Source organism: Aquimarina algicola, from assembly GCF_006443095.1.
GTDB lineage: Bacteria > Bacteroidota > Bacteroidia > Flavobacteriales > Flavobacteriaceae > Aquimarina > Aquimarina algicola.
Genome location: NZ_VFWZ01000009.1, coordinates 403700 through 461370 on the forward strand (window position 1 = coordinate 403700; position 57671 = coordinate 461370).

Genomic DNA, 57671 nt, shown 5'->3' on the forward strand with positions numbered 1-57671 from the left:
CATTACTGTAAATAGCTTTGTAATTAATATTGCCATTTGCATAGTATTTTAATACTGTTCCCTGTTTTAGGGAATCTTTATCGATATGATATACATATTTTTCTCCATTATCATAGATCTTTTCAATTTTAGTTAGCTCTTGATTACAAGACGAGAATAATATAATTGCTCCAAAAAATAAAATAAGTTTAATACCCATATTTTTGTTTTATCTCTACGGTAATGGTCATATGGTTGGTGCTGCGTTGTACATGATAGGTAGAATCTTTTTTGGCATTGTTCAACCCTTTTACAGTACTAATGGCAGAATTGATCCATAGGTTGTCTCTATGAGGATCGGTTTTTTTGATCTCTAGATCATAGCTTACAGTATCATTCTTATTTTTGCTTTTTTGTATTTCTTTGGTTTCTATATCCTCTTTGTCAATACTATTATCATTTTTATACCCCAATGCTTCTTTAATGCTCACGTATTGCTCTATTACAGACTTTACGTTTAGGGTAAATTTGAAGATAGCTTCTAGGGCATTTCCCGATACTTTGGTAAAAGTGCCGAGATATTGTCGCGGGTCTATAGATCCCAAAATATCCCCGCCATTGGCGTGTCTACCACTGCGAAAGTCATTTCCGTTTGGGTTTTGCCCCCATATTGGACCAAACACTGCATTATGCGCCATTTTGTAGGATATACTATTGGGGTCTATGCTATCGCCCCTACTAATCGTATCATATAGTTTGACCCATTTTTTGCTAAAACTGCTCCATTTGTAGATTTCGCCATTAAGCTCGGGATATTTGCAAAGTTGCCCGTCTTCTTTACCGGGATATCCGGGGCCACCATATTTTGCTTTGTCGGGTTTTGGGGCATGTTTTACGATGACCTTGCCCGTTATCATACCATCATCACAATTTGATAGGGTGTAGGATATCTTTTTGATCTCTGTCTTATCAGATACATAAGATCTAAAGGTAAAACTATCCTTGATCGTATTCAATTTTTGCTGTACGGTCTGTACAATGGTTTTTTTGATATCATAGGGGTTCTTCATACAGAGTACCTCGTCTATTGCCCGTTTAAGGAGTTCTTCAATTTTTTTTGAGATTTTTTCAGATTCAAAACGATCCATATATCAGGTTTTAAGAGTGTTATATTATAACCTACGAATTTAATTATGAAAATGACACATCAGACATTATGATTATGTTTTATGAAAAAATTAACTACTGTTGGATAGTGGTTTTGATCAGTTTTTTGAAGTGTGGATAATAAATCCTACCCCATATCGGATTTTTATCAAAAGCGAATACTTCGTTGGTACTCGTATTGATACACACGGGGATCGTAAACCCTGCCCATTTTTTACCTGATTTTAACTTGATACAATACTCTTTTGCCTGCGCATCGATTTGAGTAGACAACAAAATAGAAATCACTCCTAATCCCGATTGTATCCCTCTGGGCCAACCTTTATAATTTTTTTCTGCATACTTAAAAGCATGAGTGAGATGAAAATCAATTTCGTTTACAGTAATAGGATCATCTTCAAAGTCTGTGGCTACAATAAATGTATTAAGTTGTGTAGCCATCCAGCTCCACTTGAATTTTTTCTCATATCCAATTACAGTAGGCTGTTTTAGAATTTCGTCATTGGTAAAAAAAATACCATTTTGGGTTAAATTACTTTTGATGATTTCCAGATTCATGTGTGTTGTTTTTATGATTTCTAAACTAATATAGACATCTGTTAGAATAATGATTCAATATAAAAAACTAAAAATAAAACATTATAGGGGAATCATAAAACACATTTATTAAAATATTGTTAAAACAAGATTTTTTGTAAATAACTGATATTGAATACAATAAATTTTCCTGTCAATGACGGGAAGATATTCTGAGTTCAGGAAACCTTCATGTCAGTGACGAGAAGGTTTTTTTGTTAAAAAATAGCTTCATGTCACTGACAGTAACCAATTTTGAGCATAAAAAATGCTCATGTCAACGGCATGAAACCGTTTATCGATCAAAGTGATCTCTAGTCGATGACATGAACGTTTTCTATACTTAACTAAGTTTCTCGTCACTGACAGGAACATATAAAATGCCTAGTAAAAACTCATGTCATAGGAGTGATTTAATTATGAGGTAGTTATGATTTTTATGAAGGTGATAATATGATATTTTTGCATTTTTTTAACTTTTATATCGAAACTTTTTATACTTTCGTCGAAAATTTTTTAAAAATCAACTTATGAATTATATTAATACAGCTACCACAAGTTTTTATCGGAATGGAGAGATCATTCAGTTTTTTGATGATGTATTGACACTCACCGAAAAAAGAGGAGGGATTCCTAAAAAATTAACCAAACAGTATCAGGAATTAAAAACCAAAAATGATGCACTGGCAGAAATATTTAATTCTAGCCGCAAACTGGTACATACAAAAGATATCAAAGAGATAGATGAAAAAAGAGATGAGCTTACGATTGGGCTTCGATTTTTATTAGTAGGGCTTACCAAACACCCTAATCCCGAATGTCAAAAAGCGGCAGAACGATTATTGGAGGTGTATGATAGTGCAGGAAAAAGAATCTATAGGCTGAACTATCAATTACAAACACGAGTAACCAAAAACTTGATTGATACGATCCTGAACAACGCTACATTGGTTGCCGATGTTGATCTACTAAAAGTGGTACGAGATTATATTGATGCACTACAAACAACAAACGATGCTTTTGCAGAAGCTTATGTAATCCGTACACAAGAAAAAGGCCAGCAAGAAGAAGGAGAAATGCTAGAATTAGTACAAGAAACTATATTATCATATCGAAAATATATTGTTCGTCTGTAAGCCATTGTAGAGCTTGATGATAGTACCTCTTTTGATAATTTGGTAAAAGATATCAATGCTGCCATAGACCAATATAATCAAGTAGCAAAAGACCGTATAGGTGCAAACACCCCAGAAAACGAAGAAGAAATAGAAACTACCTTATAATCATCATTGTATTATATTTTTTTAAATTGGGACTAGCCCTTGAGTGTAAATACTTGAGGGTTTTTTAGTAGATAAGTTTTTTAGTTATGAGTTATGAGTTATGAGTTATGAGTTTAGAGTTATGTGAGTATTTGAGAATGTAAGGGATGCACATGAGAAAACTTCTTACTCAGTACTTTGTACCCATTACTCTGTACTTCTAACCTTGTACTTCAACAATGTAAAATGTAAAAGTTCAAATGTAGAATGTAAAGGGAGTTTGTGAGGTCGCTTTGCTTTGAGTTTTTGAGTTATGAGTTATGAGTTTAGAGTTATGTGAGTTTTTGAGAATGTAAGGGATGCACATGAGAAAACTTCTTACTCAGTACTTTGTACCCATTACTCTGTACTTCTAACCTTGTACTTCAACAATGTAAACTCTAAACTCAACCATCTATAATCTAACTTTGTATATGAGATTCTGAATCAAGTTCAGAATGACGAAGCGATTTTACTTACTACAAATAATGACTAGGGAAGTTCAAACTGCACTTTGGGCAATAAAACCATACTCTTGGGAAGTTGATCCCATACCAATCCATCTAAAATCAACAATTTTGAGGGCTGCAAATACAAACAGCACTTTATAATAATAGTCTAACGATAAAAAATTACCCTTATGAAAAAGTCCCAATGGATTTCTACAATCTTAGTATGGCTCTGTATCCCGGCAGTAGTATTATCCTTAGCTACAAGTTGTAGTAGTGATGATGATACCACTCCACCTAATGGAGAAAACCCTAACCCCGAAGAACCTACGCCACCCGAAGAAGAACTGAGTGATGCCAAGCAGATCACAGCTTTTGTATTTAGAGCTGCTGATAATGCAGCACTAGAAGAAGATGTAATCGCTACTATCGATCAGGAAGCTTTTACGGTAACCTTAGCCGTACCTTTTGGAACGAGCCTCAGGGAGTTAACCCCTGCTATTGAGCTTTCAGAAAAAGCTGCGTTGACTCCGGCTATAGAAGGGCCACAAAGTTATGCCGTACCTGTAACCTATACCATTACCGCAGAAGACGAGAGTACACAAGACTACAGGATCACTGTATCTTTACAAGATTTAGAATTAACTGATCGCCAGATTTTAGAAAAATTCTATAACGACAATCCTGATAATACTCTAGGGTGGGATTTGAATGCCCCGAATATGGATAATTGGGAAGGAGTTGTTCATGAAAATGGAACGGTTACAGAGTTAAGAGCATCTTCTGTAAGGATTAGTGTCGTGTCTAAAGAAATAGGAGCATTGAATGATTTAAAAATTTTGAACTTAAGAAATTTTGCTCTAGGTGCATTTATAACAAATAGATTTACAAGTATTCCTGCTGAAATTGGTAATTTAAGAAAATTAGAACGATTAGCTTTAGGTAATAATGATCTTAATGAAATTCCCACAGAAATAGGGAATTTAATCAATTTGTTGTTTTTGGACTTAGGTTCAAATGATCTTACCAATATTCCTAATGAAATAGGAAATTTAATTAGTTTAGAAAGATTAGACTTAGTTAATAATAACATTACCAGTGTTCCTATTGAAATAGGGAATTTAAGTAATTTATTGTCTTTGGATCTAAGTTCAAATGATCTTACTGAAATTCCCACAGAAATAGGAAATTTAAGTAAATTGGATTTCTTCAATTTAAGAAACAATACTCTTATTAATATACCTGTAGAAATTGGTAATTTGAATGATTTAAGATTTTTAAATTTAATTGATAACGACCTTACTAGTATTCCTACAGAAATTGGTAATTTAAGTAATTTAGAAAGTTTAGTTATATCTAATAATAACCTTAGCAGTATTCCTTCAGAGATCGGAAATTTAAGTAGTTTAAAAAATTTGTTTTTAAGTAATAACAATCTTATCAGTCTCCCTCAAGAAATATGTGATTTGGTTACCAATAATAATGTGAATCTAACCCCAGCTACTTTATGTAATTAATAAGAATTGTTTATCATAAATACCATTTTGTTTTTCTTTCAAGCCTTGTAGTCGTTTTATGCTTGCTACAAGGTTTGGTTTTTTATTAGGTTTTTTTAGGTCTGAGTGTTGAGGTTTGAGTGTTGAGGTTTTTTAGTTATGAGTGATGAGTTTAGAGTTATGTGAGTATTTGAGAATGTGAGGGATGCACATGAGAAAACTTCTTACTCAGTACTTTGTACCCATTACTCTGTACTTCTAACCTCGTACTTCAAAACTCAAGACTTAACCATCTACAATCTAACTTTGTATGTGAGGTTCTGAATCAAGTCCAGAATGATGAAGTGATTTTACTTACTACTTAGTACTCTATACTCATTACTTTGTACTTTAGAAATGTAAAATGTAAAAGTTCAAATGTAGAATGTAAAGGGAGTTTGTGAGGTCGCTTTGCTTTGAGTTTTTGAGTTATGAGTTATGAGTGATGAGTTTAGAGTTATGTGAGTATTTGAGAATGTAAGGGATGCACATGAGAAAACTTCTTACTCAGTACTTTGTACCCATTACTCTGTACTTCTAACCTTGTACTTCAACAATGTAAACTCTAAACTCAACCATCTATAATCTAACTTTGTATATGAGATTCTGAATCAAGAATCAGAATGACGGAGCGATTTTACTTAGTACTCTATACTCACTACAAATAACGATTCGGAAGTTCAAACTGCACTTTGGGAAATAAAACCCTATGCTTGGGAAGTTGATCCCGTAAAAAATCATCCAAAAACCAGAATTTTGAAGATTGCGAATACAAACAACGCTTCATAATAAAAGTATAACAATTAAAAAATTACCCTTATGAAAAAGTCTAAATGGATTTCTACAGCCTTACTATGGCTCTGTATCCCGGCAGTAGTATTATCATTAGCTACAGGTTGTAGTAGTGATGATGATACGACTCCACCTAATGGAGAGAACCCACCACCGACACAACCGGTAGTAGAATTAAGTGATGCTAAACAGATCACAGCTTTTGTATTTAGAGCTGCTGATAATGCAGTATTAGAAGAAGATGTAATCGCTACTATCGATCAAGAAGCTTTTACGGTAACTTTAGCTGTACCTTTTGGAACGAGCCTTAGAGAATTGACTCCTACTATTGAGCTTTCAGAAAAAGCTGTATTAACTCCGACTGTAGAAGGTCCACAAAGTTATGCCATACCGGTTACTTATACTATTACTGCAGAAGATGAGAGTACACAAGAGTATACAATTGCCGTGTCTTTACAAGACTTGGAATTGACTGATCGCCAGATCTTAGAGAAATTCTATAATGATAATCTAGGCAATAATTTAGGCTGGGATTTGAGCGCCCCGAATATGGATAATTGGAGTGGAGTGACCCATGAAAATGGAACGGTTACAAGGTTGACGTTAGATTTTCGAAACATTACTATACTACCCAAAGAAATAGGAGCCTTAAATAGTTTACAAATTCTGAATTTAGGGAATCCGGTTGCTGATCCATTTGCAGGGAACAAAATAGGTAATATTCCTGCAGAGATCGGAAATTTAAGTAATTTAGAAAGCTTAAACGTAAGATCAAATAACCTTGGTGGGATTCCTAGAGAAATTGGTAATTTGAAGAATTTAAAAATTTTAGAATTAGGGAACAATTCTATTGCTACTATTCCTGTAGAAATCGGTAACCTAGATAATTTAGAACGTTTAGGCATGGAGAATAACAATAATCTTAATATAGTTCCTGCAGAAATAGGGGATTTAGGTAATCTAAAAGTCTTGTCATTAAGTAATAACTTTATCTTCAATATTCCTGCAGAACTGGGAGATTTAAGTAATTTGGAAACATTAAGTTTATCAAATAATAAACTCACAAGTCTTCCGGTTGAGATTGCTAATCTAAGTAACTTAAAAGAGTTATTCTTAGGTGGCAATAACCTTACCAGTTTACCTCAAGAAGTATGTGATTTGGTAACAAATAATAATGTGAACTTTGCCCCATCTTCTTTATGTAATTAATATCAACAGTGTATTTGTAACAACAGGTTGTTGTTTTTTCAAGTCTTGTAGTGATTTCATGCCTAGCTACAAGGCTTGACTTTTCTATTAGGTTTTGGGTATGAGGTTTGAGAGGTGAGTAACTTAAAATGTAAAAGTTTAAATGTAAAGGGGGAGTGTGTGAGTATTTGCATGATTCTTTTGCTTTACAGGTGTAAATGACTCAAAAGGTATTATCATCTAAGTGCAAACAGATTTTAAATTAAAACATAAAAAAATGAAATAATTTATAGAAAAACTATATTGTAAAACATATTACTCCTTAAATTTTTATTAAATAATGTAAACTAAAACATGCTTATTATGAAAAAAAATACACTGCTATACTTATTTTTTACATTCTATGTATTCGTTCAGAGTCAAGAAGTCAAGCATTTTTCTTCTGTTTACAAGTCTGAAACGCACGAATCAAGATACTATATGGTGTTATCAGATAATACGTTTTGGTGGTACGATCCCAAAGCACAAATATTCAAACAGAGTGAAGGGAAGGGATTGCCAAAAAATTATAATGTCAAACATTTTTCTTCTATTTATAAGTCTGAAACACACGAATCAAGGTACTATATGGTGTTATCAGATAATACATTTTGGTGGTACGATCCCAAGGCACAAATATTTAAACAAAGTATAGGGACGGGATTGCCAAAACATTATAATGTTAAACATTTTTCTTCTATTTATAAGTCTGGAACGCACGAATCAAGGTACTACATGGTGTTATCAGATAATACATTTTGGTGGTATGACCCTAAAGCACAAATATTCAAACGAAGTGAAGGGACGGGATTGCCAAAAAATTATAATGTCAAACATTTTTCTTCTATTTATAAATCTGGAACACACGAATCAAGGTACTACATGGTGTTATCAGATAATACATTTTGGTGGTATGATCCCAAGGCACAAATATTTAAACAAAGTATAGGGAAGGGGTTACCAAAAAATTATAATGTCAAACATTTTTCTTCTGTTTATAAATCTGAAACGCACGAATCAAGATACTATATGGTGTTATCAGATAATACATTTTGGTGGTACGATCCCAAGACACAAATATTTAAACAAAGTTTAGGAACAGGATTACCAAAAAACTATGATGTCAAGCACTTTTCTTCTGTTTATAAATCTGAAACGCATGAATCAAGATACTATATTGTATTATCAGATAATACATTTTGGTGGTATGACCCTAAAGCACAAATATTCAAACAAAGTAAGGGGACGGGATTGCCAAAAAGCTAGATCAACCTGTTGTGTATTAAAAAAATAAAATATAAAGGTTTTAAAAGTGTTTTTTGGGTTGATGAGGTCGCTTTGTTTTGGGTATGTGAGGAATGAGGTTTGAGAGAGGGCGGCATACTTCTTACTTCAAAACTCGTATTTCTGACCTTGCTTATATATGAGATTCTGAATTAAGTCCAGAATGACGAAGCAATTTTACTCAGTACTCCTATATTTTGTACTTCTAAACTCTACAATCTAATTCGGTATTTTTAACTTTGTACTCACTACTCACTACTCACTACTCACTACTCACTACTCACTACTCACTACTCACATACTCCAAAACTCGAGACTCACTACTTTAAGAAATATAATTCCAGATATTTTTATGCTTTGCTAATTGCCCGTAGGTGTATAGTAATACTTTGTTTTTATCAAGTGACAGAGAAGGGTCTTCTTGTAATATTTTTACAGCATAGTGGCGAGCAGTTTTTAAGATATCATTATCTCTTACAATATCTGCTATTTTTAGATTAAGGACACCACTTTGTTGTGTACCCATAATATCTCCCGGTCCCCTTAACTTTAAGTCAACTTCTGCAATGTCAAAACCATCATTGGTACGTACCATGGTTTCTAAACGGGTTTTACTATCTGACGAAAGTTTGTGACCGGTCATCAAAATACAATAACTTTGTTCGGCGCCGCGCCCCACACGACCCCGCAATTGATGTAGTTGTGATAATCCAAAACGCTCGGCACTTTCTATAATCATTACGCTGGCATTAGGTACATTTACACCCACTTCTATTACGGTAGTGGCAACCATAATCTGAGTTTCGCCTTTTACAAAACGATCCATTTCATAATCTTTGTCTGCCGGTTTCATCTGCCCATGTACAATTGATATTTGATATTTTGGAGCAGGAAAAGACCTGGCAATACTCTCATAACCGTCCATCAAATCTTTATAATCCATAGCTTCAGATTCTTGTATCAATGGATATACAATGTAGATTTGCCTGCCTTTTTCGATTTCGTCAGCAATAAATTTGAATACTTTGAGGCGATTGCTATCATATCGATGTACTGTTTTAATCGCTTTACGCCCCGGAGGTAATTCGTCTATAATAGAAATATCAAGGTCGCCATATAAACTCATAGCAAGTGTTCTGGGGATTGGGGTAGCGGTCATGACCAAGATATGAGGGGGATACGTGTTTTTGCGCCATAATTTTGCCCGTTGGGCTACGCCAAATCGATGCTGTTCATCAATAATAGCAAGGCCAAGATTTTTGAATTGTACCTTATCTTCAAGAACAGCATGTGTTCCGATTAAAATATGTATTGTGCCATCTTCTAATCCTTGATGGATTTCTCTTCGTTGTTTTGTGGTCGAACTCCCCATTAATAATCGTACTTCTATATCAAGGTCTTTAGTAAGCTCTGTAATCCCTTGATAGTGTTGATTGGCCAAGATAGCAGTAGGAGCCATAAGACATGCCTGAAAATTATTATCAATAGCCAATAGCATGGTCATTAATCCCACAATCGTTTTTCCCGAACCTACATCACCTTGCAATAGACGATTCATCTGGGCACTACTACCAATATCATTACGGATTTCTTTGATGACCCTTTTTTGTGCATTAGTAAGATCAAAAGGAAGATGATCCTTGTAAAATGTATTAAAATATGTGCCTACTTCTGTAAAGGGAAACCCTTTGATTTTCTGTTTACGGATCAGCTTTTTAGTAATAAGCTGCAGCTGAATGTAAAATAACTCTTCAAACTTTAATCTAAATTGTGATTTGGATAACAATTCTTGATTTTTAGGGAAATGGATATTAAAAATAGCCTCACTTTTTGAAATTAACTTCAATTCGTCCAAAATATCCTTTGATAACGTATCATAAAAACGAGCATTGGTTTCTATAAATAACTGTTGCATCATTTTACTGATGACTCTATTGGTGATCCCTTTATTAGATAATTTTTCAGTAGAAGGATATATAGGCTGCATTGCTATGCGAAGGTTTTTTTTATGTTCTTCTAGCAATTCCATTTCTGGATGTGGCATACTAAACCCATTGTAATAATTTGTTTTTCCAAAAATTACATAAGGTGTGTTTATTTTTATATTATCACGAATCCATTTGTGTCCACGAAACCAAACCAATTCCATTTCTCCTGTATCATCAATAAACTTGGCAACTAATCGTTTTCCTCGTTTTTGCTCTACTGTTTTAAGATGTATAATCTTACCTATAATTTGTACTTCGGCAGAGTTACGTTGTAATTGATTAATCTTATAATATTGAGTTTTATCCAGATAACGATTCGGAAAAAGGTTGACTAAATCCTGATAGGTATGAATCCCTAATTCAGACCGCAATATAGCTGCTCTAGATGGGCCTACACCTTTTAGATAATCTATTGGAGTTTGTAAAATATTAGGATTCATTACAGCGAATATAATACTTATCATCACATATATCAATGCATATCATGTCACATAAACAGACTATTTTCGTTATTTTGGCAGAACATTTGATCAAAGTGAACTATGAGAGTACTTATAATCATCTTTTTAAGCATATTTTGTTTTGTAGGTCATGCCCAAGAGGTAGATAATACCATAGAGCGTAAAGACTTAAAAAGCCAACCATATGTAGATTTTTTAACCGGAAAAGTAAAGGTAACGATGCATCCTAAAACCGGTACCGTATCGGGGGAAGTTACTTATACTTTCAAAATTCTGGAAGCTACTCCAAGAATTCGTATTGATGCGTGGGATATGCAATTAGGAAACATCACTATGGATAACAAAAAAGTACGTGTTGATTATGATAGAGAAGCGATTGTCATTAGTGCCGATTTTAAACCCAATGCCTTACATAGTGTTACAATTAACTATAAAACCACGCCTAAAAAAGCATTGTATTTTGTAAAAGATAATAAAGAGAAAGATCAAATCTGGACACAGGGACAAGGTAAATATACTTCAAATTGGTTACCGAGTTTTGATGATATGAATGAAAAGGTAGAGTTTGATCTAAATATCCAATATACAAAAGGGTATGAAGTGATTGCTAATGGTAAATTGGTATCTTCAAAACCCGTAAATGATTCGATACAAAGTTGGCAGTACGATATGACAAAACCGATGAGTAGCTATTTGGTTGCATTGGTTATTGGTAAATATGAAAAGGTTGTAGAAACTTCAGAAAGCGGGATTCCTTTGGAATTGTATTTTTATCCGGAAGATAAAGATAAGTTTGAAGCTACATACAAACACAGTAAAAAGATCTTTGATTTTTTAGAAAAAGAAATTGGATTTCCTTATCCGTGGCAAAATTATAAGCAAATTCCTGTAAAAGATTTTTTATATGCAGGTATGGAAAATACGGGTACTACTATATTTTCTGATGCCTTTGTGGTAGATGAAACTGCTTTTGTAGACCGTAATTACATTAATGTAAATGCGCACGAGTTGGCACATCAATGGTTTGGAGATCTCGTCACCGAGACCGGGGGGACACATCATTGGTTACAAGAAGGTTTTGCTACTTACTACGCACTATTGGCTGAAAAAGAAATTTTTGGAGAAGAGTATTTCTTATTTAAACTCTATGAAAATGCAGAACAACTTACAGCATTGTCCAAAACTGAAAAAGCCACATCATTATTAGATCCGAACGCAAGTTCATTAACTTTTTATCAGCGTGGGGCTTGGGCTATACACGCACTTCGTAATCTGATAGGAGATGCCAGTTTTAAAATCGTGATCCATAATTATTTAGAAAAACACCAATTCAGTAATGCAACAACCGATGATTTTATAGCAATAGCAGAAGAGGTGAGTGGTACAGATTTATCAGGATATAGAGAACAATGGTTAGAGAGCATAAAATTTCCTTCGCAAGAAGCATTGAATATATTGACCAAATCAGATTTTATCAAAAACTACCTGAGTCTTGCACAAGAACGTACACAACCCATGGCCGGTAAGTGGGGAGCATTAAAAGAAGCACTTCGTTTTCCTGTGAATGATTATTTAGGTCAAGAAGTAGTGTATCAACTAGAAGGAAAAACTGATGATGAGGTTATCGCTTTATATGCAAAAGCCTTTGAGACCAATAATCTCTTAGTGCGTCAAACAATAGCCAATACATTAAGTACAATACCCAAAGAACTACAAGAACAATACGAATCTTTGTTAAAGGAAGATTCGTATGCTACTATAGAACCGGCATTATATCATCTTTGGGCTAATTTTCCTGAAAAGAGAAAAGAATATTTGGATCAAACTAAAGATATTGTTGGGTTTACAAACAAGAATGTAAGGATTTTATGGCTGGTTTTAGCATTAAGTACAAAAGAGTACCAAACGATAAACCACCAACAGTTTTATAATGAACTTTCTGGGTATACTTCTCCAAAATTTAGGTTTAGTACCAGAGAAAATGCTTTTACATATTTAGAAAGTTTGCAGGCTTTTTCTGATACAACATTAGAGCATTTGGCAGAAGGTGCAACACATCACAATTGGAGGTTTAGAAAATTTTGTAGAAATATTCTAGATAAGCTGTTAAAGGATGAAAAATATCGAAAGAAATATGTAGATTTAGCGACCAAATTACCAAAGAAACAACAAGAATTTATACAAAAACGATTAACCCCATAATAAAATATGCGCGCATTAGTAATTTCTGGCGGAGGTAGTAAAGGAGCTTATGCCGGTGGTGTAGCACAATATTTAATGCATGAAGCAGGGCGAAAATATGATCTGTTTCTAGGAACGTCTACCGGAAGCTTATTAGTGCCTCAATTAGCTTTGGGTAACATTGGTAAGACCTATGAGGTATATACAAATGTTAAGCAGAGTACGATTTTTAATGTCAATCCTTTTATAGTACGAAAAAAAGGAAATAGAGAGTTTGTATCGATCAACTTTTTTTCTTCTCTATGGCAGTTTATCAAAAGAAAACGAACATTTGGTGAAAGTAAAAACCTTAGAAATACGATTCGTAAAAATTTTTCTGAAGCAGAATTCAGATTGGTAAGACGAAAAGCTCATGATGTTGTTGTTACAGTTTCTAACCTCACAAAAAATAGAACAGAATATAAGTCTATCAATGACTTTTCTTATGAGGATTTTTGTGACTGGATATGGATATCTTGTAATTATGTTCCCTTTATGAGTCTTATCAAAAAAAATGGTTGTGAGTATGCAGATGGAGGGTTTGGTTGTATGATCCCAATTAGAGAGGCAATTAGAAGAGGAGCAACAGAGGTAGATGCTATCATTCTAGAGTCAGAAAATATGGAACACAATAAGGTACTGGGTAAAAATCCATTCTCTTTGATGGTCAATCTCTTTGGCTATATGTTAGATCAGGTAGAACGCCACGATACTATTGTTGCTAAACTTGCCGCTGCACATAAAGATGTAGCATTGAATCTATATTATACCCCTTCTAAACTCACAGAAAACTCATTAATTTTTAATAAAAAACTGATGAGTAAATGGTGGCGACAAGGGTTTATGTACGCCGCCAAAAAATTTAAGCAAGCTGAAGAGAACGAATTAAAAGATATCGATCTTGCAGGATAATTCTAATTAAAATATTTAGAATAAGTCGCTAATTTCATTCTTGATAAATGCCAGTGCTGCGTCGCTGGGAGCTCCTTTTTCAATGATTTCTGTAAGAATATCTTCTCTCATTTTATTGGCTGAGTCGACCTCACTTTTTAAAGAAGATTTTCTGATCAAAGCAATAGTAGCATTTTTGGCAGCTTTTATGGTATTCCAACATTCATCAGAAATATAAATCTGTTGTGTTAGGTTATGTTCAAACTCTTGATCAATTGTCTGTGTTAATAAAGAGGTATACCCTTGCTTATCGTCATTTACAGGAGCCATGCGGGTTAAAAGGTTTCCCGGAGCTATACGTTCAAGAAAAAGAGCCATACGCTCATAAGCTTGTAATCGTAATGGTAAAGATTGTTTTTGATTTTCTCTATGCAATAAAAATCTTCTACGTCTTTCTTCATTTGTAGTATGAAGTTTAAAAAAGTAAAATGCAAGAAGCGTTATAAGCATTGCAGGGACTAAAGAAATAAGCAAAGATGTAATGTCAAGATTCATTATTCGGTAAATATAATTTATAGTTTATTTTCGTTATCGTACCCTCCTAAATATGTGCACTCTTTTAAATCTTGTGCACAAGTGTATTTAACGGGGGTTTTTGTGTATTTAAATGATTGTTCCAGTGTTTTTGTAAGTTCTCCATCATCAACATTTAAGTTAATATCCTGCATCGTAAATTGACAAGGATGTTCATAACCGGCGGCATGTGTAATTTCGATAAATTCTTTCCTGAATGTTTTAAAATATTGAGAGAGACGATCTGATTTAAGTGGAATATTAATCCCGTTTTGTAGCCATTTACTCTGCGTAGCAACACCACTAGGACATCGATTGGTATGGCAAACTTGTGCTTGTATACAACCGATACTCATCATTGCTTCTCTAGCGACATTTATACAATCAACTCCCATTGCAAACGCCATAGCCGCTTTTGCAGGAAATCCTAATTTGCCACTACCTATAAAAACAATTCTTTCTGTTAAGTTATAATGTTGAAAAATCTTATAAATAGAAGAAAATCCATACACCCATGGTAAGGATACGTGATCTGCAAAACTTGGAGGAGCAGCACCAGTACCTCCTTCGCCACCATCAATTGTAATAAAATCAGGTCCTTTATTTGTCTCAGCCATTAGTTTTGCTAAAAGTTCCCACTGTTCAGTCTTGCCGATAGCAGCTTTGATACCAACAGGCAAACCTGTTTCATGAGCAATATCCTCAACAAATTTTAGTAGTCCTGGGACATCAGAAAAAGCAGTATGAGCAGATGGAGAAAGTACATCTTCGCCCATTTTTACACCTCGTATTTTTGCGATCTCTGAAGTTATTTTTGACCCAGGCAATACACCACCTTTTCCGGGTTTCGCTCCTTGAGATAATTTTATTTCTATAGCTCTTATAAAAGGATTGTTTTCAACAAGTTCTTTCATTTTTTGCATCGAAAAATTGCCGTTTTCATCGCGAACACCAAAATATCCTGTTCCAAAATGAAAGATGACATCACCGCCATTACTATGATATGGTGATAAACCACCTTCTCCTGTAATATGATATGCATTAGATTTGAGTACTCCGATATTAAGAGACTCTACCGCCTTAGCAGAAAGTGAACCAAAGCTCATAGCAGATACGTTGATGATTGATCCGGGACGATACGGTTTTTTACGATTATTATATAATCCCATTACTTTGGCACAAGGAAGAAAAGATTTATCCTTTTTATTAGGGTGATCTTGACCAACTTGAAATGGGATCATACAATTTTTTACAAAGATATGATGATGTCCGTGGAGATCTCTATCTGTTCCAAATCCTTCGTAGTTATTTTCATTTTTTGATGAAGCATACACCCATCCTCGTTCAATCCTATTAAAAGGTAATTCTTCTCTGTTATTGGCAACAAAATATTGCCTCATTTCTGGGCCAATACTTTCTAATAAATACCTGAGATGCCCTACGATAGGAAAATTATGGCTTATTGTATGTTTTTTGTTAAAAAAGACATCTCTTATGGCTATAAGTGCCAATCCAATAATAATCCATACCCACCAAGAAATTGAACTTAAAAAAGAAAATATATTTTCCATTTAAAAAATTATTGCATGTTAAGATAATCAATTGCAAGTTGTGACATCACTTTAACTCCTAATAATAGTCCTTTTTCGTCTATAAAGAATTCTGGTGTATGATGAGAAGGAGCATTTTCTACACCAGGCGTTTTACCTCCTAAAAAGAAATAAAATCCGGGGACTACTTCTTGAAAATAAGAAAAGTCTTCGCCACCTGTAGTAGCCTTAGATAATATAACATTGTCTTTGCCTGCAATTCCCTGTAGTGTAGGGAGCATTTTCTTTACTAGATCATGATCATTATAGGTGATAGAAGTATTATTTTGAAAATCTATTGTTGCGCTTCCACCATATGTTTTGGCAATAGACGGCACCATTTCTTTCATTCTTCTAATAATAAGTGCCCTCATCTTTGGGTCAAGAGTTCTTACAGTTCCAATCATTTCGGCAGTTCCCGGAATGATATTAAATCGTACTCCACTTGTTATTTTACCTACGGTAATTACAGCAGCTTCGTCTACCAATGGGGCTTCTCTACTAATAATAGTTTGTAGACCATCTATAATTTTTGCTGAAATCACAATAGGATCTGTTCCTGACCAAGGCGCAGAACCATGTGTTTGTTTTCCTTTTACATTGATTACAAATCGTTCTACCGCTGCCATAGTACCTCCGGGTTTGTATCTTATTTTTCCAACTTCTGTTCCAGAATTAATATGTAATCCAAAAATGGCATTTACATCCGGGTTTTTAAGAACCCCTTCTTTAATCATAAGTTTTGCTCCTCCTTCTTCGCCCGGTGGAGGACCTTCTTCAGCCGGCTGAAAAATAAACTTTACAGTTCCCGAAATTTTATCCTTATGTTTTGAAAGTATTTCGGCAACTCCCATTAATATGGCTGTATGTGTATCATGACCACAAGCATGACTAACACCAACTTCTGTATTCAAAAAAGTCGTTTTGACAGTTGATTTAAAAGGAACATCTGCTATTTCAGTTACAGGCAATGCATCAATATCTGCTCTTAAGGCTACTGTTTTTCCTTTTTTGTCACCTTTTAAAATACCTATAACACCAGTTTTTGCTACATTTTCTGTAACGTCTAAACCTAAATCTTTAAGATGTTTGGCGATTTTTTTAGCAGTTTCAACTTCTCGATTTGATAATTCTGGATTTTGATGAAAATCTCTTCTCCATTCTATTACTTTGGATTCAATTTCTTCTGCCATTTTATTAACCGCAGGATCGATTTTTTGCGCATTAATCGAACAGAATGTAAATAAAAAGGCAAATATGAAGATTTGTGCTTTTGTAATCATATGTTAGTACTTAAATTATGTAAAGAAAAGAATTTATCTAGAAATATGGTAACCAAACTATATCGGTATCCTCAAAAGTTTCTTGGATAAATATATATATTTCTATGTCTTAATTAAAAATTAATAAGTCGATATTCTTCATTTTGCAATTGTACAAGGGCAGTCATAGCAGACAAAGCAAATTTTACTTCCGGTAAAGTATCTTCTTGAGAAATATTACGATAAGCTGCTGTTTGTCCACATAAAATAATTTGTACTCCTTTATCAGATAGCGCTTTGATTAAAGGTGCATTTGGATTTTCAATTTTATACTTTTCGTGATACTTTTTTGAGTCAAGGATATCACTTGATGCAGATCCGTGAATTACTAATGCAACTTTTAATTTTTCTATAGGCACTCCTGCCTTTTCATGCATGTTTAAATATCTGGCAGCGGTATTAAATAGAGGATTTACCTTCGAATGATCTTCAAAATTTCGTCCAATATCAAAAACTACTTTCAGTTCCTGATCAGTTCTAGTTTCAAATTCAGGCGAGATTACTTCAAATGTTTTGCCGTATTGCGTAATAACGTTACCACTTTTTGCTTTCTGTTGAGCAGATAGTAACAATGGAAATATGATAAGAGAGAGTGTTGATATTGTGTTTTTCAAACTTTAATTTTTTAGAATCCTAAATATATTCAAAAATCATATAATGAAAAACTAAAAAATTAATTTTAGAGAAATGACTTATAAAGATCATTATTAATAAGTATAATTTTAAATATATAAAAGACATGTATACAATTGATACATGTCTTTATGTGTTGTCATCGAGTTTTTGTCATAAAGTATCAAGAAATCGCTATGATTCTTTCTAGGGGTATAATTGTACTTTGTTTTAGGATTACTGCTTTATCTGTTATTCCCCATATGGTTGTTTCTACTCGTTTTAAGCCATTATCATCGACAAATAAAATCTTTACTTTTTGATGTTCTAGGTTACCCAGAGAAAGTGCTCTTTGTAAATCCAAGAATCGATCAATTTGATCTTTTCTTTTATTTAAAACATCTTCTTTTGGAAACTTTAAAAATTTGATTTGTTCTTTTTGCACAATTTGTGCTGTAATGTTTGGGGCCATAATGTAGATTTTGGTTAAAATTAGTTCTCGAAAAAACAATAGTTATGACGATTGTTTAGTTAAATATATGTATTTTATCTTTTAAAAGTGAATTTAATCTATTTTTTTAACTAAATTTTTGATAATTAGTAAGAAAATTACTGTATTTATAAATTCATTATTTTTTAGTGATTTTATAGTTTAAAGTGAATGTTATGGGAGCGAGTTATTGACTAAGATTTGTTTACAAAAAATGGATATAGCGTTTTTATAAACGTTGTTCTTTCCTTAAATTTCAGGCTTAAAAAAATGTTGCTTTGGAAGAATACATTGCTGAATTAAATGATGCGCAAAGAGCGCCTGTTTTGCAGAAAGATGGACCTATGATTGTTATTGCCGGTGCAGGTTCAGGAAAAACAAGGGTGTTGACATATCGTATTGCTTATCTGATGCATCAAGGAATCGATGCGTTTAATATTTTATCTCTCACATTTACAAATAAGGCTGCTCGTGAAATGAAAAAACGTATCGCAGATATTGTAGGGACAAGTGAGGCCAAGAATCTTTGGATGGGAACATTTCACTCTATTTTTGCTAAGATTCTTAGATTTGAGGCAGACAAACTAGGGTATCCATCAAATTTTACAATTTACGATACTCAAGATTCTCAAAGACTAATAGCTTCTATTATTAAAGAGATGGGCCTTGATAAGGACATTTATAAGTATAAACAAGTATACTCTAGAATTTCGTCTTATAAAAATAGCTTGATTACTGTAAAAGCTTATTTTCAAAATGCAGAATTAGTAGAAGCAGATGCGATGGCAAAACGGCCACGAATGGGAGAGATTTATCAAAACTATGTAGAACGCTGTTTTAAAGCAGGAGCAATGGATTTTGATGATCTTTTATTAAAAACAAATGAGCTTCTGAATCGTTTTCCAGATGTTTTGGCCAAATATCAGAATAGATTTAGGTATATTTTGGTTGATGAGTATCAAGATACAAATCATTCTCAATACTTGATTGTTAGAGCACTTTCAGATAAATTTCAAAATATATGTGTCGTAGGGGATGATGCTCAAAGTATTTATGCTTTTCGAGGGGCAAATATCAATAATATCCTTAATTTTCAGAGGGATTATGATAACGTACAACAATACAGACTTGAACAGAATTACAGATCTACTAGAAATATTGTAGAAGCTGCAAATTCTATCATAGATAAAAATAAAACAAAATTAGAAAAGGTAGTTTGGACTGCAAATGAACCCGGACCCAAAATTATTGTTAATCGACTATTGACGGATGGAGATGAGGGTAGATATGTGGCAAGTTCTATTTTTGAGAATCAAATGCAGTATCAGTTGACTAATGGTCAATTTGCAGTTTTATATAGAACCAATGCTCAATCTAGAGCTATAGAAGACGCATTGCGTAAAAGAGATATAAAATATCGAATTTATGGAGGGCTTTCTTTTTATCAGCGTAAAGAGATAAAAGACGTACTGGCATATCTACGATTGATTATTAATCCTAGTGATGAAGAAGCTTTAAAACGTGTTATAAACTATCCTGCCAGAGGTATAGGTGCTACTACTGTTGATAAACTTATTGTAGCGGCAAATCACTATGAACGCTCAATTTTTGAAGTTATAGAAAACTTGGACCGGATTAATCTTAAGATTAATAGTGGGACTAAAACAAGATTGGAGAACTTTATCACTATGATCAAAAGTTTTCAAATCACTAACGAAACATCTGATGCTTTTGTGCTATCAGAAATGGTAGCAAAAAAAACAGGGTTGCTGCAAGAGTTGAAAAAAGATGGAACACCAGAAGGAATTGCTCGTATCGAAAATATAGAAGAACTCCTTAATGGTATTAGAGACTTTGTTGAAGGACAAAAAGAACTTGATGAAGCGACTGGCTCGCTCACAGAATTTTTAGAAGATGTTGCTCTGGCTACAGATTTGGATCAAGATACAGGAGATGATGATAGAGTGGCATTAATGACAATCCATCTTGCAAAAGGATTAGAATTCCCTTATGTATATATTGTTGGTATGGAAGAAGATCTTTTTCCATCGGGAATGAGTATGAATACTAGAAGTGAGCTCGAAGAAGAACGACGTTTATTTTATGTTGCATTGACCAGAGCAGAAAAACAAGCATATCTAACCTATACACAATCTCGTTATCGATGGGGGAAGTTAGTAGATGCAGAACCTAGTCGATTTATAGAAGAAATCGATGATAAATTTTTAGATTTTATTACACCGGTCGATAACTATAAATATAAACCGCTCATAGATTCTGATATCTTTGGAGAGGTTGATAAAAGCAAATTACGCCTCAAGAAGCCTGTTTCAGGTTCTCCGCCTTTGGCACATAAACCTACTGAGGACCAGTTGCGAAAATTAAGAAAGCTAAGACCTGCATCTAGTGCTAATGAAACCAAAAATACAATTTCAATCGATGGTAACCTTGTTGCCGGTGCTACAGTAGAGCATATGAGATTTGGAATTGGTAAAATTCTTAAAATAGAAGGAGTAGGGCAGGATAGAAAAGCTGAAATTCATTTTGAAAAAGGAGGAATCAAAAAATTATTACTTCGTTTTGCGAAGTTAAAGGTTCTTTAAAAATTAACAACTTGTTTGGATATTATGGTTACAGATTTAGCCACTTTATGATGCATTTTACATTATCTTTAATGCATATTATTTTTTGATGGCAGAATTTATAAAATTATATAACGAAAACCCTAATCCAAGAGAAATACAGAAGGTTGTAAGCTGTTTGCAAAATGGAGGATTAATTATTTATCCTACAGATACTGTTTACGGTTTGGGTTGTGATGTTACAAATAATAGAGCTTTAGAAAAAATTGCTAGAATTAAAGGTGTAAAGGTTGAAAAAGCTAACTTCTCTTTTATTTGCAAAGACTTAAGTAATTTATCAGATTATGTTAAGCAAATAGATAATTCTACCTTCAAACTTTTAAAGAGAACATTACCTGGTCCGTACACATTTATACTTCCGGGAAGTAATAATTTACCTACCGTTTTTAAAAAGAAAAAGACAGTTGGGATTCGTGTTCCTGATAATATGATTTGTACAACAATTGTAGAAGAGTTAGGGAATCCTATTGTCTCTACATCAATTTATGATGAAGACGAAGTAATAGAATATACGACCGATCCAGAACTTATTTTAGAAAAGTGGGACCATTTAGTAGATATTGTTATAGATGGAGGATATGGGGATAATGTGCCTTCTACCGTAATAGATCTAACAGGTAGCGAACCCGAATTAGTAAGAGAAGGTAAAGGAGTAATAGATATTATATAAGGATTTCTATTTATTATCCTGAGTTTTATGTAACAGTATATTTTAATTCATTTCGATACATACTAGGAGTTTTGCCGGTAAATTGCTTGAATAATTTATTAAAATGAGAGAAATTATTAAAACCACTTTCGAAGCAAATATCTGTAATGCTGGTTTGTTTTTCATGGAGTAGCTTTGCAGCATGCACCAATCTATATTCGTTTACGAATTGTGTAAATGTTTTGCCTGTAATTTTTTTAAAATATCTACAAAATCCCGGAACACTCATACTTACTTTATCTGCAATTTCTTCTAAAGGAATAGCTCTGGAAAATTCTTGTTGTACAAAATTAAAAATAAGATTAATTCTATTATTATCTTGTATTTCAGTTTCAATAACAAACCCTTCTGCATTGAGAATAGTATAGTCATTTGTTTTTTCCATCTCTTTGAGAACTTGTAAAATACCAATTAGTTTTTCAAAAGATTCCAGATTTTTTAATGCTTCTATTTGAGCTCCTATTCTTCTTTTAGTATCTCCATGAAAAATAATTCCTTTTTTTGCCTGTTCTAAAATTTGCCCGATAGCGATCATCTCAGGAATTTCAAAAAAAGTATTGCCCAAAAAATCAGGTAACATCTGGATAATGGTCTCACTACTATTACCTGTCATCCCGTCTGTAAAACCACAATGAGGCAGGTTGGATCCTATGAGCATGAGTGCTCCATTTCTATAATAAGACATATGACTCCCTATTTGCCGTTTACCTGTTCCTCCGTTTACATACACAATTTCGATTTCAGGATGATAGTGCCAAATAGGGTTTTTGTTCTTTTTTTCTTCAGAAAATGTTTCATAATATAATGAGCTTCCAAATTCGGGAACAATTTTTTCTAAGGAAGGTTTTATATTTTTCATACTTCACAATAATTATCAATTTTTATTTCAAATATCGTATTAATAGCGTTAATCTAATATAAAATTAAGAAAAAATAAATGTAAAATTAACTTTAGGTAATGATTATGTGTGTGTTTTGGGTTAATATAGTACATATATATGCAAATATTGTTGTGTTTACCAGCGGATTCCTGTTTTAAATTTGCAGTGTAAAATTATTAATAAACTAAAATTAGAAAGTTATGAAAAGAGTAATTAATCTAGGTTTGTTTTTATTCGCTCTTTTATTAAGCGCTAATGTAAAAGCTTCAAGCCTATTATCTGTAAAGGTTGAAAACGCGTCGACAATTAATGTGTCTTTGTCCAATATTAGTAAAGGACAAAAACTATATTTAAAAGATTATTCAGGTACGATTCTATTTAATGTTACATTAGATGCGATGCCTTCTTATAAAAAATATTTTAACTTGAATACTGTAGACAAAGGCATTTATTTTGTTGAAACAGAAACAGAGTTTGATGTTAAAATAACTCCTGTGTTAAAAAACTCAAAAGGAATAGCACTAATAGAAAATTCTACTGTTACTATTTTTAAACCAAAAGTAGTAGTAGAGGATCAAATAGCAAGAGTTATGCTGACAAGAGTAGAAAAATCTCCTTTGAGAATCTCTATTTATGATGACAAAGGGTTTATTCTTTTTACTGAAAAAATAGAAGAAGGAAATACAATTTTTGAAAGAAATTATAATTTTGAGAGTACTCCATCAGGAAAATACACTATTTATTTTGCATTAAAAGATCGTGTTTTTGCAAAAGAAATTGATATATAAGAATGATTGTTTTAATACATTTAACCACAGTGAAAAGGTGATATCTATGTTGGGTATCACTTTTTTTGATTAGTGTATTGCTAGAAATATAAAAAGCCATCAGAATCAAATCCTGATGGCTTTTTATTACTGTTTTGTATCAGTATATATATCTTACTTTATAAGATTTATTTCTACACGTCTATTTTGAGCTCTACCTGCTCTTGTTTTGTTTGTTGCAATAGGTCGTTCCTCTCCATATCCTATAGCAGATAATCTAAATTGGTCAACACCATTTTCAACCAAATAATCTTTTACTGCATTTGCTCTAGAATCAGATAAACGTTGATTTAGTTTGTTACTTCCTGCACTATCAGTATGACCTTCTACGGTAAATTTAGCTAGAGGATATTCATTAAGAATTTTAATTATATCATTAAGTACCTCATTCGATTCTTCTTTGATCGTTGATCTTCCAGAGTCAAAAAGAATAGTTTTTGCATACTCATTTAATGTCTTTTGTACTTCTTCTGTAACTTCTGGACAACCATTGTTTGCTACTGTACCTGCAACATTAGGACAATTATCATCTTTATCAAGAACACTATCGCCATCGGTATCAGGCCAAGGACAACCATTATTTTCGATAGGACCTGCTATTTGTGGGCACGAATCATCCTTATCTAGTAAACTGTCGCCGTCAGTATCAGGCCAGGGGCAACCATTATTTTCTACTTCTCCCGCTTCTTCAGGACATTGATCGTCTTTATCTAAAACAGTATCACCATCGGTATCAGGCCATGGGCAACCAAAGTTTTCTTCAGGCCCTTTTATTTCAGGACAATCATCTACTTTGTCCAATACTCCATCTCCATCTTTATCCTTTAAACGAGATTGGTATACAGGAATCTTTAATCCGGCGTATACATCCGCACCTTTAGATTCATCATTTAATAAAACAGATATAATAGAACCAGATCCTATGTATAGAGGACCAGCTCTTAATCCAGCTCCCCATCGAAAACCACTATGTTGTACTAGACTTAATGGAGAGTAAAAACTAAACCATTTGCTTTCGAATCTTGGTGTAAGAGATACAAGATTTGCTATTCTACTTCTGTTGATTTTATCTTTGGCTGTCAATGAAAGGTCTGTGTTTACGTTTACATAGAATCTTTGATTGATATTCCAATCAGCATTAAGATGTAATGCAGTCGGTAAAACAGCTTTTTCTGTTTCACCTATAGTTGGAGTTCCATAAAATCTTTCTAATTCATCAATATCAATATCTTCAAAATCATCTTGTGTTAGTACTCTGTTGAAATCATAGCTTTCTTGAATACCTTTGTCATAACTTATAGAACCAATGTCTGTTAATGATAAACCAAATTTTAGTTTATACTTATTAATATCTTTTGGCAGATATGTTTTTCCTTTACTATCTGTTGCAATGTATTCATCATAATCAGGTCTCCATTCATATATGAAACCCAGATCAACACCAATTCCTTTGGCATTGCTTACTATTTCTATTTCATCAAGGTCCTCTTCGAGATTTTCACTATATCCATAAACGACATCTCCAGTAGTTGCTACAGTTCCGTTACCCTGTATAATCGCATTTGCATCAAAATCAATAGACAAATTATTACCAGAAGCATATGCATTACCCAATCCTTGAAGATATTTAAGTGTAATACCACCTTTAATAAAGTGTTGTTGTTTATTCATTAATACTCTTGCATATGATACACCTAGTTCAGCCCATACATTTCCACTACCGTATGCGTCATCCTCGTTTACATTAAAATTAATGTTATCATCTAAGTTGTTTATTACACCATCAAGTGTTTCTCCATCAATATCACTTACACTGGCAAAAGCTCTAAGTCTAAAATAGGCTGCGATAGAATTTCTTTCATTGATATTAAACATAAAAGCAGGGCCAAGGACATCAATATTTCCTACCAAATTATTACTGCTTTCAGGAAATGTTTTTGCATCATCATCAATATCATAATCACTATCCAGATCATTAAAATTAATCCCATAGTAATCATTTGCAGCAAATGCACTTATACCAACTAAATTGATATCTGTTTTTAGGCGTGAATCTACGATATTAGCAGGGTTACTGATAACTCCATGAACACCACTATAATTATCAGTTAAAAATCCGAGGTAGGATTGTGATTTTACAGATGCTATACAGAGTAATAGCATGATTGTAGGTAAAATTTTTCTCATGTTTTAAATTTTTAGATTTGGGTCGCATTTCAGATCGCAAATATATTAGTATTTCTTTAACACTAAAAGTTTTTTATTTGAATTTAAAACAAAAAAAGCTGCCAATATTGGCAGCTTTATATATGAACTTAAAGTCTTTACTAGTTACCTCCTTGAGAAGCTTTTTTCATACCATCTTCGATCATATTATAGAACTGATCTAATTTTGGTAATACTACTATTCTAGTTCTTCTATTCTTAGCTCTGTTTGCAGATGAACTGTTGTCTGAAATAGGCACATAATAACTTCTTCCTGCTGCAGTCATACGCTTAGGATCTACTTTAAAATCATTTTGTAACACTCTTACAACAGAAGTAGCACGTTTTACACTAAGATCCCAGTTGTCTAAAAGAACTTTATTTTTGATAGGCACATTATCTGTATGTCCTTCTACCAGGAATTCAATATCTGGCTTGTCGTTTACTACTTTAGCTACTTTTCCTAACACTTCACGTGCTCTTCCAGAAACATTATAGCTTCCGCTTTTAAAAAGAAGCTTATCAGAAATAGAAACATAAACAACTCCTTTTTCAACATTTACTTCGATATCTTCATCAGCTAAGTTACCTAATGCACCTTTAAGGCTAGTAACAAGAGCTAAAGTCACAGAATCTTTCTTTGTAATTGCGTCTTGCATTGTTTTGATCTGCAAGTCTTTTTCTTTTATACTTTCTAAAGACTTTTCAAGATTTTCTGCTTCTTTAGAAGAAAGGGTAGCTAAATTCCCTACATTATTTAATAAAGCAGAATTCTGATTCTTTAGATTGGATACTTGATCTTGAAGTACCTTTAATTGAGAAGTAGAACTTGCTTTTTCTTCTAGACAGCTGTTTAATTTTACAGTAGCTGTATTTAATAAGTCTGAAGTTTCTTTTTGTTTGGCTTCTAGATCAGCATATTTCTTTTGCGAGACACAAGAAGATAATACAATGGCTAGAGAAGCCCCAATAATCATTACTTTTTTCATTAGAAAATTTGTTTTAGTCTTACACTGGTAATATAACTCAAAATTATTAAAAATGTGACGTAAGTGTTCGCAGCGTTAACAATAATTTATTATAATACCTTATAATTGGTTGAAATATTTATGTTTTAAAATAAAGTACTGCCATACAACGGAGAAAATTGAATAATATTTCCCCGTTTTTGAAAGTTTTTTGCGTTTTTTAAGAAAAGTGTTAAAATTGGAATAGAAACTCATATGAGCTTTTAAGATCGCCATGAAGTAAGACAACTTTCCTTGTATCAGAAACCTAAAAGCTGCAATACCATCCAGAATCATCCTTAGAAATATGATATACCACACCGCATTCCCCGGTACATTTTTGAGTAGTAAATATAGATTATTTCTAAAATTCAAAAATGTTTTGCGAGGATTCATTGTATCCAAAGTAGCACCACCCAAATGATAGACGATAGAAGAACCATGATATAAAATGGTATATCCATTGTTTTGAATTCTCCAACAAAGATCTATTTCTTCTTGATGAGCAAAAAAATCTTCATCTAGTTTACCCACTTCGTCAAAGACAGGTTTTCGGATAAACAAACAAGCACCACTAGCCCAGAAAATAGAAGTATTATCATCATATTGTCCTTTGTCTTCTTCTATTGTTTCAAATATTCTTCCTCTGCAATAAGGGTAACCTAGCTTATCGATATAACCTCCTGCTGCTCCTGCATATTCAAAATAGTTTTTTCTTTTGTAGTCTAATATTTTTGGTTGTATAGCAGCGACTTTAGGATCTGTTTTAAAAGTTTCTAAAATGGGTAATAACCAGTCTTTAGAAACTTCTACATCACTATTTAATAAACAATAGATATCAGCATCTATGGTAGCCAAGGCATCATTATAGCCTTTTGCATATCCACCATTTACTTTATTTTGTACAATAGAAACTTCTGGAAAAGTAGTTTGTACATACGTTATAGAATCATCTGTAGAAGCATTATCTGCTAGATATATATCCGCTGCTTTAGAGTTCTGAATTACCGAAGGTAAAAATTGCTCTAGCAATGACCTACCATTCCAATTTAATATAACAACTGCTATTTTCACGGCTGCAAAGTAAAGAAAGTTTGTTATAAAAATGAACAATCTTAATCAAATGAAGTTAAGATGACGTTAATATATTATATGTATTATTTTTTATAATCAGGAATATCTTTTAAAAAAGTATAACATTGATGATCATAATCCATTTGACAATAATAATGAGAAAGCCCATTTGTTATCATTAGATAATCTGCATCTAAAACAAGGTTATATCTTGCAATTTGATCAAATACATCTTGTGTTACCTTAACCGTATGAGACTTACACTCAACAATGAGGTTGATACTACCATCCGGATGAAAAATTATAATATCATATCTCTTATTAAGCTTATTTACTTTTATTGTTTTTTCTACATTGATTAAGCTTTCGGGATATTTTTTGCTTTCGATAAGATAATGTATAGTATGTTGACGTACCCATTCTTCTGGAGTAAGAACAACAAATTTTTTGCGAATTCTGTCAAAAATAGAAACTTTATTTTCGCTACTTTTGAACCTAAACCGATACTCGGGAAAGTTAAGCTGTTGCATAACACAAATTTGATGATTTTTTCTGAATGGATGAAGTAAAACAAATTGTAAGTGATATAAAAGGAGGTAATATTAAACCTATTTATTTCCTTATGGGGGAAGAACCGTATTACATAGATAAGATTTCTGAATTTATAGATAAAAATGTGCTTGCCGAAGAAGAAAAAGGGTTCAACCAAATGCTTTTGTATGGTCGGGATGTAACTATAGATGATATTGTTGCTAATGCAAAGCGTTTTCCTATGATGGCCGAAAGGCAAGTTGTAATTGTAAAAGAAGCTCAAGAATTATCTCGTACTATAGAAAAACTATCGGATTATGCCGAAAACCCGCAACCTTCTACAGTTTTGGTAGTATGTTATAAATATAAAAAAATTGATAAGCGTAAGAAACTATACAAAATAGTAGCTAAAAATGGGGTGATCTTTGAGAGTAAAAAAATGTATGAAAATCAGGTAGCTGATTGGATTAGAAGGGTACTTTCTGGATCAAAATATAACATAGAACCCAAGGCAGCTCAAATGCTTGTTGAGTTTTTAGGAACGGATTTGAGTAAAATTAACAATGAATTAGAAAAGTTAAAACTGATTATTCCATCAGGGTCTCAAATTACGGCTGATCAAATCGAAGACAATATAGGAATCAGTAAAGAATTTAATAATTTTGAACTTCGTAAAGCTATAGGAACACGTAATAAAGTTAAAGCATTTCGTATTATAAATTATTTTGCCCAAAACCCAAAAGACAATCCATTAGTAGTAACTATTTCTTTACTATATAGTTTCTTTTCCCAAGTGTTGCAGTATCATGGTTTACCAGATAAATCACAACGTAATGTAGCTAGTGTCTTAAAAATCAATCCATACTTTGTAAAAGATTATACAGAAGCAGCACATCACTATCCAATGAAAAGAGTTAGTGCTATTATTGCTTTATTAAGAGATGCAGATATTAAAAGTAAAGGAGTAGGAGCATCAAACCTTCCGCAGGGAGATATCTTAAAAGAATTGTTAGTGAAAATTATGGGGTAAATTATTAGAACCTATACGATCCTGAAATAGTTCCAAAAATATGATTTTCGGTGGTGTCAAGAACTCCAGAAGACCACGAATATGAAATATTACAAGAAAATCTGTTTTTAGAAAAATATAATCCATTTTTAATATTCCAAGATACATTATTCAAATCTGAAAAAGAATATTTACCGCGATCAAAAATATTGCCTTGTATTGTTGCATCAGATATGTTGATACCTCCAGAAGACGAAAATTGGAAAAAGAACTCGAAATTTTTCTTTGGTAATAAAATACTATTGTTAAAACTTGACGATTTAGAGATTTTTGCAAATTTACCAATTCGGAATCCTAATCCAGCAGAGGCTTGATTGAAAAGATTACCTAATTTTAAATTTGCAGTACCAAAAGTATTAAACCAATTATGATTTGGGTTAAAATCGTGAGTATAATACGAATTGATGTTAAGTAAGAATTGATCTTCTAGTTGAAATTTCCACCCATCATAAATAGGTTCGTCAATAATATTTCTATGAAACCAACTTTGTACTTCATCAGCTTGAGAAGAAGGGCCTAAAACACCAACTAAAAGTTCTGTTTTAAAAAAAGATCTTTTGAAAATATAAGATGCTCCCAGAGTAAAATAAGATAACCCCGCATAAGGCCTATCAAACTCGTCAGGACCTTCTATTCTTTCGGTCAACGCAAAATCATTAACATCAGAGGGCGTATATCCTTCTATTCGATATTCTACATCATAAAAAACATTGTCTTTATTTTTGAATAAATGTTGTAATCCTAAAAATCGTTTTGCAGTAAATGTATATTTTAGACCACCTCCAAAAGAGTAATATCGATCAGATCCGTTATCAAAAGTAAATACATCATTGTCTGTAGAGAATGTAATTTGATGAGTATAATGATCCTCTTGAGAAATACAATAATTTGAGATGATGACAAGAAAAAGACAATATAAGAATAATGATTTGTTTACGAACATTAGCATATTAATATAATTCCCCAAAAAGTATAGCGGACGCTAAAATACATTTTAATTAATAAGAAATTCTGATTGAGTTCTTTTTTTGCATATTTTTAGACTTCTCGATTAATAAGAAAGCTTATATATAACAACTCTATTGCAAAATTGTTACTACCGCTTTTGTATAAATAAGTATCAATTAATAATAAAAACTTACAACTATAATTGTTTAATAAGCACACAAATGAAAGCAATACGTTTTTTTAGGCTTACTATTTTTCCGATACTATTAGTTAATTTTATTGGGATTTTGGGATATAGTATTGTTATTCCAATCTTAATTTTTATTGTTACAGATTTAGGAGGAAACGGATTTATTTATGGTGTCTTAGGAGCAATGTACCCTTTTTTTCAACTTATAGGTGCTCCAATATTAGGAAAATTATCAGATCGTATCGGAAGAAAAAAAGTACTTGTAATAAGTCAGGCAGGCACATTTCTTGCATGGATGTTGTTTTTGCTTGCATTTATACTCCCCAAAACAGTTCTATGGTCTTCAGATTCTGGATTTACAGGAAATTATATGATGACTTTACCCTTGGTTTTACTTTTTGTTGCCAGGATTTTTGATGGTTTTACCGGAGGTAATGTTTCTGTGGCTAATGCATATCTATCAGATATTTCTGATGATCACAATAGGGACAAAAATTTTGGCATGATGGGGGCTTCTACAAGTCTTGGCTTTGTTTTGGGTCCAGCAGTTGCAGGAATTTTGGCCTCAACATTTTTGGGAGAATCACTACCTATTTTGCTTGCAGCTATAATTTCTCTAGTCGCAATTTTTATAATTATTATAAAACTACCGGAAAGTAATCCTTGTGTTGTTGATACTGGGAGTATAGGGTTTAAATCATTTAGAAGGTTTTTTCAAGTGGAACACAAAGAATGTTACACCGGAGATTCTAGTATAGCAAAAGAAAATACCAATACTTTTTGGAATATTCTGAAACAAGATCAGATTGCTTTGCTATATATGATTTATTTTCTCACTTTTTTAGCATTCAGTTTATTTTATGCAGGATTACCGATATATGCCTCTACTATATTAGAATGGTCTTCTACAGAGCTAGGTGTATTTTTAGCATACTCTAGTGTGATAATGATATTAATACAAGGGCCATTATTGTCTTTTTTGTCAGGTAAAATTTCAAATCTGTTATTTATTGTTATTGGTTCACTATTATTAGCTATTAGTTTTTATTTACTGTCTTTTTCTAATATTGTGATTCTATATCTTGCAAATACACTCTTGTCTATTGGTAATGGTATGATGTGGCCTAATTTTTTGTCACTCTTATCTAAAACTGGTAATCAGCAGATGCAAGGCGCTATTCAGGGATATGGAAACAGTATGGGGAGTTTTGCTAGTATTTTTGGGTTGGTTATTAGTGGGATTTTGTTTGAAAGTTTACAAACAATAGTCTTTATAATAGGTTCAGTTATATTTTTGCTGATATTTTTATTTGTGTTTATCAGTTATATAAAAGAAAAAAGAGTTTCTAGAACTCCTGAAATTATTAATTGAGTAGTATAGAAAATCTCACAGAAAAAGGGCATACAAAATTAATTTGTAGCCCTTTGTGAAAATCTTCTAAGGCACGTTTACTACTTCCGGACGTATTAAATCGACTTGCCAAAATTTGTAAACAAGAGTGTTTTTGTTTAATTAAATTAGGTCATTCTCAGAAGATTGCCTTATAAAGTTAAACAAAAACTATTGAAACTTAGAATTATAATAGAAATACTTACTATTATATTTTTGTAAATTATTAATTATACCTTCGGATTAGTTGCAAAAACAGTAGCTTCTGTAATAAATCCTCGATCATCCATTTCTAATAGACTAGAAATTGTATGTGCAATTTCTTCTCCTCTTAGTTTTGTTTCTTGTTCTGCTTCAGTATATTGTTTTGTAGTGATATTACTATCAACTCTATTATTTGCAAAATTAGTCATTACCTCACTGGGATTTACTTGCATAACTCTTATATTATGAGGCCTTAATTCGTTTCTCCAGCTTTCAGTCATACCTCGTAATGCAAATTTGGTTGCTACATAAGGAGAAGCTGTAGGAGAACCTTTTAAAGAAGAAGTAGATCCAATATTGATAATATTTCCATATTCATTTTTTACAAAATGTTTTGCTGCGGCTTTGGCACATAGGGTAGCTCCAAGGATATTTGTCTTGAATTGATCCGTAAATTTGTCTGGTTCTATATCTATAAGCTTTGAAATATATCCATAACCGGCATTATTGATAAGCACATTTAGCCCACTCATCTTACTTTTTGCATCCTCAACCATTTGTTGTACCTCGTTTTCGTCAGTAACATCAGCCTTTATATAATCTATATTGAGTTCTTTGGCAGTTTCTTGTAGTGTTTCCTGATTTCTTCCAGAAATGATAACTTCTGCTCCTTTTTCTTTTAAGAGTTTGGCAGTCGCTTTTCCTATTCCTGAGTTACCTCCCGTTATCAGTACTTTTGCGTCTTTAATATTCATGTTTTTGATATTTTGTATTCGTTTTAATAAATGATTTATTGTGTAATTTCTTCACTTACAAATATAACTGCAAAAAGATGTTTGTTTTCTTTTTATAATGTTATATAACTGGTAAAAAAGAGAAGTCTTTTACTTCTGTCATCACAAAAGAACTCTGCACCTTAGAAATATTTTCTAGAGATGCTAGTTTATTAGACAAAAATTCCTGGTAACTTTCCATGTCTTTGGCATATATTTTAATGAGATAATCAAACATACCTGCAATATGATAGCATTCTGCTACTTCAGGAAATTGTTGTATGTCTTTTTCAAATTTTTTTAGATAATCAGTTTGATGAAGGTTGAGTGTGATATTACAAAAAACCATAAGTTGTAACCCTACTTTTTTACGATCCAAAATAGCTTTGTATGATCTTATATACCCTTCTTTTTCTAGTCTTTTAACTCTTTCAAAAATAGGAGTAGTTGTTAAGTTAAGGCGAACGGCAATTTCTTTGATTGTAATCTTACTGTCTTTTTGCAATAAAAGTAGTATCGATTGATCAATTTTATCCATAATTTTTTTCTTTTTATCAGAGTTAAATAAAATATTTTAAGAATAAAATTCTATAATTAATTATTTTTATAAATTTTTATGCTGAATTGATGTGAAAATAAGGTTTTAAATTCTAATTCTTTTAATTTTATAGAATGAAAGAACATGATTTTAACCCAGAAAGTTTGATGATGACTTATGGATATAAGCCAGAGTTATCAGAAGGAGCTATAAAATGTCCAATTTTTCAAACCTCGACTTTTGTTTTTAAAACAGCAGAAGAAGGAAAAGCCTTTTTTGAATTGGCTTATGGTCTTCGCGAAAAATCTCCAAAAGAAGAGCTGGGGTTAATCTACAGTAGAATTAATAATCCAAACCTTGAAATTTTAGAAAACCGACTCTGTCTTTGGGATAAAGCAGATGATTGTGCAGTTTTCGAAAGTGGAATGTCTGCTATTAGTACCGTACTATTAGAATTTCTGAAACCCGGTGACTTATTAGTGTATAGTAATCCATTATATGGAGGAACAGATCATTTTATTCAACATTTTCTTGATAAAATAGGAGTGCATACCATTGGAGTAATGCCACACCATAGTATAGAAGAAGTAAAGCAAATGATTGAGGAATCCGGTAAGTCTGATAAATTAGCAATGGTTTATTTAGAAACTCCGGCAAATCCCACTAATCATATTGTAGATATTGAAAAATATAGTGAATTGGCCGCACAATACAATACCGAAGATAAAAAGGTATTGGTTGCAGTAGATAATACTTATATGGGACCACTTTGGCAACATCCTCTACAATGTGGTGCTGATCTAGTACTGTACTCTGCTACCAAGTATATTGGCGGGCATAGTGATCTAATCGCAGGAGCAGTTTTAGGTAATGCAGAATTGATGTTACGCGTAAAAACGCTTAGAACATTTTTAGGTAATATGGTAAGTCCTCATACAGCATGGTTGATGTTACGTAGTTTAGAAACCCTGAAAATTAGAATGGATCAACAAACTAAAAATGCACAAGTTGTCGCTGAGTATTTGAAGAATCATCCAAAAGTAGAAAAAGTATATTATTTAGGCCTATTAAAAGAAGGTACTACTACTTATGATGCTTATAAAAAACAATGTTCTGCTCCGGGAGCTATGGTTTCTTTTGATATTGTTGGTGGTGAAAAAGAAGCATTTTTGTTTTTAAATCATCTTCAACTGATCAAACTTGCAGTAAGTCTAGGAGGAACAGAAAGTTTGGCAGAACATCCAAAAACAATGACACATGCAGGAGTAGACGAAACGCAACAACAAGAAATGAGTGTGACAGATAAATTAATACGATTATCTATAGGTGTAGAGAATGAAAAAGATTTATTGTGGGATTTGGAACAAGCATTAGATAAAGTTTAAAATACTAAAATCTAGTTTTTATAAAGATAAGATCAAGCATATCCAATAGGATATGCTTTTTTACTTGTGTATTACTACTAAAAAAGAATAAAATAGATGATTTTTTGAGAAGAGGGGGAGATTAACTGTAAAAAAAGGGGTTTTTCCCCGTTGTTTTGTATGTGTTATAAAAGTACTTTTACATCATAATAATAAAACAATTTATGAACCAATTTTACACACAAAAAATCATGAACTTATTCGGCATTAATTTTCAGTTTATTTTAGAATTTGTAAGAGAACTTCCAAAGGCTTGTAGCCATGCTATTCATAGATAAGCCATAACAAACTTTGTTGGGGAACAAAGCCTGTTAGTTTGGAGAAAACATAAATTTAAGTAAGGAGTTTAGAAAATTCACATTTTTAATGTGGATTTTCTATTTTTATAATAAGATTTTTTTGCTAAAAATAGGTCAATCAGGTATAAGGATGTTTAATACATGTCATCACTGTTTTTTTAGAATTTAGAAGATATAAAAAATCCCAAAATTGATACCTAATGTCGATTTTGGGATTTATATATAAGTATTTGATTTTTATTTTAGGCTACCAACCATGTCTTCTGGTTTTACCCATTCATTAAATTCTTCTTCGGTAACATATCCTAAAGAAATAGCTTCATGTCTTAGTGTAGTTCCATTTTTATGAGCCGTGTTTGCTATTTCTGCTGCTTTGTAATATCCTATCTTGGTATTAAGTGCAGTAACCAACATCAAAGAATTATTCAATAATTCAGTGATTCGTTTATGATTAGGTTCAATACCTTTTGCGCAGTGTTCATCAAAAGAAACACAAGCATCTCCCAGTAATTGAGCACTTTGTAATAGGTTTGCTGCCATTACGGGTTTGAATACGTTTAACTCAAAGTGACCTTGCATACCACCAACATTGATAGCAACGTCATTACCCATTACTTGTGCACAAACCATAGTAAGGGCTTCACACTGTGTTGGGTTTACTTTTCCTGGCATGATTGAGCTTCCTGGTTCGTTTGCAGGAATGATAAGTTCTCCAATTCCGCTTCGTGGTCCAGAAGCCAACATACGGATATCATTACCTATTTTGTTTAAAGAAACTGCTAGTTGCTTTAATGCTCCATGAGTTTCGACAAAAGCATCATGAGCGGCAAGCGCTTCAAATTTGTTTTCAGCCGTTATAAAAGGCAGACTGGTAAACTGGGCAATAAACTCTGAAACACGCTTCGCATATCCTTTAGGAGTATTCAATCCCGTACCTACTGCAGTACCACCAAGTGCCAGTTCTGCTAGATGTGGTAAGGTGTTTTCTAACGCTTTTAATCCATGATCCAATTGAGATACATAGCCTGATAATTCTTGTCCTATTGTAAGAGGAGTAGCATCCATAAAATGAGTACGACCAATCTTAACAACATCTTTAAATTCAGAAGACTTTTCTTTTAAAGTATCTCTTAATCGCGTAATTCCCGGAATAGTAACTTCTATTATTTTTTTGTAAGCAGCAATATGCATTCCTGTAGGAAATGTGTCATTAGAAGACTGAGACTTATTTACATCATCATTTGGCTGTAATGTTTTGTCGCCTTCTCCAATCACATTACCTGCTAGTTGGTGAGCTCTATTAGCAATAACCTCATTAACATTCATATTGCTTTGTGTTCCTGATCCTGTTTGCCAGATCACCAAAGGAAATTGATCATCGTGTTTACCTTCTAATATTTCGTCGCATACTTGCGCAATTAGATCTCTTTTTTCTATAGGTAAAGCCCCTAATTCACAATTTGTATATGCAGCTGCTTTCTTTAAATAAGCAAAGCCATAAACTATTTCTAGAGGCATAGAAGCAGGAGCTCCTATTTTAAAATTGTTTCTGGAACGTTCTGTTTGTGCCCCCCAAAGTCTATCAGCAGGTACTTTTACCTCGCCCATTGTATCCTTTTCTATTCTATATTCCATAGGTAAGAAGATTTGTTTTTTTAAGACAGCAAATTTAAACATTTGCCTCACTAATTCTGTCATAACAAAGGCTTTTTTTGGGAGATAAATTGCTTGTAAAAAAAGATCATAAATAAATGATATTTCTTTTATGAGAAATACATAAGAGTTATTATCTTTGTAAAAATTTTTAGAAAATAAATAATCGTTATGTTTGAATTCGATCAATACCTTGGCTTTTTAGCTTTCTTAACTATACTTACTATTGGATTTTGGTTAATGATCTTTTTGTTAACCTTCGTTATTCCTTATTGGGTTATTGGAGCTAATATCGAAAACTTTAAAATGTGGAGAGCTAAGCGTAAAGCTGAAGCAGAACAAGCATAATAGCTGATTTAGAATATATTAAAATCAATATAAGTAAGGTTATCTATCAAAATAGGTAACCTTTTTTCATTTTATAAAATAACAAAAACATTACTTCATTAAACCTTCAAACTTCAGAAACATATAATCTCTGATAACAGCTTCTAAATCTTTGGTTGATGTATCAAAAAAAGAGTCGTCAGTGATCAATTGTAAGATAAAATATTCATCAATCTTAATAAGCAATTTGGTGGATACAGCATTAAAAAGTTCATTTTCAATACCAGAGATATAAAATTTTTCAAGATCTTTTAATAATTCGAGTAAAAAATCTTCGATAAGCTTCCAGGCAGAAGGATAGTGTTCTCGTAATTGTCTTAGGTAAAAAGCAGAAATATCTTTTGCACCTTCGGTAAGAATTTGAATTAGTGCTTTGTATTGGTAATCTAGTTGTAGTATTTCACTAGCAATCTCTGCTTTATAAGAAGAAAGATGCTCCAAACGTACTTGCGTTAAATACTCAAAAAACTCTTCTTTTGTAGTAAAATACTGATAAACAGTAGATTTGCTTTTATTCATTAGAGAAGCTAAATCATCTATAGTAAGTGTGCCTAAATCAGTACTTTTTAACTTTGGAAGTATGGCCTGCGTCCATTTTTCTACTTTTTTGGTCTTTTCTTTTCGATTTTTGACAATTGATTTTCTTCCCATACTTGACAATGTATTAAAATCGAACTATATTTGGTAAATAGTTCGATTTTATAAATCCTACTTCCAAAAGTAACCATTTACACTATGAAATTAAAAGAAGAATATGATTATGTAATTATAGGCAGTGGTTTTGGAGGGTCAGTAAGCGCATTAAGACTTTCTGAAAAAGGTTATAATGTTTTAGTAATTGAAAAAGGAAAATGGTATACCCCTAATGATTTTCCAAAATCAAACTGGAATCTTAAAAAATGGCTATGGGTGCCTTTTTTGAGGTGGTTTGGTATCATGAAAATGTCTTTCTTTAAGCATATAGTGGTCATTTCAGGAACAGGAGTAGGGGGAGGTTCTTTGGTATATGCCAATACATTACCAATTCCTAAGAAAGAATTTTTTAATTCAGGAAGTTGGGCAAAACTTAATAATTGGCAACAAGAGTTATCCCCGTTTTATAAAACTGCATTGCAGATGTTGGGAGCTCAAAAAAATCCTTTTCTTTTTGATGGAGACAAAGCTTTAAAAGAATTGTCCAAAGAAATGAATATCGAAGATGGTTTTAACAGAACTAATGTAGCTGTATTTTTTGGTCAACCCAATCAAACTGTGAAGGATCCGTATTTTGATGGTAAAGGTCCGGATCGAACCGGTTGTAATTTTTGTGGAGGTTGTATGACAGGATGTAGAGTAGGAGCAAAAAATACATTAGATAAGAATTATCTTTATCTCGCTCAACAATTAGGTACAGATATTTTAGCAGAACATGAGGTGTACGATGTGCTTCCACAAGAAGATGGATATATGGTAAAATTTAAGACCTCAACACAAATTTTTACTTCCAAAAAGCAGGTGAAAGCAAAAGGTGTTATCTTTTCGGGAGGTGTACTGGGTACAGTAAAATTACTATTGAAGCTTAAACAAACTTCTTTACCAAAACTTTCTAATCGTTTGGGGTATGATATAAGAACTAATAATGAGAGCTTGATTAGTGTTACTAATCTCGATCATAAAAAAGATATGTCAAATGGTGTGGCTATTGGTTCTATTCTAAATACAGATGATAATAGTCACTTAGAAATTGTACGATATGCAAAAGGTTCAGGGTTTTGGAGATTGTCTCATTTGCCTTTGATCAATGGAAGTAATACTATAGTAAGAGTTGCAAAAATGATAACAAGTTTTGTAAAATATCCAATATCTTATATCAAATTATATACAACTAAAGACTGGGGAAAGAGTACAGCTATTTTGTTATTTATGCAAACATTGGATAGTACTTTAAAATTTAGAAGAAATATTTTTGGAATCATGAATACTCGGATTTCTAAAGGTAAAAAACCAACCGCATTTATCCCGCAATCTATAGATTTAGCAAAAAAATATGCTTCTATAGTAAATGGTAAAGAAACCGTATTTGGATTAGAACCCCTTGCAGGAATCCCCTCTACTGCTCATATTTTGGGAGGCGCCGTTATGGGAGCAAATTCTAGAGAAGGTGTAATCGATAAAAATAACAATGTGTTTGGGTATCAAAACATGTATGTTTGTGATGGATCGATGATCTCTGCAAACCCAGGAGTGAATCCATCTTTATCAATAACAGCTATCACAGAAAGAGCTATGAGTAAAATACCAGATAAAAAATCAATTCTTACGACTCAGGTTTATTCTGAAAATACCTGTACACAAGAAAAATCCCATAACCTATAAAGAGTATGGTTAGATAAGACCTTAATTCCCAATCGGCATTAGTTCTAAAATGATTAAACAGTCTAAGACCGCCAAAAACTATTAATGTAATGCCTATCATTAGATCCCATTTTCTACGAGAAGATTCGTTTTTATCTTTCATATTGTCATTTATGAAAGACTTTTTTCTATAATCGGTATAGCATCATCAACATCTGTTTTTTTGACAAAAAGCTGTATATGATTAGGTATACCACCTCCAAAACCAGCAATCATACCGGATTTCATATCATCTCTTGTTATAGAATTGATACCACTATCTTGAAGAAGGGTCTGTAAGAATTGTACATTAATTAAACTACCTGTATATACGCGTTCATATTCACTCTTTGGAAACATATATTTATTTAAAAATTAGGCATTAAAATATTTACTATTCCAGATTGCGGTGTTGAAGTTTTTTCCAAGAGCAAATCCGTAAAATAAAACTACTGCTGCTACAGACTTAAACATAAAGAAAAAGATCATAATAAACGTAGATGTATCACTGTTTTTTGAAAATAATCCATCTGGAACTAATAAAGTCAGTATAAAACTTACTAGAAAAGTTAGAATTAGTAAATTTTCAAAGCTTTTGAAAAACCACATCATGTTTTTTCTAAAAGGATGTAAATCATTACCCCATTTATGAACTAAATAAAAATAATCATTACCCATAGGAGCAAAGAGTAAAGGATCATCTGCATTCTCTAATTTGAATAATTTTGAAGGAGCAATGATTTTAAATCCCTTCAACTCTATATCGTGTTTATTTTCTAACACTTTTATTGCTTCAATTGCAGAGTTAGGCAATTTTCCTTTAAAATATTTAGCATCCAAAAAACGTAATCGATAATCGATACATATTTTTTTTATCTGACTAATATGATAAATTCTATTTGTTTCTAATTGATCAAAATCAAAAACATTTTCTATGTTAGTACCTGTAGTTTTTAAGTTTTCTAGAATTTGATTTTCATGAAGATCTTCTTTATTCAAGATTTTCAAAACCTGATCTTTCCAGGTAGAAGCATCAAACTCTTTATTTCTTAATCTGCTTAATTTATCCTCAATATTTGTTCTGGGAAGTCTCATTGTAATTTTTCTTTTTCCTTTAGCACTACTAAATTAGGAATTTAGACTTAGCTTTACAAAACATTGACTAAAGTATTGATTTTTAACTAAGTGATTTTAACTATTGTTGAAAAGAAATTGGTGTTTATAGCCCTTAATGAGGATAAAAAGTGAAACAAAAATATGTTATAGAACTCTACTTACTATGATGCCAATATTATGTTTAATTTTTTTGAGGTATTCTGTAAGTGGTAACTTTGATATTTTTACAGCACCACTTGAAGAGGCATGTAGTAAATGTATGTTACCATCTGTTTCTCGAATAGCAAACCCAGTATGCGTAATATCCAGCCCTTTAATAGAAGTAACAAGAGCAATAATATCACCTGATTCTATTAGATGTTCTTGACTTTTAATTTGGTCTTTAGGAAGATAACAAATGGGATATTGATTTATTACCTTTTCTACCTCTTGAATACCTTTAAAATTGTCTTGTTCTTTTAGAAAAGGATAAGAATCACGGTGAGTACTCATAAAATTAATTTCTTTTTCTGCTGATATACCTCCCAAATCGTTTGTGATATTTTTGATCAGTTTCTTTTGTTGGTTATTTGCTATCCATTCTGAGAAATAGTGAAGCCTTGAGGTGTATCCATTTAGCTTTCCATTTCTATACCTTATATCTTCCAAATAATCAGTATATGTATCGAAGTCACTTTGATTGTTTTTTAGCATTAATGTAAATGCTAAAACATTTTCTACATATGTAGTACAATCCAAACCTTGTAGATTAATTACAAGAGATTCTTTTGCACCTATTTCCAGCGTTTTTTCTACATAAGGAGTTTTTAGAAAAGATTTTCCAACAAAAATTATAGTCTCACCTGGGCTTTTTGAGGTTTTGTAATCTTTGTTAAGTTCATTAATTTTTTGTGTGAATAATTCTTTGTCTTTTGCAGAACAAACAATGTCTTGTGCATTTGTGTAATTAATAAATGCGATTAAAATAAACAAGATTTTTAGGGATTTAACCATCAATTAAATTTTATGTTGATCAAAGTACAAAAATGTAGTGAGTATTCAATAAAAAAGCAATCAAGAACTATTCCTGATTGCTTTTTTGTGAAACATAAAACAGAAAATTATATAATTGTAGATTGACCTACATGTATATTTTCAAAATTGATGTTAGAATCTTCAGGGTTTAGAATATAGTCATAGATAAAATCACCTACTTTTTCTGTTGTTAAGGGATTTATACTATTCAAATCAGGAGTAGTGATATTTAGCTCCAATGCTTTTTCAACTGCATCTCTTATTGCATTGGCTTCTCCTACGAGATCAAAATGTTCTAGTAGCATAGCGGCAGACAAAATAGCTGCGATTGGGTTAGCGATTCCTTTTCCGGTTGCTTGTGGGTAAGATCCATGAATAGGCTCAAACATACAGCAATTATCTCCAATAGATGCTGAGGCTAGAAGTCCAATTGATCCACCAATAACACTTGCTTCGTCTGATATGATATCCCCAAACATATTTTCTGTTAATATTACATCAAATTGACTAGGATTGAGGATCATTTGCATAGCAGCATTATCGACAAATAAAAAATCTAAAGTTACATCTTCGTATGCTGTTGAGATTTCTGAAACTACTTTTCTCCATAAGCGTGAAGATTCTAAAACATTTGCTTTATCTACTAGAGTAAGTTTTTTGCGTCTTTTTTGTGCCGCTTTGAATGCTAAATGAGTAATGCGTTCGATTTCTCCTCTAGAATATTCACAAAGATCAGAGGCGATGGTGCCATCTTCAGAAAGTTCTTTTTTTCCAAAATAAATACCACCGGTTAATTCTCTGTAAATAGAGATATCTGTACCTTCTATAATTTCTCGTTTAAGCGGAGATTTATCGATTAAGGTATTATATGCTTTTACAGGCCTGATGTTGGCGTAGAGGCCTAGTTCTTTGCGTAATTTAAGTAAACCTTGCTCCGGACGCACTGGCGCAGAGGGATTATTATCATATTTTGGATCACCAATAGCTCCAAATAGAACTGCATCTGTATTTGCGCATAATTCTAATGTTTTATCGGGTAGGGGAGCACCTGTTTTGTCTATAGCAATGGCACCCACCAGGCCTTCTTTAAAAATAAAAGTATGATCAAAGTTATGTGCTACTGCTTCTAATGCTTTGATGGCTTGTGCGGTTACCTCTGGCCCGATACCATCTCCTGATAATACTGCGATGTCTAGTTTCATTCGTTTCGTTTATTTTAGATAGGCTGTTTTATTAAAAACATGTTTTTGGTTTTTACTTAAAACTAACACAACAATTTGTTTCGATTGTTTTTAAACCTTTAAATTTTCAAATTCTTTAATATCAGATAGATTACTTACTAAAAAATCAATATCGTCATAACCATTCGTTAAACAAGTTTTTTTATAACTGTTAATCTCAAATGTTGCAGACGAATTTGTGGATAGAATAGTTATGGTTTGCGACTCTAGATTTACTTCAATTTTGGTATTGGGATCGTTCTGTATTGCATCGAATAATTCTTTTAAATATTCTGGGGTTACTTGTATTGGCAAAACCCCATTGTTTAAAGCATTTCCTTTGAATATATCTGCAAAAAAACTTGAAACCACTACTTTGAATCCATAATCATGAATTGCCCATGCTGCATGTTCTCTACTAGAACCACATCCAAAATTATCACCAGCAACCAGAATGCTCCCTGTAAATTTGGGATCATTCAGAATAAAATCTTCATTTATACTACCATCCTTTTGAAAACGCCAATCTCTAAAAAGATTTTCTCCAAAACCTTCTCTATTGGTCGATTTCAAAAAACGAGCAGGAATGATTTGATCTGTGTCTACATTTTCTACAGGCATGGGTATTGCAGATGATATGAGTGTACTAAACTTATCCATGATTTAATTAAGCTGTTTTGTAATGTCTATTATTTTTCCTTCGATCGCTGTAGCTGCTGCAACTAGGGGACTGGCCAAAATTGTTCTTGCTCCTTGCCCTTGTCTACCTTCAAAATTTCTATTCGAAGTAGAAACGCAATATTCACCTTCGGGGATTTTATCATCATTCATAGCAAGACAAGCAGAACAACCCGGTTGCCTTAATTTGAAACCAGCAGCTTCAAAAACATCATTTAATCCTTCATCTTCGATTTGTTGTGCTACTTGTTGTGACCCGGGAACAAACCATGCGGTCACATTTTCGGCTTTTTGCTTACCTTTTATATAATTTGCTGCTACTCTAAAGTCTTCAATTCTACTATTAGTACAACTTCCGATAAATACGTAATTTATTTTTTGGTCAATCAGAGACTGTCCTTTTTCAAAATTCATGTAAGCTAATGATTTTGCAAAAGAAGCATTTTCCTGAACAGGTATATTTTCAGAAATTTTGATTCCCATGCCGGGATTTGTTCCATAGGTAATCATAGGTTCTATGTCTTCAGCATCAAAATGATATTCTTTATCAAAAACAGCTCCGTCATCCGTAGGCAGTGTTTTCCAATAGGCTACTTTTTTATCAAAATTAGTGTCTTTTGGAGCAAATTCTCTACCTTTTATGTAATTAAAAGTAGTTTCATCTGGTGCTATCATACCACCGCGAGCTCCCATCTCTATACTCATATTACAAACAGTCATTCTACCTTCCATAGACATTTCTTCAAAAACATTACCGGCATATTCACAAAAATACCCTGTACCGGCATTAGTGCCGAGTTTAGAAATGATATACAAGATCACATCTTTTGGTAATACTCCTGATTTTAATGTGCCATTTACATTTACTCGTAAACTTTTTGGTTTTTGTAGTAATAAACATTGACTGGCAAATACTTGTGCTACCTGGCTAGTACCGATGCCAAAAGCTATTGTACCAAATGCACCATGAGTAGAGGTATGGCTATCTCCGCATACCATTGTCATTCCGGGTTGCGTAATTCCCAATTCTGGAGCCATTACATGCACAATACCATTATATTTATGCCCTAATCCGTATAATGTAATTCCGTTTTTTTTACAATTTTTGGTAAGTTGCTCGAGCTGGTTTCTGGATAATTCGTCTTTTACAGGTAAATGTTGATCAATGGTTGGGGTATTATGATCGGCTGTTGCGACAATTTGATCAGGTCTGAAAATAGAAATTCCACGTTGTTCTAATTCTGCAAAAGCTTGCGGACTTGTAACTTCGTGGATAAGATGTTTATCTATATATAATATTTGTGGGCCGTCTTTAATTTCTTTGACAACATGTGCGTCCCAAACTTTATCAAATAAGGTTTTCTTCATAAAATAAAAACAAAATACCTGCAAGTTTTGATGTTTTGCAGGTGGTGTTAAAAATGTTTATGCTACCGCAGCAGCAACATTACTATTTCTCATAATTTGATGTATGTCAGAATCTACAACTTCTTTTTTGCGATCTGCGAATTTTAAAAATTCTTGATAGACATCATCTAATTGTAATTTAGTTAATTCATAACCAACTTTTTTGGCTCTATATGCCAATGCAGCTCTACCACTTCTTGCAGTAAGCACAATAGCAGATTCTGTGACACCAACTTCTGCCGGATCGATAATCTCATACGTTTCTCTGTTTTTGATCACTCCATCTTGATGTATCCCAGAACTATGAGCAAAGGCATTTGCGCCAACAATAGCTTTGTTGGGTTGTACTACCATTCCCATGTGGTCTGATACCATCTGGCTTGTCTCATATAACAATCTAGAATTGATATCTGTATTAAGATTAAGATATGGATGTTGCTTCATGATCATTACTACTTCTTCTAAAGAGGTATTACCGGCACGTTCTCCAATTCCATTAATAGTACATTCAATTTGACGTGCTCCATGTATTGCCCCTGCAATAGAATTTGCTGTAGCTAACCCCAAATCATTGTGACAATGGCAAGAGATAATCACATTATCAATTCCTTTTACATTTTCTTTGAGGTATTTGATTTTTTCTCCGTATTCTTCCGGGAGGCAATATCCTGTTGTATCTGGTATATTGAGTACTGTAGCTCCTGCTTTGATCATAGCTTCGCAAACACGGGCTAAAAATTCATTATCAGTTCTGCCTGCATCCTCTGCATAGAATTCTACATCTTCAACAAAAGATTTGGCATATTTTACAGCTGCAATACCTCTTTCGATAACTTGATCTCTGGTCGCATTAAATTTGTATTTGATATGAGAATCTGATGTACCTATTCCTGTATGAATTCGAGGTCTTTTTGCCTCTTTAAGTGCTTCTGCCGCAATTTTGATGTCATTTTCTACAGCTCTAGTTAACCCACAAACTGTAGCATTCTTTACTACTTTTGAAATTTCATTAACCGAAGTAAAATCTCCCGGACTAGAGACAGGAAAACCGGCTTCGATAACATCAACACCTAAGAAATCTAGTTGCTTGGCGATGATTAATTTTTGTTGTGTATTTAATTTACATCCGGGGACTTGCTCGCCATCTCTTAAGGTAGTGTCGAATATTTGAACTTTATTAGTACTCATATTAAAAATAAGTGATTGTAAATATTAGTATTGATAAGTATTATCTTTTTAAAAATATTCTTACAAGATATTTCTTAAATCTCTTACGAATTTATATTTTGGGATGACAAAAGGGAAGTATTTAAGTATTGGTTTTACAATGCTAAACTATTTTAATAAAAAGTTAACTTTCTTTTAATCAATTAATTACAATATATATTCTTACAATGACTAATGGCCAAAAAGATCCATTGTTTGTTTTGGTAAAATCTCTTTCTAAATCAGAAAAGCGACAGTTTAAAGTATACGTTGGACGGCTTGGAGTGAATACCGATTCAAAATTTCTTGCTTTGTTCAACCATTTGGATAAAAGTGATACGCTAGATGAAGATTTGATTGTTGCAAAGGGAATCGTAAAAAAACAACAATTATCGAACCTAAAAGCGCATCTATATAAACAAATACTGATCAGCTTACGATTGAGTCCACTTCATCAAAATATAAGATCGCAAATTAGAGAACAGCTTGATTTTGCTTCTATTTTGTATCATAAGGGGTTATATAAGCAAAGCCTAAAAATTTTAGAAAAAGCAAAGTCATTGGCTAAAGAAAATGAAGAACATAATATTGCATACGAGATTGTAGAATTAGAAAAAGTTATCGAAACCCAATACATTACCAGAAGTATTAATAATAGAGCAGATGAATTAACTATTGAAGCTAAGACATTGAGTATGAAAAATGTGCTTACTAGTCGATTGTCGAATTTATCACTGCAATTATATGGATTAATGCTCAAAAGTGGATATGTTAGAAATGATGAAGAACATAAAGAAATTACAAACTATTTTGAAACAAAACTTCCAAAATATGAATGGAGTCTCTTAGGTTTTAGAGAAAAACTTTGGTTATATAAAGCCCATTTATGGTATAGTTTTATCATTCAAGACTTTTTGTCTTGTTATCGATATTCTAAAAAATGGGTCGATTTATTTTATGAGCAACCCAAAATGATGATACAAAATCCTGTTTTCTTTCTTAGAGGAAATCATTATTTATTAGAATCGTTGTATTTAATCAAGGATAAAAAACAATTAAAGTATACTCTCGAAAAATTTGAAAAAACAATTACTGCTTCCTCATTTCCTAAAGATGATAATATAGAAGTACTGTCTTTTCAATTTATTTATAATAACAAACTAAATATTCATTTTTTGGAAGGAACCTTTGAAGAAGGAGAATATTTGGTAGAAGAAATTCTAACGGGAATTAATGAGTTTAAAAATCGCTTTGATGACCATCACATCATGGTGTTTTATTATAAAATCGGGTGTTTATACTTTGGGATGGGAAATCATAAAAAGTGTATTGAGTATCTGGCAAAAATTATCAATAACAGGTCTTTGAAAATGAGAGAAGATCTAATGTGTTTTTCTCGAGTATTAAGTTTGGTAGCACATTATGAAGCAGGAATGGATTATTATTTGGAAACTCAACTAAAAGAAACCTATAGATTTTTGATCAAGATGAATGATTTGCATGAGGTACAAAAAGAGATGATCAAGTTTTTAAAGAATCTAGGAGATATATTTCCCCATCAAATCAAGGATGAGTTTAGAAAACTCCATAAACGATTAAAACAATATGAGGATCACCCATATGAAAAAAGAGCTTTTTTATATCTAGATATTCTATCCTGGTTAGAAAGCAATATAGAAAGTAGACCGGTGGCTGATATTATTAAGGAAAAATCTAAAAAGTTATCTCGATAATTTTTTAAAATGATACGTTATTACTTTTTAGCCATAAACATCTGCTAGAATGAAAGGAAAAATAAAGACAAAGAAAATTAATAGTATAACACTAAACGATGCCAGTTGAGCCAGTTTTTTTGATCGTATCCAAAATATAATTGTGATTAAAAACAGGAGACTGCTAATTATTGTGTTGATAGCTATGATTGCAACATATATTAAACTCATACCAAATGCATATACAGAATTATTTGAGTCTATATTTGGACCAACCCAATATTGAAAAAGTAAGCAATAAAAAATGATTAATACGAAGCAAAATATACTAATTATGATATTGACTTTTTTCATGAATAATGTAATATGTTGATGAAGTATTTTTAATATAGAATTCAGTAATTTTACACAAATTGAAGCGACAAATTATTGAGTCTAAATTACAATGATAGTGCTTTTTTGTTCTTATGACTTGTCAATTTCTCTTTTTTTAAAAGTCAACGTACTAACCTAAATCATGAATTTCCATTTAACTCTTTTCTTTTGCAAAAAAATCAACACCTCCGTAATATTTTAGAACTTAACTTGGCAATGCTTTTTATAAGTACTTCGGGTGCTTTAGGACGTTATATTGACATGCCTGTCCCTGTCATTATAGGCTTTAGAGCGATTTTTGCAGGTATTTTGATATTCTTGTACTGCAAGTTTAAAGGAATATCATTTACTACCAGTAGTAAAGATCGACCAATAATTATCTTGAGTGGTGTTCTTATGGGGATACATTGGATTACATATTTCTATGCATTAAAATTTTCTAATGTGGCAGTAGGGATGTTGTCTATATTTACATATCCTGTTATTACTGCATTTTTAGAGCCTATTTTATTAAAAACTAAATTTCAAAAAGTACATTTACTATTAGCATTCTTAGTATTATTAGGTATTTATTTCTTGGTACCGGATCTTGACTTTAGTAACTCTTATACCAAAGCTGTCGTTTTAGGAATTTTATCTGCATTAGCATATTCGATTCGAAACCTTATTATGAAGACCAAAGTTGGTAATTATAATGGATCTGTACTGATGTGGTATCAATTAATTGTGGTGAGTATTTTTTTAACTCCTTTTCTATTTTTTATGAATAGTTCAGGCATTGCAAGCCAATGGTTACCTTTATTAACGTTGGCTTTGCTTACAACTGCGCTTGGACATACACTATTTTTATCTAGTTTTAAGAGGTTTTCGATTACCACAGCCAGTATTATAAGTAGTGTTCAACCTGTATACGGAATCATTATTGGTATGATTTTTTTACAAGAAATTCCTAAATTCTCTACGATTATCGGAGGTACTTTAATTTTAACTTCGGTGGTAATAGAAAGTATTAGAACTTATAAGTAAATCGATCAAATTTATTATCGTGATAGTTAAAATATAATTTTCTTAAACTACATTAGAAATGTATTTTGGGTGTATCCATTTTTTGTAAATAAAATATTCTAATAAAGGAAGAATAAGAATAAGAAATAATATGATTAATATTGATTTTACCATTCCATTATATTGAGATGTAATAGCCATAGAGAACCACTCACTTAATTTTTCTAAAACTATTTTTTCTATATCCTGATATCCTACTTCTAACAATAAATCCATAACGGCGCTAAATTCTTCATAGGGTAATGCTTCAGAAAGGTCTATATGTCCTTTACCAGCAGAAGCTATAAACGCATACATTGTTAATGTGTAGAGGTCGTCACTATAATTAGTAACAATAAATTTTACTAGTTTATTTTTAGTTCTATTTAAAAAAGAATTGCCGGTGTCATATTTGGTGAGATGTTTTTTAAAAAAGATGGCATAATCCTGAGAATCTGATTTGGCTTTCATAGCCAATATTTGCGCTGATAGTACAAATTTATTCTTGGCATCTTCAGATTTAAAAATTTGCTGTACAGAACTATTATAGATACCTTCGACAATCATTACTTTTTCATTATCCAGTATTTTATAGATTCCTCTTATAAAACCCCATTGACCAAAAACATAAAGAATACCAATAAATAATAATGGAATATATAATTTCACAACCCAATTATAATATTTGGGAGCTCTCTTAAAAATACCTTTACGCCATAATAAAATATTATACATAAAAGCAATAATGAATCCTAGGAATAAAAACAGGATGATATTAAAAATTAAAGTCCCTGAATTAGGAAGTACAATATCTCTAAGAATACTCCAAATGAAACTCCAATCAATATTTTTAAATAATTCTAATGAATATGTTATATACTCCATGTATTCTCAATTAATAATGATGTTCATTTTTGTCTTTAAACGTTTCATACATAAAATCTCCTTTTTCTACTATATTCAGAAAATAAAATTTGGATTATCAGCTCCATTTTTTATTTAATTTATAGTATATAGATCACAATTGTTTAAAAAAATGAGGTTATCACTTTATATTAGTGTATTAACTTAGAGAAATGTTACCTCAAAGGTATAATTAAAAAACATAAAGAGTGCTTATAAATCAAAAAGCGATGTATTTAAAACTAAATACAGTAATCCCAAATAGGATCGGATGGAGGAGGGGCTATAATAGTAATAGATTCTTTTTTTACTGGGTGAACAAAAGCTAGTTTACGAGCATGAAGATGAATACTTCCATCTTTATTACTTCTATTTGAACCATATTTTAGGTCGCCTTTTATTGCTGAACCTATACTTGATAATTGCGATCGTATTTGGTGATGACGCCCGGTATGAAGATCAATTTCTAATAGATGATAATGATCTAGTTTTTTAATTACTTTATACTCTAAAACAGCTTTTTTACTATCTGGAATCTCATTTTTGTGAGCATAGGATTTATTTTGTTTTGGATTTCGTTTCAACCAATGAATAAGAGTGTCATTTTCTTTTTGAGGTTTTTGTTTTACTACTGCCCAATATGTTTTTTGAGCTTCTTTATTGGCAAATAGCTTATTTAATCGAGGCAATGCTTTACTGGTACGAGCAAAAACAACAATACCGCTGGTAGGTCGATCTAGTCTATGTACAACACCAAGATATACATTACCAGGTTTGTTATATTTTTCTGCAATATATTCTTTGACAACCTCACTAAGTGGTTGATCTCCTGTTTTGTCACCTTGTACAATATCACCAGGACGTTTATTAACGATTATGATATGGTTGTCTTCGTATAAAACCAGAAGGTTATTTTTATTCGAAAGTATTTTTGACATCTTAGATCAATTGGATCTTTAGATTATTTATTTAGTGAATGCTATTTTATAACGGTTAATACTGTTCATTTTCGTTAGGAAAATTTACAGATTTTACATCGCTTACATATTGTTTAAAAGCATTGGTCATTTCTGTGTACATATCTAAATAACGTCTAAGAAATCTAGGGTTAAATTCATGAGTCATTCCTAACATATCATGTGTAACCAAGACTTGCCCATCTACACCACTTCCTGCACCAATACCAATCACAGGAATTGTTATGCTTTCTGCAACTTCTTTGGCTAATTTTGCAGGAACTTTTTCGAGTACTACAGCAAAACAACCGATTTTTTCAAGCATTAATGCATCTTCTTTTAGTTTGCGAGCTTCTTCTTCTTCTTTTGCTCTTACTGTATAGGTTCCAAATTTATAAATTGATTGAGGAGTAAGACCCAAATGTCCCATAACCGGAATACCTGCATTGAGGGTACGTTTGATTGATTCTTTTACCTCTTTTCCTCCTTCCATTTTTACGGCATGAGCTCCTGATTCTTTCATTATTCGAATCGCAGAACGTAACGCTTCTTTAGGATCACTCTGGTAACTTCCAAAAGGAATATCGACAACAATCAAAGCACGATCGATAGCTCTGATTACAGAAGAAGCGTGATATATCATTTGATCTAAAGTAATCGGAAGTGTTGTTTCGTGCCCTGCCATAACATTAGAAGCAGAGTCTCCAACCAAAATTACGTCTACACCAGCACCATCCACAATTTTTGCCATAGTATAATCGTAAGCAGTTAACATGGATATTTTTTCTCCATTTGATTTCATTTCCACCAAGGATTTTACCGTGACTCTTTTGTAATCTTTCTTTGCTGTAGACATTTTGGTTTATTTTTTAAAGATTGTAAAAGTAATCAATTACTCATACGGTAACAAGTATAATTCTGTTTTGATCTTTCTTTAATTCTCCTTAAATAAATATATTGTAAGAAATTTTGTTTAATACTATTATTAAACATTTAATTACAAAAAGTATGTACAAAACAATATTAGTTTGTAGCTTTTTCTTATCAACAAGTATTTTTTCTCAAAACAAACAAAAATCTACTCTTGAAGAAGCTGAAATTGAAAAGACAATCCAGATGTTTTTTGAAGGATTTCATAACCAGGATACAATCAAAATAAAGAAGACTATTGGTAAAGAACTAGTTTTACAAACCGTTTATACAACCAAAAAAGGGACAATCGATACTAGAACTACAGATACTCAAAAATTTCTTATAGCTATTGCAAGCAAACCTTCTGATCAAAAATGGGAAGAAAGGATATTATTTTATACCGTAAAGGCAGATGAGTATATTGCCAATGCGTGGACGCCTTATGAGTTTTATATTAATGGTAATTTTAGTCATTGTGGTGTGAATATATTTCAATTATTCAATGATGGTACATCATGGAAAATTATAGCCATTGCAGATACCAGACATAAACAGGGGTGCAATAATAGTAGTGAGAAATAAATTTTTGAGGTCTGAGAGTTTCCAGAATTTAAAACGTATACTATTTTATATCCCAACATTTGACTTCACATTTCTAACGTTGCATTTATAAATATAATATTAACAATCACTAAGGCTTACTTTTACAGCCAAACCACCTTCACTTGTTTCTTTGTATTTAGTATGCATATCTTGTGCGGTTTCCCACATCGTTTCTATAACTTTATCCAAAGGTACTTTTGCATTAGCAGCATCTGTATCGAGTGCCATTTCACAAGCATTGATAGCTTTGATCGCCCCCATAGCATTTCTTTCGATACAGGGTACTTGAACTAAACCTGCAATGGGATCACATGTTAACCCCAAATGATGTTCCATTGCTATTTCACTAGCCATAAGTACTTGTTCTGGTGATCCACCCATAAGTTCTGTTAATGCTCCGGCTGCCATAGCAGAAGAAACTCCTATTTCTGCTTGACATCCTCCCATAGCAGCAGATATTGTAGCTCCTTTTTTGAATAAACTACCAATTTCACCGGCTACTAACATAAATTGTTTTACATCATCAAAATTTGCGTCATGATTTTCGATAACCATGTAGTACATCATTACAGCAGGAATCACTCCGGCGCTGCCATTGGTTGGAGCAGTAACAACTCTACCTAAAGATGCATTTACTTCGTTTACCGCAAGAGCAAAACAAGATACCCATTTAAGAATCTGACGAAATTTTACTTCTGTATCTCTTATCGCCTCAATCCATTCTGTTGGATTTTGATATTGAGTATTGCCAATTAGCTTTTTATGTGTATCGTATGCTCTTCTCCTTACATTCAAACCACCCGGTAATGTTCCTTCTGTATGACAACCTGTATACATAGATTCGAGCATTACGTTCCATATTTGAGAAATTCGTTCATTGATTTCTGCATCGGTTCTTAATGATCTTTCATTTTCTAAAACAATTTCTGATACTTTTTTGTTTTTTTTAATGCAATATTCTAGAAGATCAGTAGCTTTTTCTATAGGTAAAGGAAATTTTTGAAAAGCAGTTAATTTTTTTTCCTTTCTCTTTCGTTCTTCTTTAACCACAAAACCGCCTCCAATTGAATAAAAAGAAGAAGATATCTTTTCTCCATTTTTTAGTGTAGCATGAAATGTCATTCCGTTAGGATGAAACGTTTTGAAATCCCTATTAAAAATAATGTGTGTCTTTGGATCAAACGTAATATCTAATTCGTTATTAAAGCGTAAAACTTTTGATGTTGTAATCGTATCTATAATAGCGGTAATACTTGAAACATCTATTGTTTGCGGATCAAAACCACATAATCCAAGAATGACAGCAATATCTGTAGCATGTCCCTTTCCTGTAAGCGACAAAGAACCAAAAAGATCTATTGTTATTGAAGTTACAGTATCAAAATTTTGATTCTTTTTTAATTCTGCTATCCAACGTCTACCTGCACGCCAAGGACCTAAAGTATGTGAGCTAGATGGGCCAACGCCTATTTTGAGCATGTCAAAAATGCTAATGCATTCCATAATTGATAATTATTGAGGTAAAATAAGTGGGTAAATATAGTTTTTGGTAATAAATAAACCTATTTTTTGCAGTTATGTTAACATAATTATAAAAAAGTATACATCGCATATCTTCTAATTGTTCTCTATTAGTATTATATATATTCAAGTTTTTGATCTCGAAATTAGTATACATGAGTCATTTTAGAGTACGTAATTTAGGTTTTAGTGACAACCTGTCATATAGATGTTAATGGCATAATCATTGACTTAGTTGATGTAAATTATTATGAATAAACAATATAACATTTAAGTATAAAAATGAGTAAAATAATAGGAATAGACTTAGGGACGACCAACTCTTGTGTTTCTGTAATGGAAGGTAATGAGCCTGTAGTAATCCCTAATGCAGAAGGTAAAAGAACAACTCCATCTGTAATTGCTTTTGTAGAAGGAGGAGAAATTAAAGTTGGGGATCCGGCAAAACGTCAAGCGGTTACAAATCCAACTAAGACTATCTCTTCAATTAAAAGATTTATGGGAAATAAATTCTCAGAATCTTCAAAAGAGGCAGAAAGAGCGGCATATAAAGTTGTAAAAGGAGATAACGATACACCAAGAGTTGATATCGATGGGCGTTTATACACTCCACAAGAATTATCTGCAATGACACTTCAAAAAATGAAGAAGACGGCAGAAGATTATCTTGGACAAGATGTAACTAGTGCAGTAATTACTGTTCCGGCATATTTTAATGATGCACAAAGACAAGCAACTAAAGAAGCAGGTGAGATTGCAGGATTAAAAGTAGAAAGAATTATCAATGAACCTACTGCTGCAGCTCTTGCTTATGGGCTTGACAAAAAAGGAACTGATCAAAAGATTGTAGTTTTTGACTTTGGAGGAGGTACACATGATGTATCTATCTTAGAATTAGGAGATGGTGTATTTGAAGTTTTGGCTACAGATGGTGATACACACCTAGGAGGTGATGATGTAGATCAAAAGATAATTGATTGGTTAGCAGAAGAGTTTAAAGCAGAAGAAAATATGGATCTTCGTCAAGACCCTATGGCTCTTCAGCGTTTAAAAGAAGCTGCAGAAAAAGCTAAAATAGAATTATCGTCGTCTGCACAAACAGAAATTAACTTACCATATGTTACTGCTACTGCAAGCGGACCAAAACACTTAGTAAGATCATTGACAAGATCAAAATTTGATCAATTGATAGATGATTTAGTTAAGAGAACAATTGAGCCTTGTCGTACAGCATTAAAAAATGCAGGATTATCTACTAGTGATATTGATGAAATTATATTAGTAGGAGGTTCTACAAGAATTCCGGCAGTACAAGAAGCGGTACAACAATTTTTTGGAAAATCTCCTAGCAAAGGAGTAAATCCAGATGAGGTAGTAGCTATCGGAGCAGCAATACAAGGAGGAGTATTGACAGGAGATGTAAAAGATGTATTATTATTAGATGTTACACCTCTTTCTCTTGGAATTGAGACTATGGGGAACGTAATGACCAAATTAATTGATGCAAATACTACAATTCCTACCAAAAAGTCTCAGGTGTTCTCTACAGCGGCAGATAATCAACCATCTGTAGAAATTCATGTATTACAAGGAGAGCGTCCTATGGCAGCAGACAATAAAACAATTGGTCGTTTCCATTTGGATGGGATTCCACCAGCACAAAGAGGAACTCCACAGATTGAAGTTACTTTTGATATCGATGCAAATGGTATTATCAAAGTTTCTGCGACTGATAAGGCGACAAATAAATCTCAGGATATTCGTATTGAAGCTTCTTCAGGATTAACAGAAGAAGAAATCGAAAGAATGAAAAAAGAAGCTGAAGCTAACGCAGACGCTGATAAGCAAGCTAAAGAAACTGCTGATAAGTTGAATGAAGCTGATGGAATGATTTTCCAAACTGAAAAACAGTTGACCGAATTTGGAGATAAATTATCTGATGATAAGAAAAAACCAATTGAAGAAGCTTTAGAAGAACTTAAAAAAGCATACGAATCTAAAGATTTAGCTGTAATCCAACCGGCACTAGATAAAATTAATGAAGCTTGGAAAGTAGCAAGTGAAGAGATGTACAAAGCACAAGCTGAAGCACAACAAGGAGGACAGCCTGGACCTGATGCAGGTGCAGATCAATCCAACGGTGGTTCTGAAGGAAGCGATGTAGAGGATGTAGATTTTGAAGAAGTGAAATAATAATCACTCATATAAGAATAAAAAATGCGTAGTCTTGACTACGCATTTTTTTATAGAAATATAAACAAACAAAATTTTATAAGTTAAATATAATAAAAGGATAGGAATAATTATAATATTTAACAAGGAGATTGCTTAAAATGTAATCATCACTAATTTTAATGCATTTAGAAACAAAAGGTTTAAAATTGCCTGTCTTAGGGTTTTGATGAGTTTATTTGACACCAAAAATTTGCTTTTAATGTCATTTCATCTATTGAATAATAATACAAGAAAAAGATGCTGGATTAAGTTTAAAAATATCTGACGCTACCTAATTAGAAAAAATATTGTTTTTTTAATTCTGAGAGATCGATTTGTTACCATTACATATTTTTTTCTGCTTTCTAAAACTGAACATGATATAATAACGTTGCCTGAAAAGCATCACTATCCGCCGGCATATGTGTATCATCTACATTAAAGGTGAATTATCTAAATATATTTACAACCAGCTTATAACTGCTTTATTATTTTGTTCTCTTTTTGTGAATTCCTTTTTATGTATGTATCACATCGAAAACCTGAGATTTGTATTCTAATAGCAATCTTAATATAATTATGAGTTAATAAGCACATATGGATACTTTTAAAAAAACAAAATTGTAATCCTTTTGTATACCTAAATTGTTAGTCTTCTATCTGTTTTAATATGTAATTTCGTCTTTACCAATAAATATTATTAAAACTATCTCATATCGAGAAACTTAAATCCTGATCAGTACCAATGAAAATACAAAAAATACTGTTTACATGTATGATGCTATGCTCTATTATAAGAGTAGAAGCCCAAGCCTTTAGTGAAGAAAAATTTAAACCTGAAAATTATTTTGATGGAATCGATCCGATAGCAACCAAAAGATTTAATCTTGGCGAGAGTATAACACGAGAAGCAATACAATTAGTAATTAACAAGGCTACATCAGAAGGTATAAAAATTATTATACCAAGTGGTGTTCATAGGTTTCAAGGTATCACTGTTAACAAAAATAACATACATATTATTTTTGAACAAGGAGTAACTATTCTGCCTCCTGACAAAAATACACCTGTTTTTAGAATAGGTTCTAGAAGTGGAATTGAGAACGATTCAAAAGGAGTAGATCCAATAAAAAATGTAAAAATATCCGGCAAAGGTATTGTAACTATCAACTATGAGGCTGCGGGCAAAAGCAATATAAAAGCATTTTTG

The 57671-nt window shown here is 32.4% G+C and carries 49 protein-coding genes (2 of these 49 running past the window's edge); 19 read left to right on the forward strand and 30 right to left on the reverse strand.

Features of this window, described 5'->3' with window-relative positions:
- From FHK87_RS23500 to FHK87_RS23510, 3 genes are all read right to left on the reverse strand, one after another.
- Positions 1 to 199 carry the start of a toxin-antitoxin system YwqK family antitoxin gene (locus FHK87_RS23500; protein WP_140597320.1) on the reverse strand. Its footprint begins 761 nt before the window's first position, so only the first 199 of its 960 coding nucleotides appear in the window; it begins with the start codon at positions 197 to 199; its stop codon lies off the left edge, out of view.
- Complete coding sequence (locus FHK87_RS23505; RefSeq protein WP_140597321.1) at positions 189 to 1127, reverse strand: hypothetical protein; 939 nt, start codon at positions 1125 to 1127, stop codon at positions 189 to 191. Before FHK87_RS23505 ends, FHK87_RS23500 begins: the two co-directional genes overlap by 11 nt.
- Before the next feature lie 94 nt (positions 1128 to 1221).
- The gene (locus FHK87_RS23510) at positions 1222 to 1704 is read right to left on the reverse strand and encodes a hypothetical protein (RefSeq protein WP_140597322.1); all 483 of its coding nucleotides are present in this window, start codon (positions 1702 to 1704) and stop codon (positions 1222 to 1224) included.
- Positions 1705 to 2252: 548 nt separating this feature from the next.
- Between FHK87_RS23510 and FHK87_RS23515 the strand changes: the two genes are divergently transcribed.
- The 4 genes from FHK87_RS23515 (at position 2253) to FHK87_RS23535 (ending at position 8292) form a co-directional block, all read left to right on the forward strand.
- Positions 2253 to 2858, forward strand: a complete 606-nt coding sequence (locus tag FHK87_RS23515; protein WP_140597323.1) for a DUF6261 family protein — start codon at positions 2253 to 2255, stop codon at positions 2856 to 2858.
- Positions 2859 to 3663: 805 nt separating this feature from the next.
- Positions 3664 to 4989, forward strand: a complete 1326-nt coding sequence (locus tag FHK87_RS23525; protein WP_140597325.1) for a leucine-rich repeat domain-containing protein — start codon at positions 3664 to 3666, stop codon at positions 4987 to 4989.
- A gap of 837 nt (positions 4990 to 5826) precedes the next feature.
- A complete protein-coding gene (locus tag FHK87_RS23530) occupies positions 5827 to 7008 on the forward strand; it encodes a leucine-rich repeat domain-containing protein (RefSeq protein ID WP_140597326.1) in 1182 nt (393 codons plus the stop codon).
- 342 nt (positions 7009 to 7350) lie between these two features.
- A complete protein-coding gene (locus FHK87_RS23535; RefSeq protein WP_140597327.1) occupies positions 7351 to 8292 on the forward strand; it encodes a ligand-binding sensor domain-containing protein in 942 nt (313 codons plus the stop codon).
- Between the two features lie 343 nt (positions 8293 to 8635).
- Here FHK87_RS23535 and recG read toward each other — a convergent pair whose 3' ends face one another.
- A complete protein-coding gene (gene recG, locus FHK87_RS23540; protein ID WP_140597328.1) occupies positions 8636 to 10738 on the reverse strand; it encodes an ATP-dependent DNA helicase RecG in 2103 nt (700 codons plus the stop codon).
- A gap of 102 nt (positions 10739 to 10840) precedes the next feature.
- On the opposite strand from recG, the gene FHK87_RS23545 reads away from it, so the two are divergent.
- Complete coding sequence (locus FHK87_RS23545; RefSeq protein ID WP_140597329.1) at positions 10841 to 12961, forward strand: M1 family metallopeptidase; 2121 nt, start codon at positions 10841 to 10843, stop codon at positions 12959 to 12961.
- A gap of 6 nt (positions 12962 to 12967) precedes the next feature.
- Entirely contained in the window at positions 12968 to 13891 is a 924-nt protein-coding gene (locus FHK87_RS23550; RefSeq protein WP_140597330.1) for a patatin-like phospholipase family protein, read from the forward strand.
- 15 nt (positions 13892 to 13906) lie between these two features.
- On the opposite strand, the gene FHK87_RS23555 is transcribed toward FHK87_RS23550, so the two are convergent.
- The 5 genes from FHK87_RS23555 to FHK87_RS23575 all read right to left on the reverse strand — a co-directional run bounded on the left by FHK87_RS23555 (position 13907) and on the right by FHK87_RS23575 (position 18438).
- Positions 13907 to 14425 carry a DUF7935 family protein gene (locus FHK87_RS23555; RefSeq protein WP_140597331.1) on the reverse strand — a complete coding sequence of 173 codons (519 nt, stop codon included), beginning with the start codon at positions 14423 to 14425 and terminating at the stop codon, positions 13907 to 13909.
- 17 nt (positions 14426 to 14442) lie between these two features.
- Positions 14443 to 16014 carry an FMN-binding glutamate synthase family protein gene (locus tag FHK87_RS23560; protein WP_140597332.1) on the reverse strand — a complete coding sequence of 524 codons (1572 nt, stop codon included), beginning with the start codon at positions 16012 to 16014 and terminating at the stop codon, positions 14443 to 14445.
- A gap of 8 nt (positions 16015 to 16022) precedes the next feature.
- A complete protein-coding gene (locus tag FHK87_RS23565) occupies positions 16023 to 17315 on the reverse strand; it encodes an amidohydrolase (RefSeq protein WP_140597333.1) in 1293 nt (430 codons plus the stop codon).
- Positions 17316 to 17428: 113 nt separating this feature from the next.
- On the reverse strand, positions 17429 to 17968 hold the full coding sequence (locus tag FHK87_RS23570) for a DsrE family protein (protein ID WP_140597334.1): 540 nt from the start codon (positions 17966 to 17968) through the stop codon (positions 17429 to 17431).
- A gap of 182 nt (positions 17969 to 18150) precedes the next feature.
- Positions 18151 to 18438, reverse strand: a complete 288-nt coding sequence (locus FHK87_RS23575) for a hypothetical protein (RefSeq protein WP_140597335.1) — start codon at positions 18436 to 18438, stop codon at positions 18151 to 18153.
- A gap of 296 nt (positions 18439 to 18734) precedes the next feature.
- Between FHK87_RS23575 and FHK87_RS23580 the strand changes: the two genes are divergently transcribed.
- Entirely contained in the window at positions 18735 to 21059 is a 2325-nt protein-coding gene (locus FHK87_RS23580) for an ATP-dependent helicase (protein ID WP_140597336.1), read from the forward strand.
- An 88-nt stretch (positions 21060 to 21147) separates the two neighbouring features.
- Entirely contained in the window at positions 21148 to 21768 is a 621-nt protein-coding gene (locus FHK87_RS23585; RefSeq protein WP_140597337.1) for an L-threonylcarbamoyladenylate synthase, read from the forward strand.
- Between the two features lie 25 nt (positions 21769 to 21793).
- Here the strand turns inward: FHK87_RS23585 and FHK87_RS23590 are convergent, their stop codons facing one another.
- Complete coding sequence (locus FHK87_RS23590; protein ID WP_140597338.1) at positions 21794 to 22666, reverse strand: helix-turn-helix domain-containing protein; 873 nt, start codon at positions 22664 to 22666, stop codon at positions 21794 to 21796.
- 222 nt (positions 22667 to 22888) lie between these two features.
- Here FHK87_RS23590 and FHK87_RS23595 point away from each other — a divergent pair, with 222 nt between their 5' ends.
- A complete protein-coding gene (locus FHK87_RS23595) occupies positions 22889 to 23476 on the forward strand; it encodes a hypothetical protein (protein ID WP_140597339.1) in 588 nt (195 codons plus the stop codon).
- Positions 23477 to 23629: 153 nt separating this feature from the next.
- Here the strand turns inward: FHK87_RS23595 and FHK87_RS23600 are convergent, their stop codons facing one another.
- The 4 genes from FHK87_RS23600 to FHK87_RS23615 form a co-directional block, all read right to left on the reverse strand.
- Positions 23630 to 25702: a DUF5723 family protein gene (locus FHK87_RS23600; RefSeq protein ID WP_140597340.1), complete on the reverse strand. Its 2073-nt coding sequence runs from the start codon at positions 25700 to 25702 to the stop codon at positions 23630 to 23632.
- Between the two features lie 140 nt (positions 25703 to 25842).
- Positions 25843 to 26709 carry an OmpA/MotB family protein gene (locus FHK87_RS23605; RefSeq protein ID WP_140597341.1) on the reverse strand — a complete coding sequence of 289 codons (867 nt, stop codon included), beginning with the start codon at positions 26707 to 26709 and terminating at the stop codon, positions 25843 to 25845.
- 99 nt (positions 26710 to 26808) lie between these two features.
- Entirely contained in the window at positions 26809 to 27801 is a 993-nt protein-coding gene (locus FHK87_RS23610) for a glycosyltransferase family 2 protein (RefSeq protein WP_140597342.1), read from the reverse strand.
- Positions 27802 to 27884: 83 nt separating this feature from the next.
- A complete protein-coding gene (locus tag FHK87_RS23615; RefSeq protein WP_140597343.1) occupies positions 27885 to 28331 on the reverse strand; it encodes a type I restriction enzyme HsdR N-terminal domain-containing protein in 447 nt (148 codons plus the stop codon).
- Positions 28332 to 28357: 26 nt separating this feature from the next.
- Here FHK87_RS23615 and holA point away from each other — a divergent pair, with 26 nt between their 5' ends.
- A complete protein-coding gene (holA, locus tag FHK87_RS23620; protein WP_140597344.1) occupies positions 28358 to 29362 on the forward strand; it encodes a DNA polymerase III subunit delta in 1005 nt (334 codons plus the stop codon).
- 4 nt (positions 29363 to 29366) lie between these two features.
- Here holA and FHK87_RS23625 read toward each other — a convergent pair whose 3' ends face one another.
- Entirely contained in the window at positions 29367 to 30344 is a 978-nt protein-coding gene (locus tag FHK87_RS23625; RefSeq protein WP_226294400.1) for a lipid A-modifier LpxR family protein, read from the reverse strand.
- A gap of 139 nt (positions 30345 to 30483) precedes the next feature.
- Between FHK87_RS23625 and FHK87_RS23630 the strand changes: the two genes are divergently transcribed.
- The gene (locus tag FHK87_RS23630) at positions 30484 to 31911 is read left to right on the forward strand and encodes an MFS transporter (RefSeq protein ID WP_394344949.1); all 1428 of its coding nucleotides are present in this window, start codon (positions 30484 to 30486) and stop codon (positions 31909 to 31911) included.
- Positions 31912 to 32159: 248 nt separating this feature from the next.
- Here the strand turns inward: FHK87_RS23630 and FHK87_RS23635 are convergent, their stop codons facing one another.
- Both FHK87_RS23635 and FHK87_RS23640 read right to left on the reverse strand, forming a co-directional pair.
- Positions 32160 to 32888 carry an SDR family oxidoreductase gene (locus FHK87_RS23635; protein ID WP_140597347.1) on the reverse strand — a complete coding sequence of 243 codons (729 nt, stop codon included), beginning with the start codon at positions 32886 to 32888 and terminating at the stop codon, positions 32160 to 32162.
- Positions 32889 to 32988: 100 nt separating this feature from the next.
- Positions 32989 to 33444 (reverse strand): Lrp/AsnC family transcriptional regulator, encoded by a 456-nt coding sequence (locus tag FHK87_RS23640; protein WP_140597348.1) that lies wholly within the window; start codon positions 33442 to 33444, stop codon positions 32989 to 32991.
- Between the two features lie 134 nt (positions 33445 to 33578).
- On the opposite strand from FHK87_RS23640, the gene FHK87_RS23645 reads away from it, so the two are divergent.
- Positions 33579 to 34829, forward strand: a complete 1251-nt coding sequence (locus FHK87_RS23645; protein WP_140597349.1) for a cystathionine gamma-synthase family protein — start codon at positions 33579 to 33581, stop codon at positions 34827 to 34829.
- Positions 34830 to 35404: 575 nt separating this feature from the next.
- Here FHK87_RS23645 and fumC read toward each other — a convergent pair.
- Entirely contained in the window at positions 35405 to 36802 is a 1398-nt protein-coding gene (gene fumC / locus FHK87_RS23650) for a class II fumarate hydratase (RefSeq protein WP_140597350.1), read from the reverse strand.
- Positions 36803 to 36991: 189 nt separating this feature from the next.
- Between fumC and FHK87_RS26455 the strand changes: the two genes are divergently transcribed.
- Positions 36992 to 37168, forward strand: coding sequence for a hypothetical protein (locus FHK87_RS26455; RefSeq protein ID WP_226294401.1), 177 nt, complete (start codon positions 36992 to 36994; stop codon positions 37166 to 37168).
- Between the two features lie 90 nt (positions 37169 to 37258).
- Here the strand turns inward: FHK87_RS26455 and FHK87_RS23655 are convergent, their stop codons facing one another.
- On the reverse strand, positions 37259 to 37858 hold the full coding sequence (locus FHK87_RS23655) for a TetR/AcrR family transcriptional regulator (RefSeq protein ID WP_140597351.1): 600 nt from the start codon (positions 37856 to 37858) through the stop codon (positions 37259 to 37261).
- An 84-nt stretch (positions 37859 to 37942) separates the two neighbouring features.
- On the opposite strand from FHK87_RS23655, the gene FHK87_RS23660 reads away from it, so the two are divergent.
- Positions 37943 to 39562 carry a GMC oxidoreductase gene (locus FHK87_RS23660; RefSeq protein ID WP_140597352.1) on the forward strand — a complete coding sequence of 540 codons (1620 nt, stop codon included), beginning with the start codon at positions 37943 to 37945 and terminating at the stop codon, positions 39560 to 39562.
- 150 nt (positions 39563 to 39712) lie between these two features.
- Here FHK87_RS23660 and FHK87_RS23665 read toward each other — a convergent pair whose 3' ends face one another.
- The 7 genes from FHK87_RS23665 to FHK87_RS23695 all read right to left on the reverse strand — a co-directional run bounded on the left by FHK87_RS23665 (position 39713) and on the right by FHK87_RS23695 (position 46203).
- Positions 39713 to 39940, reverse strand: coding sequence for a putative signal transducing protein (locus tag FHK87_RS23665; RefSeq protein WP_140597353.1), 228 nt, complete (start codon positions 39938 to 39940; stop codon positions 39713 to 39715).
- A gap of 15 nt (positions 39941 to 39955) precedes the next feature.
- Entirely contained in the window at positions 39956 to 40675 is a 720-nt protein-coding gene (locus tag FHK87_RS23670) for a hypothetical protein (RefSeq protein ID WP_140597354.1), read from the reverse strand.
- 165 nt (positions 40676 to 40840) lie between these two features.
- On the reverse strand, positions 40841 to 41668 hold the full coding sequence (locus FHK87_RS23675; RefSeq protein WP_226294402.1) for an N-acetylmuramoyl-L-alanine amidase-like domain-containing protein: 828 nt from the start codon (positions 41666 to 41668) through the stop codon (positions 40841 to 40843).
- 128 nt (positions 41669 to 41796) lie between these two features.
- Positions 41797 to 42912: a 3-isopropylmalate dehydrogenase gene (leuB, locus tag FHK87_RS23680; protein WP_140597356.1), complete on the reverse strand. Its 1116-nt coding sequence runs from the start codon at positions 42910 to 42912 to the stop codon at positions 41797 to 41799.
- Between the two features lie 90 nt (positions 42913 to 43002).
- The gene (leuD, locus tag FHK87_RS23685) at positions 43003 to 43590 is read right to left on the reverse strand and encodes a 3-isopropylmalate dehydratase small subunit (protein ID WP_140597357.1); all 588 of its coding nucleotides are present in this window, start codon (positions 43588 to 43590) and stop codon (positions 43003 to 43005) included.
- Between the two features lie 3 nt (positions 43591 to 43593).
- Positions 43594 to 44976: a 3-isopropylmalate dehydratase large subunit gene (leuC, locus tag FHK87_RS23690; RefSeq protein ID WP_140597358.1), complete on the reverse strand. Its 1383-nt coding sequence runs from the start codon at positions 44974 to 44976 to the stop codon at positions 43594 to 43596.
- A gap of 57 nt (positions 44977 to 45033) precedes the next feature.
- Positions 45034 to 46203, reverse strand: a complete 1170-nt coding sequence (locus FHK87_RS23695) for a 2-isopropylmalate synthase (RefSeq protein WP_140597359.1) — start codon at positions 46201 to 46203, stop codon at positions 45034 to 45036.
- Positions 46204 to 46409: 206 nt separating this feature from the next.
- On the opposite strand from FHK87_RS23695, the gene FHK87_RS23700 reads away from it, so the two are divergent.
- Together FHK87_RS23700 and FHK87_RS23705 are read left to right on the forward strand one after the other, a co-directional pair.
- A complete protein-coding gene (locus FHK87_RS23700) occupies positions 46410 to 47954 on the forward strand; it encodes a class I SAM-dependent methyltransferase (RefSeq protein ID WP_140597360.1) in 1545 nt (514 codons plus the stop codon).
- A gap of 522 nt (positions 47955 to 48476) precedes the next feature.
- Positions 48477 to 49334 (forward strand): DMT family transporter, encoded by an 858-nt coding sequence (locus FHK87_RS23705; RefSeq protein WP_226294403.1) that lies wholly within the window; start codon positions 48477 to 48479, stop codon positions 49332 to 49334.
- Positions 49335 to 49376: 42 nt separating this feature from the next.
- On the opposite strand, the gene FHK87_RS23710 is transcribed toward FHK87_RS23705, so the two are convergent.
- The 3 genes from FHK87_RS23710 to panB all read right to left on the reverse strand — a co-directional run bounded on the left by FHK87_RS23710 (position 49377) and on the right by panB (position 52067).
- Positions 49377 to 50237 carry a hypothetical protein gene (locus tag FHK87_RS23710; protein ID WP_140597361.1) on the reverse strand — a complete coding sequence of 287 codons (861 nt, stop codon included), beginning with the start codon at positions 50235 to 50237 and terminating at the stop codon, positions 49377 to 49379.
- A gap of 260 nt (positions 50238 to 50497) precedes the next feature.
- Positions 50498 to 51193, reverse strand: coding sequence for an RluA family pseudouridine synthase (locus FHK87_RS23715; protein WP_140597362.1), 696 nt, complete (start codon positions 51191 to 51193; stop codon positions 50498 to 50500).
- A gap of 55 nt (positions 51194 to 51248) precedes the next feature.
- Positions 51249 to 52067: a 3-methyl-2-oxobutanoate hydroxymethyltransferase gene (panB, locus tag FHK87_RS23720; RefSeq protein WP_140597363.1), complete on the reverse strand. Its 819-nt coding sequence runs from the start codon at positions 52065 to 52067 to the stop codon at positions 51249 to 51251.
- Positions 52068 to 52219: 152 nt separating this feature from the next.
- Here panB and FHK87_RS23725 point away from each other — a divergent pair, with 152 nt between their 5' ends.
- Positions 52220 to 52705 (forward strand): nuclear transport factor 2 family protein, encoded by a 486-nt coding sequence (locus tag FHK87_RS23725; RefSeq protein ID WP_140597364.1) that lies wholly within the window; start codon positions 52220 to 52222, stop codon positions 52703 to 52705.
- A gap of 99 nt (positions 52706 to 52804) precedes the next feature.
- On the opposite strand, the gene FHK87_RS23730 is transcribed toward FHK87_RS23725, so the two are convergent.
- Entirely contained in the window at positions 52805 to 54229 is a 1425-nt protein-coding gene (locus tag FHK87_RS23730; protein WP_140597365.1) for an L-serine ammonia-lyase, read from the reverse strand.
- A 300-nt stretch (positions 54230 to 54529) separates the two neighbouring features.
- On the opposite strand from FHK87_RS23730, the gene dnaK reads away from it, so the two are divergent.
- Both dnaK and FHK87_RS23740 read left to right on the forward strand, forming a co-directional pair.
- Positions 54530 to 56440 (forward strand): molecular chaperone DnaK, encoded by a 1911-nt coding sequence (gene dnaK, locus FHK87_RS23735; protein ID WP_140597366.1) that lies wholly within the window; start codon positions 54530 to 54532, stop codon positions 56438 to 56440.
- Between the two features lie 766 nt (positions 56441 to 57206).
- Positions 57207 to 57671 carry the 5' portion of a T9SS type A sorting domain-containing protein gene (locus FHK87_RS23740; protein ID WP_140597367.1) on the forward strand. 1164 nt of this gene lie beyond the right edge of the window, so only the first 465 of its 1629 coding nucleotides appear in the window; the start codon lies at positions 57207 to 57209; the stop codon falls past the right edge of the window.

Excerpts from the sequence above, each read along its gene's own strand:
- FHK87_RS23505 (WP_140597321.1), bottom strand. The coding sequence starts at position 1,127 with ATGGATCGTTTTGAATCTGAAAAAATCTCAAAAAAAATTGAAGAACTC.
- FHK87_RS23510 (WP_140597322.1), bottom strand. The coding sequence starts at position 1,704 with ATGAATCTGGAAATCATCAAAAGTAATTTAACCCAAAATGGTATTTTT.
- FHK87_RS23515 (WP_140597323.1), top strand. The coding sequence starts at position 2,253 with ATGAATTATATTAATACAGCTACCACAAGTTTTTATCGGAATGGAGAG.
- FHK87_RS23525 (WP_140597325.1), top strand. The coding sequence starts at position 3,664 with ATGAAAAAGTCCCAATGGATTTCTACAATCTTAGTATGGCTCTGTATC.
- FHK87_RS23530 (WP_140597326.1), top strand. The coding sequence starts at position 5,827 with ATGAAAAAGTCTAAATGGATTTCTACAGCCTTACTATGGCTCTGTATC.
- FHK87_RS23535 (WP_140597327.1), top strand. The coding sequence starts at position 7,351 with ATGAAAAAAAATACACTGCTATACTTATTTTTTACATTCTATGTATTC.
- recG (WP_140597328.1), bottom strand. The coding sequence starts at position 10,738 with ATGAATCCTAATATTTTACAAACTCCAATAGATTATCTAAAAGGTGTA.
- FHK87_RS23545 (WP_140597329.1), top strand. The coding sequence starts at position 10,841 with ATGAGAGTACTTATAATCATCTTTTTAAGCATATTTTGTTTTGTAGGT.
- FHK87_RS23550 (WP_140597330.1), top strand. The coding sequence starts at position 12,968 with ATGCGCGCATTAGTAATTTCTGGCGGAGGTAGTAAAGGAGCTTATGCC.
- FHK87_RS23555 (WP_140597331.1), bottom strand. The coding sequence starts at position 14,425 with ATGAATCTTGACATTACATCTTTGCTTATTTCTTTAGTCCCTGCAATG.
- FHK87_RS23560 (WP_140597332.1), bottom strand. The coding sequence starts at position 16,014 with ATGGAAAATATATTTTCTTTTTTAAGTTCAATTTCTTGGTGGGTATGG.
- FHK87_RS23565 (WP_140597333.1), bottom strand. The coding sequence starts at position 17,315 with ATGATTACAAAAGCACAAATCTTCATATTTGCCTTTTTATTTACATTC.
- FHK87_RS23575 (WP_140597335.1), bottom strand. The coding sequence starts at position 18,438 with ATGGCCCCAAACATTACAGCACAAATTGTGCAAAAAGAACAAATCAAA.
- FHK87_RS23585 (WP_140597337.1), top strand. The coding sequence starts at position 21,148 with ATGGCAGAATTTATAAAATTATATAACGAAAACCCTAATCCAAGAGAA.
- FHK87_RS23590 (WP_140597338.1), bottom strand. The coding sequence starts at position 22,666 with ATGAAAAATATAAAACCTTCCTTAGAAAAAATTGTTCCCGAATTTGGA.
- FHK87_RS23595 (WP_140597339.1), top strand. The coding sequence starts at position 22,889 with ATGAAAAGAGTAATTAATCTAGGTTTGTTTTTATTCGCTCTTTTATTA.
- FHK87_RS23600 (WP_140597340.1), bottom strand. The coding sequence starts at position 25,702 with ATGAGAAAAATTTTACCTACAATCATGCTATTACTCTGTATAGCATCT.
- FHK87_RS23605 (WP_140597341.1), bottom strand. The coding sequence starts at position 26,709 with ATGAAAAAAGTAATGATTATTGGGGCTTCTCTAGCCATTGTATTATCT.
- FHK87_RS23615 (WP_140597343.1), bottom strand. The coding sequence starts at position 28,331 with ATGCAACAGCTTAACTTTCCCGAGTATCGGTTTAGGTTCAAAAGTAGC.
- holA (WP_140597344.1), top strand. The coding sequence starts at position 28,358 with ATGGATGAAGTAAAACAAATTGTAAGTGATATAAAAGGAGGTAATATT.
- FHK87_RS23625 (WP_226294400.1), bottom strand. The coding sequence starts at position 30,344 with ATGTTCGTAAACAAATCATTATTCTTATATTGTCTTTTTCTTGTCATC.
- FHK87_RS23635 (WP_140597347.1), bottom strand. The coding sequence starts at position 32,888 with ATGAATATTAAAGACGCAAAAGTACTGATAACGGGAGGTAACTCAGGA.
- FHK87_RS23640 (WP_140597348.1), bottom strand. The coding sequence starts at position 33,444 with ATGGATAAAATTGATCAATCGATACTACTTTTATTGCAAAAAGACAGT.
- FHK87_RS23645 (WP_140597349.1), top strand. The coding sequence starts at position 33,579 with ATGAAAGAACATGATTTTAACCCAGAAAGTTTGATGATGACTTATGGA.
- fumC (WP_140597350.1), bottom strand. The coding sequence starts at position 36,802 with ATGGAATATAGAATAGAAAAGGATACAATGGGCGAGGTAAAAGTACCT.
- FHK87_RS26455 (WP_226294401.1), top strand. The coding sequence starts at position 36,992 with ATGTTTGAATTCGATCAATACCTTGGCTTTTTAGCTTTCTTAACTATA.
- FHK87_RS23655 (WP_140597351.1), bottom strand. The coding sequence starts at position 37,858 with ATGGGAAGAAAATCAATTGTCAAAAATCGAAAAGAAAAGACCAAAAAA.
- FHK87_RS23660 (WP_140597352.1), top strand. The coding sequence starts at position 37,943 with ATGAAATTAAAAGAAGAATATGATTATGTAATTATAGGCAGTGGTTTT.
- FHK87_RS23665 (WP_140597353.1), bottom strand. The coding sequence starts at position 39,940 with ATGTTTCCAAAGAGTGAATATGAACGCGTATATACAGGTAGTTTAATT.
- FHK87_RS23670 (WP_140597354.1), bottom strand. The coding sequence starts at position 40,675 with ATGAGACTTCCCAGAACAAATATTGAGGATAAATTAAGCAGATTAAGA.
- leuB (WP_140597356.1), bottom strand. The coding sequence starts at position 42,912 with ATGAAACTAGACATCGCAGTATTATCAGGAGATGGTATCGGGCCAGAG.
- leuD (WP_140597357.1), bottom strand. The coding sequence starts at position 43,590 with ATGGATAAGTTTAGTACACTCATATCATCTGCAATACCCATGCCTGTA.
- leuC (WP_140597358.1), bottom strand. The coding sequence starts at position 44,976 with ATGAAGAAAACCTTATTTGATAAAGTTTGGGACGCACATGTTGTCAAA.
- FHK87_RS23695 (WP_140597359.1), bottom strand. The coding sequence starts at position 46,203 with ATGAGTACTAATAAAGTTCAAATATTCGACACTACCTTAAGAGATGGC.
- FHK87_RS23700 (WP_140597360.1), top strand. The coding sequence starts at position 46,410 with ATGACTAATGGCCAAAAAGATCCATTGTTTGTTTTGGTAAAATCTCTT.
- FHK87_RS23710 (WP_140597361.1), bottom strand. The coding sequence starts at position 50,237 with ATGGAGTATATAACATATTCATTAGAATTATTTAAAAATATTGATTGG.
- FHK87_RS23715 (WP_140597362.1), bottom strand. The coding sequence starts at position 51,193 with ATGTCAAAAATACTTTCGAATAAAAATAACCTTCTGGTTTTATACGAA.
- panB (WP_140597363.1), bottom strand. The coding sequence starts at position 52,067 with ATGTCTACAGCAAAGAAAGATTACAAAAGAGTCACGGTAAAATCCTTG.
- FHK87_RS23725 (WP_140597364.1), top strand. The coding sequence starts at position 52,220 with ATGTACAAAACAATATTAGTTTGTAGCTTTTTCTTATCAACAAGTATT.
- FHK87_RS23730 (WP_140597365.1), bottom strand. The coding sequence starts at position 54,229 with ATGGAATGCATTAGCATTTTTGACATGCTCAAAATAGGCGTTGGCCCA.
- dnaK (WP_140597366.1), top strand. The coding sequence starts at position 54,530 with ATGAGTAAAATAATAGGAATAGACTTAGGGACGACCAACTCTTGTGTT.